The following is a 57,671-nucleotide window of genomic DNA, read 5'->3' on the forward strand; positions in this document are numbered from 1 at the left end:
GGAGCGGCCGCCCTGGCCTGGGTGCGGGACAACATCGCCGGGTACGGCGGCGACCCCCGCCGCATCGTGCTCGCGGGCCACTCGGCCGGCGCCTACAACGCCCTGATGCTCGGACTCGACCCGCGCTACGTCACCGCCGCCGGCGTCGATCCGAAGGTGATCAAGGCCGTGGCCGGCCTGTCCGGCCCCTACGATTTCCTGCCGCTCGATCAGGACACCACCGTCAAGGTGTTCGGGCAGGCAGCCGACCTCGCCGCCACGCAGCCGGGGAGCTTCGTGGGGCCGCTGTCGCCGCCGGCCTTCCTGGCGACCGGCGACGGTGACACGGTGGTCAAGCCGCGGCACACCGCCAGCCTCGCCGCGAAGCTGCGCGCCGAGCACGTGCCCGTGCAGGAACGGATCTACCCGGGGCTCGACCACAAGGACACGCTGCTGGCCCTGTCGGTGACCTTCCGGTCGAAGGCGCCCGAACTCGCCGAGATGGCGTCTTTCCTGATGCGGCAATCCTCCGGCCGTTCGCAGTACACGATGCGGCGCTGAGCAGCGCGTCAAGGTTATCGCGCGATTGATCGGTGCAACCGCCGATTCGCCATCGCCCGGGATGTCGCCGCCGCTAGAATACGTCGGGCCGCGTGGCGCGGCCCTCGCGGTGGAATGACATGGCTTCTGCGGACGCGGCGATCGGGGTCACGGCCGGCGGGCGGCGGCGCGGCCTCGCCGGGCGCGACGTGCCGGATGGCCTGCGCGTGCTCCTCAACGGCGCCGTCTTCGTCCTGCTCTGGAACCACCTGTGGTTCGTGGATCTGGCGGACCGATCGTCCCTCGCGGCGGCCGAGGACGGCAGCACGCTGACCCAATTGCTGTTCGTCGTGACGGGCCTCTCGATGGCCGCGGCGATCTACCGGATCGGCCCGCGCCACCTGCGGCCCCTCGCGACCTGGCCGCTGATGCTCTGCGCCCTCTGGCTCGGGCTCACCGCGCTGCTGTCGATCGAGCCGAGCCTGTCGCTCCGCCGGCTGACCCTCTTCGCCATCGCCGCCATGCTCTCGGCCGGCGTGCTGATCGTCGCCCGCTCGCCCCGGCAGCTCGCCCTGGCCCTGGCGGGCGCGGCGCTGGTGATCCTGGCCTCGTCCTACCTCGCGGTCGCGCTGGTGCCGAACCTCGCGATCCACTCGGCCTTCGACGTCAATTCGGATCCGAGCCATCCCGGTCTGTGGCGCGGGATCTTCCCGCACAAGAACGAGGCCGGCGCCGCCATGGTCGTCCTGGTGATCATCGGGTTCTACGTCGCCGCCGCCGCCAGCCGCATGCTGGGCTGGAGCATCGTGCTTCTGGCCGCAGGCTTCCTGGTGGCGAGCGGTTCCAAGACCGCGATCCTCCTGCTGCCAGTGATCCTCGCCGTCACGGGCCTCTGTCAGGTCCTGACCGGCGGGTTCGCCCGGTCCCTGCTGCTTCTCGGGCCGATCATCGGGTTCTCGCTGGTCTCGATCGGCTCCGTCCTGGTGGCGCCGATCCGCGACGCCGTCGGGGCGCTGCTGACCGATGCGACCTTCACGGGCCGCAGCGAGATCTGGCAGTTCGCCATCGACAACATTTTCGTTCGCCCCTGGCGCGGCTGGGGGATCGGCGCGTTCTGGATGACCGAGCGCACCATGTACGGCGGCGCCGAGGAACTGACCTGGGTGACCAGCGCCAACCACTCGCACAACGCCTATCTCGACACGGCGCTGATCGGCGGCTTCCCGTTCCTGGTGCTCACCGTCGTGGCCTTCGTGCTGGCACCGGTGCGCGACCTCCAGCGTGCCGCAGGCGGGACGCGGCTCGACGCCGAGACGCTGCTGTTCCTGCGCCTGTGGTTCCTCGGCCTCGTCTCGGCCTCGTTCGAGACGGTCCTGTACAACGGCAACAACGCCACCTGCTGCATGTTCATGATGGCGGTGTTCGGCCTGCGCCTGCGCACGCGCTACGCCATCGCCGCCGACTGAGCGCCGGTGAGGCCCGCATCGGCTGCCCTCAATCGGGCAGCGCGAAGACGAGCAGCGCGTCGCCGGTCCCGAACCCGGCGGCCTTCGTGAACGACGCGCCGCCGGCCGCCACCGCCACGTACTGCCTGCCGTCCAGCGCGTAGGTCATGGCCGGCCCGCTGAGCCCTGCCCCGCACTGGAAGCGCCAGAGCACCCGCCCGTCGCGGGAATCGTGGGCGTCGAGATGGCCGTCCTCCTCCCCGGAGAAGACCAGCCCGCCGGCGGTCGCCAGCGTTCCCCCCGAGAGACGGCTTGCCGCGCGGACCGACCACGCGATCTTGCCGCCGTCGGCGAGGTCGACCGCGGTCAGGGTGCTGAAGGACGGTTCGCCCCTGGCCTCGCCGGTCTCGGTGTAGCGGATCTCCGGTCGCCCGGCGGCGGCCGGCACCGTCTTCACCGTGTAGGTCGTCGCCCCGTGGCGGACCTGCAGGTACGCGCGCCGTCCATCGTAGGCGGTGGGCGGCCATGAGACCGCCCCGAGGGGACCGGGCGCCACCACGGTGCCCTGCGGGGTCGGCGGGGCGAACAGGTTCTTCTGGTCGATGAGCGATGCCGAGCGCGCGATCAGCTTCCCGGTGGCGCGGTCGTGGACGTAGATCCAGCCCGTCTTGCTCGCGGAGGCCACCGCCTTCACGCCGCCGGGCATGTCGAGCAGGAAGGGCGGCGCGGCGACGTCGTAGCCCCACTCGTCGTGCGGCACCTGCTGGTAGTACCAGCGGAGCGCACCGGTCTTCACGTCGAGGGCGACGAGGCACATCGTGTACAGGTTGTCGCCCGGCCGGGACAGGCCGAAGTTCTGCGGCGCCGGGTTGCCTGTCCCCAGGAAGATCAGACCGAGGTCGGCATCGTAGGCCGGCGTCATCCAGAGCGAACCGCCCCCGACGCGCCAAGCGTCGCGGTTGGCTGGCGCCGCTGCCTTCTCGGCGGCGATGTCGCGGTGGAGCGGCGTGCCGTCGGCGGTCGTCCCGACGAAGCCGCCCTCCCAGCCCTCCGGCGGGGTCACGTACCAGCGCCACCGCTCCTCGCCGGTTTTCGCGTCGTAGGCGGCGAGCCAGCCACGCCGCCCGTAGCCGCCCTCGATGCCGACCACCGACCCGCCGTCGAGGCCGCCGGCCTCGTCCTCGACGTGGAGGCCGTAGCCCGCACCGGTCACGCCGACGATCACCAGCCCGTCGGCGACCAGCGGCGGCATCTTGAACCCGAGGCGGCTCGAACCCTGCACCGGCTTGCCGCCGAGCGTCGCCGCCAGCCCCGACGCCGTCTCGCTCTCGCCCTCCTCCGGGCGCACCGCCTCCTTGTCCCAGACCGTCCGGCCCGTCTTGGCGTCGAGCGCGATCAGCCGCCCGTCCATGGTCGCCTCGAAGACGAGTCCACCGGACACGGCGAGCCCACGGTTGGAGGGCGGCCCGAAGATCTTCTCCGTGCGTGGCCTGTGCGTGTAGGTCCAGAGGGGCTCACCGGTCTTCGCGTCGAGGGCCGCGACGTTGTTCTGGGTCGTGGAGACGTAGAGGGTGCCGTCCACCATCACCGGCTGCGCCTGGAAGTAGCCGGTGATCCCGGTCTGGAAGATCCAGGCGGGCCGCAGCCGGGCGACGCTGTCGCGGTCGATCTGGGTCAGATCGGAGAAGTTGCGGTTGCTCGGGTCATGCCCGAAGGCGGGCCAGGGCGTCTCGGCGGCGAATCCCGATGTGGCGCCGACCACCGCGGCGGCGCCGACGAGGATGGTTCCCGACCATTTCTGCAAAGCCATTCTCCGTTCAGGGCCAGCTGTCGTGCGCATCGGATCGTGCCTCGCGGCGAGGCCGAGAGCCGGCTCTAACGCCGCGCCGCGCGGTCGAGCTGATCGGGCGTCGCCTGGGCGCCCATGGCCCGTGCCATGTCGGCCGCCGTCTGGCCGGAGGCGTCGCGGCGGTCCGGGTCAGCGCCGTGCTGGAGGAGCAGGTCGACCATCTCGGTCCGGTCGAACATGGCCGCCGTCATCAGGGCGGTTCGCGTGCCGTCGCCGGTCCCGTCCACCGCCGCCCCGTGCTGGAGCAGCAGCCGCGCGATCGCCAGATCGTTCTTGAACGCCGCGCCGGCCAGCGGCGTCTGGCCGCGATCGTTGGCCAGTTCCGGGTCGCCGCCCGCCTCCAGAACGACCCGGGCCGCTTCCTCCTGACCGTTATAGGCGGCCAGCATCAGCAGGCTGTCACCATTGTCGTTGCGCAGGTTCGCCGGCAACCCCTGCCCGAACAGGTCGGCGAGTTCCCCGGCATGGCCCATCCGCGCGTACTGGAAGACGCGGGCCGCGAAGGCCAGGGTATCGTCGTCGAGGGTCGGGGGGGTGTTCGTCTCTGAGGCCATCGTGCGCTCGCCACTCGCCGGGGCTGATCGGGGCCGGTGCGGCATTCGCGTTCGGCCTCGCCGGGAACAGTTTTACCGCGACGCTCGTTCCAGCCGCCAACCTGGCCCACAATGGCCCGGCGCCTCCGGAGCGCGACGATGCCCCGTCCATTCGAACCTTTTGCCGACGCGCTGCGCACCGCGCGCGAGATCGTCCGCGAGCGGGGCGGCGCCCTCGCGGCGGCGGCCGGCCAGTCCGATCATCGCGCCTACGACGAAGCCTGCGACGCCCTCGTGGTCCGGATCGCGCAGGCGATCGTCGACGCGAGCGAGGCCGCGACGAGCCGCCATCTGGGCCGGGACAACGCGGCCGCGTGAGGTCCCGGCGGTCGCCGGTCAGCTCCGCCGCCTGCCGCCCCCGCCCTTGTATTTCGGTTTCTGCCCGCCGAGCCCCTGCGTCGAGCGCGGCTTGGGGCGCTCCTGCCAGACCGGCGCGCTGCCGACGGGCAGCTCGCGGTCCGTGCCGGGACCCATATTGTCGAGGTCGGGCTTGGCGATCCGGCTGCCGCCCGCCCCGCGCGGCGGCTTCCGGCCGAACTTGCCGGCCTCGCGCTCCACGTCGCCCTGCCGCGCCATCGGGTCGTCGGAGACCAGCAGCTCGGTGGCCTGGAGTCGCTTCAGCTCGTCGCGCAGCCGCGCCGCCTCCTCGAAGTCGAGGTCCGCAGCGGCCGCGCGCATGCGCTTCTCGAGGTCCGCCATCACGGCCTTGAGGTTGTGGCCGACGGTGATCGCGTCCTTGGCCAACCCGGTATCGACCTGGACGTGGTCGCGCTCGAACACGCTGCTGAGGATGTCGGCGATGCTGCGCTTCACGCTCTGCGGCGTGATCCCGTGCTCCTCGTTGTAGGCGAGCTGCTTGGTGCGGCGCCGCTCGGTCTCGGCCATCGCCCGCTCCATCGAGCCGGTGATGGAGTCCGCGTACAGGATGCAGCGCGCGTCGGCGTTGCGGGCGGCGCGGCCGATGGTCTGGATCAGCGAGGTCTCAGAGCGGAGAAAACCCTCCTTGTCGGCGTCGAGGATCGCCACCAGGGCGCATTCCGGGATGTCGAGGCCCTCGCGCAGCAGGTTGATGCCGATCAGCACGTCGAAGGCGCCGAGGCGGAGGTCGCGGATGATCTCGATCCGCTCCAGCGTGTCGATGTCGGAGTGCATGTAGCGCACCCGCACGCTGTTCTCGTGCAGGTATTCGGTGAGGTCCTCGGCCATGCGCTTGGTCAGCGTGGTCACGAGCGTCCGGTAGCCCGCCTGGGCCACCTCCCGGACTTCGCCGAGGAGATCGTCCACCTGGCTGCGGGCCGGGCGGATCTCGATCACCGGATCGACAAGGCCCGTCGGGCGAATGACCTGTTCGGCGAAGACGCCGCCGGTCTGCTCCATCTCCCACTTTCCCGGCGTGGCCGAGACGTGGACGGTCATCGGCCGCATCGCATCCCATTCCTCGAAGCGGAGCGGGCGGTTGTCCAGGCAGGAGGGCAGCCGGAAGCCATATTCGGCGAGCGTCGCCTTCCGGCGGAAGTCGCCCCGGTACATGCCGCCGATCTGCGGCACCGTCACGTGGCTCTCGTCGGTGAAGACGAGCGCGTTGTCGGGCAGGTACTCAAACAGGGTCGGCGGCGGCTCTCCCGGCTTCCGGCCGGTGAGGTAGCGGGAATAGTTCTCGATGCCGTTGCAGGCGCCGGTGGCCTCGATCATCTCGATGTCGAAGGTGCAGCGCTGGTCGATGCGCTGCGCCTCGATGAGGCGGCCCATCTTGGTCAACTCCTCGATCCGGCCGTTCAGCTCGTTCTTGATGCCCTTGATCGCCTGCTGCAGCGTCGGGCGCGGCGTGACGTAGTGCGAGTTGGCGTAGACCTTCACGAACTTGAGCTCGGAGATGGTCTTGCCGGTGAGCGGATCGAATTCGACGATGCTCTCGACCTCGTCGCCGAACAGCCCGATCCGCCAGCCGCGGTCCTCCAGGTGGGCCGGCCACAGCTCGATGGAATCGCCCCGCACCCGGAAGGTGCCGCGGGCGAAATCCGACTGGATCCGCTTGTACTGCAGGGCCACGAGGTCGGCGATCAGCTGGCGCTGCTCGATGCGCTCGCCCAGCGACACCGTGAACGACATCGCCGTGTAGGTCTCGACCGAGCCGATGCCGTAGATGCACGAGACGGAGGCGACGATGATCACGTCGTCGCGCTCCAGGAGCGCCCGGGTGGCGGCGTGGCGCATCCGGTCGATCTGCTCGTTGATCGACGATTCCTTCTCGATGAACGTGTCGGAGCGCGGGACGTAGGCCTCGGGCTGGTAATAATCGTAGTAGGAGACGAAATACTCGACGGCGTTTTCGGGGAAGAAGGTCTTGAACTCCCCGTAGAGCTGCGCGGCCAGCGTCTTATTGGGCGCGAGGATGAGGGCCGGACGCTGCGTCTCCTCGATGATCTTGGCCATCGTGAAGGTCTTGCCCGAGCCGGTGACGCCGAGCAGCACCTGATCGCGCTCCAGGGCCTGGACGCCGCCGACCAGCTCGGCGATCGCCCGGGGCTGGTCGCCGGCCGGCGTGAACTCGGATTTCAGCGTGAACCGGACGCCGCCCTCGGATTTCTGCGGCCGCTCCGGCCGATGCGGCACCCAGGTCTTGCCGTCCTTGAACAGCGGGTTGCCCTCGATGAGCAGGCGCTCCAGCGCCGTCACCGTCGCCGAGGCGCCGCCGTCGCCGCCCGGATCCGGCAGGTCGGCGCCCTCGGGCGCCGGACCGTCCTCGGGCGGCGTCAGGCCGAGCGCCTGGGCGAGGCGCGGATCAACATCGGCCGCGTCGCCGAGGGCGTACCCGGCCTGCGGGGCCTCGGCGAAGCCGTCGCGGGCGATCTCGGCCCGGCGCGTGGCGGCCTTGCCGCTGGCGCTCTTGCCGCTGCCGCTCTTGCCGCTGCCGCTCTTGCCAGCCCCGCCCTTGGGCTTGCCAGGCCGCGCCGGCGCCTCAGGGGGCGGTTCGATCGGCGCCGGCCGGTTGCGGTTGAGCGCCGGGTTCAGCAACTCGGCGAGATAAGTGTCGAGCGGTTTCAATTCCGGCTTCGACGCCTTGGCGGAGGAGGCCGTGACGGAAGCGGCACGCGATTTCTTCGGAGCGGGCATGGAGACAATATGGGCCTGTCGCGGCCCGCGAGAAACCCTGCCGCGCCGGGGAGTTTTGCCGCTCCCGCCCACCCGTCCGCCCGCCCCGGTCCGGCGGTGCGCCACTGCGGCTGCGCGCGCGGCATGAGGCCCGCAATACATCCCCTTTCCAGAGTTCGTCCTGTCGCGGACTGGACTCGCTCGGCCGATGGCCGGAAAACCCGCCGTCATGACGGACGCGAATCGGCTTGCGACGATCCGGTCGGCCCGTTACTTTGCAGTGCAAAGCGCGATGAAGCCCGGGGCATGAGGGCCATGCAGGACCTGGACAGGGCATTGGCCGACATCGTCGCGATCCGTTCCCAGATCGCGCGCGGCACGGCGTTCCGTGGGGTCGGCGCAGCCACCCTCGCCGGGACCGGCGGCCTCGCGCTCGCCTGCGCGGTGGGGCAGGCCCTGTGGCTCGGCGACCCGATGGCGCGGCCGGGCCTGTTCTTCGGCCTCTGGATCGCCGCGGCCCTCGCGGCCTTCCTGATGATCGGCATCGAGGCGGTCCGGCGCAGCCGCCGCCTGCATTCCGGCCTCGCCGACGCGATGGTGTGGAACGCCATCGAGGTGTTCCTGCCGGCCGCGGGCGCGGGGGCCTGTCTCGCCTTGGTCATCGCCCGGTTCGCCCCGGGCGAGGTCTGGATGCTGCCGGGCCTGTGGCAAGTGCTGGTCGGTCTCGGCCTGTTCGCCTCGGCGCGCATCCTGCCCCGGGCGGTACAGGCGATCGGCGCCTGGTATCTGCTCGCCGGCCTCGTCGTCCTGGCGGTCTCGGCGGGGACGCATGCCCTGTCGCCCTGGACGATGGGCCTGCCCTTCCTGGTCGGCCAAGTGTGGCTGGCGGCGATCATCCACCACGGCGCGCGATCCTGCGATGACGACCACTGACCGGGACGACGGGCGGTTTTCCTACGAGGGGCTGGACCGGATCATCCACGAGCGGGCGCGGCTGAGCGTGCTGACCTCGCTCGTGGCCCATCCGAAGGGCCTGTCCTTCCCGGACCTCAAGCGCCTCTGCGGATTGACCGACGGCAACCTCAGCCGCCACCTCGCCGTTCTCAGTGAGGCTGATCTCGTGAGCCTGGAGAAAGGCTTCGCGCACAACCGGCCGCAGACGGTGTGCCGGCTGACCGCGATCGGGCGCCAGCGGTTCATCGGCTACCTGGGCGTGCTCGAACAGGTGGTGCGGGACGCCGCAACGGCCGCGGACCGCGGCGCGGAAAGCGGGCGTCGCGGCCTCGATCCGGCCGCGAAACCGGCGTGAGACCGCCGGATCCGGCCGGGATTGTTAATGTTGACCCGATAAACCTCAGTGATACGCCCATGCCGGGAGACTTTTCGATGCAGAGCGAAGCGGAGCCCAAGGGCCTGCACGCCGCGATCATCATGGACGGCAACGGGCGTTGGGCGACGCAGCGCGGCCTGCCGCGGCTCGCCGGCCATCACCGCGGCGTCGAGGCGATCCGTCGCACCGCCGAGGCCTGCCCGGATCACGGCATCGGCACGCTCACGCTCTACGCCTTCTCGGCGGATAACTGGCAGCGCCCGGTGGAGGAGGTCGGCGGCCTGATGCGCCTCCTGCGCTCCTACCTGCGCAACGAGACCCAGAGGCTCGCCCGGACGGGAACGCGGCTCAGCGTCGTGGGCCGCCGCGACCGGTTGCCGGACGGCATCCCCGAGGCCATCCTGGCGGCGGAGGCGGCGACCGCGTCCGGCACCCGCCTGCACCTGCGGATCTGCGTGGACTACTCGGCCCGCGACGCGATCATCGCGGCGGCGCAGACGCTTCACGGCGCGGACGCGGTGACGCGCGAGAGCTTCGGCGCGCTCCTGGCCGGCCCGATGCACGGGTCGCCGGTCGAGGTGGACCTGCTGATCCGCACCGGCGGCGAGCGGCGCCTGTCGGACTTCATGCTGTGGGAAGCGGCCTACGCGGAGCTGCATTTCACCGAGCGGATGTGGCCGGATTTCGGCCCCGACGACCTGGCCGAGGCCGTGGCCGAGTTCGCCCGCCGCGAGCGCCGCTTCGGCGGTCTGAAGACGTCCGCGGTTCCTGCCGCCGCGTGAGCGCGCTTGACGGGTCCGGCCCGACGCGCAGAGGGTCCCCGGCATGATCGAGACCCTCGCGCAACGCCGTGTCCTCCTCGTCATCGGCGGCGGGATCGCGGCCTACAAGGCCCTCGACCTGATCCGGCGCCTGCGCGAGCGCGGCGCGAGCGTCTGCCCCCTGCTGACCGAGGGCGCGCAGGAATTCGTGACACCGCTGGCCGCCGCCGCGCTGGCCGGGGAGCGCGCCCATACCGACCTGTTCGATCGGGCCTCCGAGGCCGAGATCGGCCACATCAAACTGGCCCGTCAGGCGGATGCCGTGGTGGTGGCGCCCGCCACCGCCAACCTGATGGCCCGCATGGCCGGCGGCCACGCCGCTGACCTCGCGACGACGGTCCTGCTGGCCACGACCCTGCCGATCCTGATCGCTCCGGCCATGAACGTGCAGATGTGGGCCCATCCCGCCACGCGCCGCAACCGCGCGACCCTGGAGGGCGACGGCGTGCGGATCGTCGGCCCCAATGCCGGCAGGATGGCGGAGGCGGAGAGCGGCCCGGGCCGCATGGCCGAGCCCAACGAGATCGCCGACGCCCTGGAGCGGCTGCTGGGCGGGCACTCCGGTGAGCAGGTGCTGGCGGGCCGCCGCGTGCTCGTGACCTCCGGACCGACCCACGAGCCGATCGATCCGGTCCGCTACATCGCCAACCGTTCGTCCGGCCGCCAGGGCCACGCGATCGCGGCCGCCGCCGCGCGGGCGGGCGCCGCCGTGACCCTCGTGTCCGGGCCGGTGGGGATCCCCGATCCGCCGGGCGTCGGCGTCGTCCGGGTCGAGAGCGCCCGGGAGATGCTGGCGGCCGTCGAGGCGGCACTCCCGGCCGACATCGCCGTCTTCGCCGCCGCGGTGGCCGATTGGCGCCCGGAGCGGGAGGCGGGCGCGAAGAAGATCAAGAAGGACGGCGCCGGTCCTGCGCCGATGCCGCTGGTGGAGAATCCCGACATCCTCGCCACGGTCGCCCGGATGCCGACGGGTCGCCCACCCCTCGTGGTCGGCTTCGCCGCCGAGACCGAGGCGGTCCTCGACCACGCGCGAGCCAAGATCGCCCGCAAGGGCTGTGACCTGATCGTGGCGAACGACGTGTCGGCCGAGGGCGGCGTCATGGGGGGTATCGACAACGCCGTTCACCTGATCGGCCGGGACGGCTCAGTCGAGTCCTGGCCGCGCCTCGGCAAGAACGAGGTCGCCCGCCGACTGATGGCGCACTTCGCCGGAATGCTCGCCGGGCGATACCGGCCCGAGACCTGACGCGGTTGAGGTCCGTCGGCGTCGCGCGGCCCGAAGGATCCGGACGCGCCAGCGCGAAGCGTCCCTGCCGGTCGATCTGTGCCGCCGCGCGGCGCCCGTGGGGCTCGGTCCCGACGCACCTGCGCCCGGTGCCGGACCTGCGCGCCATCGCTCAGGTTGAGGAACGCCGGCTCGCCCCTCCCGCGGGCTACCCGGAAGGGGCATGATCGCGGTGGCGATGAAGGGCATGGAGCCTGGCGCCGCCCTGTCGCTGGCCTGGACCGGCGCGAGCCGGTAGAAGGCCTGCCGACGGCCGGCGCGGACGGCGCCGGTCCCAGGGAGAAACCATGCCTCGCCTGTCCCTCATCACCGGAGCCGCGTTGATCGCCATGACCACAGCTGCCACTGCCGAGATCGTGACCCTGCCCTCGGGCCTTCGGTACCAGGACGAAGTCGTCGGGACGGGGCCGGAGCCGAAGGCCGGCCAGCAGGTCACCGTCCAGTACACGGGCTGGCTCGACGAGGGCGGCAAGAAGGGCAAGAAGTTCGACTCCTCCCGCGACCGCAACCAGCCCTTCTCCTTCCCGCTCGGGGCCGGACAGGTCATCAAGGGCTGGGACGAGGGCGTCGCCACGATGAAGACCGGGGGCAAGCGCACCCTGATCATCCCGCCACAGCTCGGCTACGGCGCCCGGGGGGCCGGCGGCGTGATCCCGCCGAACGCCACGCTGATCTTCGACGTCGAACTCCTCGGCGCGAAGTAACGGTCGGGCTGCGCGACGGCGAGAGGCTGGAACCATGCTGTTCGCGCAGCTGCCCGACGAGCTGTTCAAGCCGCTGGCCGCGTCGAGCCGCGGCTTCAACGCCGCCCTGCTCCTGCACCTGCACCGGCGCGTCCTCGGCGCGGAACCGGTCCGCAAGGCCGAACTACTCGCTGAGATCGGCGACTTCGCTGCCGGCTGGAGCGATCCGGAGGTCGGCGGCGACGAGCCGATCTCCGCCGACCCGGCCGAGCGCCGGGCGGCGCTCTACCGGCGCCTGCTCGAGACCGGCTGGCTGATCGAGCGCCGGGAGCGCTACGTGCCGGTGGTGGAATTCGACCCCGAGGCCCGCCTGCTCCTGGAGGAGCTGTCGCGGCTGGAGCGCGGCGAGACGCGCTCCTATGGCGGCGCCGTGCTGGAGGTCCTGGGGGGGCTGGAGAGCGCCCTGTCGGATCCTGGAAGTCGCTCGGAGGCCTTGTCGAACGCCGCTCGGGCCGCCGCCGCCTTCCTCTCCCACGTGCGCGGGCTCGCCGCCGGGATGCGCAAGGTCGAGGAGCGGATCCTGCGCGAGCCGGATCGGGCCAAGACCTTCCGGCTGTTCTTCGAGGAGTTCGTCGAGCGCCACCTGATCAGCGACTACCGGACGCTGCACACCCGCTTCAATCCGTTCCGCTTCCGCGCCAGCGTGGTCCGCGAGGCCGGCCGGGCGCTGCGCGACGCCCTCACGATCCGGGCCTTGGCCGAGGGGCTGATCCGGGAGGGGCGCAGCCCCGACCTCGACACGGCTCAGCGGGCGGTCCGCTCGGATCTGGCGCAGATCCTCGCGGTGTTCGAGGGCCTCGACAACCATCTCGACGCGGTCGACGCCGTCGTGGCCCGCCTGGAGCGGCGGATCGGCGCGGCCCTCCACGTCATGGATCGGCCGGACCCCAGCGGCGTCGAGCGCGCCGCCGCGATGCTGCGGGCCATCGGCCTGTCGGAGATCGCGCCGACGGTGGCGCCCGATGTCGCGCTGCTGCGTCCACCGATCGGCCCCGCGCACCTTCAGGCGCCGCGGGCGCGCAAGAGCGCGATCGACGTCGAGCCCCTGCCCGATCTGGAGGACGATCCGGTGGTGGATGCCTTCGCGGCCGCCAAGGCGGAATTCCGCCGCCGCACGACCGTGACGCCCGAGAGCATGACCGCCTTCGTGGAGGCCCGGCTCGGCCGGGCGCTGACGCTGCGCGGCTCGCAGATCGCGATCACGGACGTCGACGATTTCATTGTGTTCCAGCGTCTGCGCGAGATCGACGTGCTGTTCGACGCCCGGCTCGGCGAGCGCTTCACCGTCGCGCGCCTGAACGGGCGCGTGACCAACGGCTGGCTCGACTGCCCGGATTTCGTGCTGGAGCGGCGGCGCGGTGCTTGAGGGTTTCCGCGCCATCATCGACGGCGACGAGCTTCCGCCGCCCGGCGCCCGGGCCCCGGACGCCGAGGAGCTGACCCGCGCCCTTCAGGTCCTGCTGAAGGGACAGGTGATCTACGCCGACACCCCGGGCATCGGCCGCTCCTACGAACTGGCGCGGCACTACGCGCCGTTCTTCACCGATTACTTCGCGTGCCTCGGCTACGCGCTCACGGTGACCCATCGCGACCAGATGGTGTCCCTCAGTCCGGCCGCGGACGCGCCGCGCCACGACATCGCCTCCGAGCGCCTGCGCAAGGACGAGACCCTGGTGCTCCTGGCGCTCCGGCTGCTCTACGAGGAAGGCCTGCGCGATCACCGGGCCGGCACGGACGGGATCGTCGAGTGCACCACCGACGAGATCGTCGAGAAGATCCGCACCGTGGCCCGCAACGAGCCGCCCGAGGAGGGCCGGCTCGCCGACATCCTGCGCCTCTACGCCCGGCGCGGCGGCCTGCGGCTGGGCGAGCGCGACCGGGTCGAGAGGGTCACGCCGCTCTCGCTCCTGCCGGGGCTGGCGGTGCTGGCCTCCGACGCGTGGCTGGAACGCCTGCGGGCCTGGACTGAGGCCGCGGAGGGATGAAACCGGCCGGCCGCGATCAGGCCGCCCGAACCGTCGCCAGGAAGCGCGCGACCTCGGAACCGAGCTGCGCCGCCTGACGCGACATCTCGGAGGCGGAGGCCAGGACCTGCGCGGCGGCCGCGCCGGTCTCTCCGGCGGCGCCGGCGACCCCGCTGACGTTGGCTGTGACCGATGCCGTACCGATCGCCGCCGCAGCGACGTTGCGGACGATCTCCTGCGTGGCCGCGCCCTGCTGCTCCACGGCGGCGGCGACCGCGGCCGCCAAGTCGCTGATCTCGCCGATACGGGCCGCGATACCCGCGATGGCCTGCACGGCCAGCCCGGTCGAACCCTGGATCTGCGCGATCTGAACCGTGATCCGCGTGGTGGCCCCAGCGGTCTGGTCCGCGAGGGCCTTCACCTCCGCGGCCACGACCGCGAAGCCGCGGCCCGCCTCGCCCGCGCGGGCGGCCTCGATGGTCGCATTGAGGGCGAGCAGGTTCGTCTGGCCGGCGATGGCCGCGATCGTGTCGATGACCTGTCCGACCCGGCGCGCGGCCGCGGAGAGATCCTGGACGAGGTGGGCCGTCGTGGCCGCCTCGCCGACCGCGGCCCTCGCCAGATCCGTGGAGGCGCCGACCCGACGGCCGATCTCGCCGATCGACGCGCCCAGTTCCTCGGCCGCCGCCGCCACGGTCGCGACGTTCGCGGAAGCCTCCTCGGCGCCGACGGCGGCGCTGGTCGACCGTCCCGCCGTCTGCGTCGCCGTCGCGCTCAGCCGCTCGGCAGTCGAGCGCAGATGCACGGTCGCGTCCGCGAAGGAGCCCGTGATTCCGCCGATGGCGGTCTCGAAGCGGTCGGCGAGATGCCGGGCCGCCTCCCGGCGCTGCGCCTCCGCGTCGGCGCGGGCCTGCGCGGCCTCCGCCTCCAGGGCGCGGGCACGCAACAGGTTCTGCTTGAAGACGTGGACGGCGGCCGACATGGCGCCGATCTCGTCCCGCCGACGCATCGACGGCAGCCGGCATGCCGTGTCCCCGGCGGCCACGCTGCGCATCGCCGCCGTCATCTGCGTCAGAGGCCGCGACACGCCCAGGAACGCGTACAGCATCGCGGCCGACGCGATGAACAGCGCGCCGATGAGGATGATCAGCGTCCACCGGAGGGCGCTCGCCTGGCTCTCCCGCGCCGCGCGGCCGGCTTGGTCGACGCGCCGGACGTGGAGGTCTGCCAGCGCGTGTGCCGCCGCCAGGGCCGCGGCGTAGCGCGTGTTCATCGCGCCCCGATAATAGGCCATGGCCTGCTCGCGCTGATCCACCGAGAACGCGCTCAGCCGGTCCCAGTCGTAGCGCTGCAGCTTCAGCTTCGCCCTCAGATCGTCGTAGAGGGCCTGCTCGTCGGGCGTGGCGACCAGGGCGCGGTAGGCGTCCACCTGTCTGCCGCGCAGCGCGATGAGCTCGTCGACCTCCTTCCGGCTCGCGGCGCGCTCCGATTCGGTGTCCGCCGTCGCGAACCGGACCGGCAGCAAGCGCCCGCGAACCACCAGCGCCTCGATCCCCTGAGCGGCATTCATGGATGGAAGGGCCGCGCCGAGCAGTTGTTCAAGGCGAAGATCGATGGACTTCAAATTGTAGGACGCGACGCCGCCCTGAAAGATCGCGGCCAATAACAGCATGAAAATGAGGGCGCTCAGCTTGTTGCTCAGTTTCATGCGCCGCGACTCTTCCGAGTTTGTCATTTGACTTGCATGATGCATGGCACCGCCAGGCTGACAAGGCGGTTTGTCGCGACCGGCGATTGCGCCCGTCTCCAGGGCGTGGCTTGCGCTTGCATACGCGGGCGAACCCGGCCAACAGGTCCGCCCATGTCCTCAGGAGCGGCCTAGCCCCACCCGCATCGTGTACGTTCTCACCGATATCGCCATCTCGAACTGGTACCTGATCCGCCGCGAGCAGATCCGGCTGCGCGGCGCCGCGGCCCTCGTCGGGCCGACGGGCGCCGGGAAGTCCACGATCTTCGACGCGGTCGGCACGGTGCTAGCCGGCAACAACGCCAGCCGTCTCGCGCTCAACGCCTCGGCCTCCGGGCGCAGCGCCCGCACGGTGCGCGATTATTGCCTCGGCTGGATTAGCGACCCGGCCGAGGGCGGACGCCCGACCCGGGAATCCTGCGAGACGGTGCTGGCCCTGGTCTTCGAGAACGCCGCATCGGGCCGGGTGGTCACGGTCGGCCTCGCGCTCGCGGCCCGGGCGGTCGAGCCGAAGGAGACGGTGCTGTCACGCTTCATCGCGGTCGGGCACCGGTTCGAGATCGCCGATTACGCCCGGACGGCCCCGGGGGGCAGCTTCACGGCCCCGTGGAGCGAGATCGCCCTCGACCTGCGCGCCAAGGCGGCAAGCTTCACCGAGTACCGCACCTCCGGCGAGCGCTTCACGGCCGACGTGCTGGCGACCCTGCGCGAGGGGGCGCCGGCGCCGGAGCCCCGCCACTTCCTGCGCAGCTTCGCCAACGCGGTGGCGTTCAAGCCGATCTTCGACACCAGCGCGTTCGTCCGCGCCTTCGTGCTCGATCCCGAGCCGCTGGACGTCGAGCGCGTGCGGCACTCGATCGCCAACTGGCGCCGCCTCCTGGAGACCATCGCAGAGCTGGAGAGCCGGCTGGCGCGCCTGCGCCGCCTGCGCGATCGCTACGACGCCTGGAGCGACGCGGTGCTCGACGCCGCGATCCACGAACTGCGCGCGGCGGGTGCCGATCTGCGCCGCCGCAGCCTCGACCTCGTCGCCGTCCGGGCGCGCCTGCGCGAGGGGACCGACACCCTGCGCATCGCCCGGGAGCGCGTCGCCGCGAGCCGCGGTCACGTGCGGGAGATCGACGGCGAGATCGCGGAGAAGAAGGCGCTCGCCGCCGCCAGCGCCGCGGAAGGGCGGCTCGCCGCCTCGACGCTGGGCCTCTCGATGCTGGACCGCGACCGCAAGGACCTGGTCGCCCGGACCGCCGACCTCGTCAGCCTCATCGGCCAGATGGGCAAGCTTCAGCCGGTCACGCCGATCCTGCGGCAGAGCTGCCCGCCGGCGGCCCGCCTCGCCGAGGCCTGCCTCCGTGCCGGGCTGCGGCGGGAAGCGCCGCCCGAGGAAATCCTGCGCCCGGAGGGGCCCCTGGCCGAATTGGTCGAGGGGCTGGGACGACTTCCCGAGTTCGACGAGGCGCTGGAGCGTGCCGCCGAGGACGCCGCTTTGAAGGCCCGCGCCCAGGAGAGCGAGGCCGAGCGCACCGCGCCGCGCACCGGCGCCGGTCCGACGGCGCGCCTGTCATCGGATACGGTGGCGTTCCGGGGCGAGCTGGCGCGCCGCGGCATCGAGGCAGTGCCGGTCTGCGAACTGGCCGAGATCGTGGATCCGGCCTGGGGGCCGGCCCTCGAGGGGCTGCTGGGGCGCGCCCGCGAGGCGCTGGTGGTGCCGCCCGACCGGCTGCACGAGGCGCTCGGCGTCCTGCAATCCGGGCGCGACCGGTTTCACCGCTGCATCCTGGTCAAGACCACCGACACCGCCAAGCAGCGGGCACGCCGCTACGACGACGGGCCGCTCACGGTCATCGAGACGGCCGATCCGCACGCGGAAGCGTTCCTCGGCGTGCGGCTCGGGGGCTACGACCTCGCCCGCGACGATGCCGAACTCGCGCGCCTCGCCCGGGCGGTCGCGCCGAGCGGGCGCACCACCGCCGGCATGGCCTACTCGGTCACGCGCAGCGTCGATCTGCTGATGACCCGCGGCCACCGCGGGCCCACCGTCGACAGCCGCCGCGCCCACGAGATCGCGGTCGCCGAGGCGCGGCGCCTGCGGGGCGAGGCGGCGGTGCTGCGCGAGGCTGCCCGCACCGCCTCGGCGATCCGCGCCCGCATCGCGCGGGGCCTCGAAGACGTCGAGACGCTGCGGGCCGAGCTCGACGGCCTCGACGGACGGCGGCGCACCCTCCAGACGGAGCGCGCCGATATCGAGAAGCGCGACACCGCCGGGCTCGCTGCCGAGATCGCGGCGCTCACGGCGGAGCGGGGCGGCTACCTGCGGGAGCTGTCGGAGGAGCTTGAGCCGAAGCTCGACCGGCTGCTCGCCGACGAGGCGGCTCTGCGCGCCCGGCTGGTCACCATGCGCGAGGCTGCCCGCGCCGCGCTCTCGGGCCGTCGCGCGGCCCTGCGCCAGCTCATGAGTGGCGATGCCGCCAAGGTCCGCCTCGCGCGCTCGGAGCCGTTCCACCCGACGGTGATCGCGGAGGCGCGGACCGCCCTGGCGGGCCTCGATGCCAAGGCTGCCGGCTCACGGACGACGTCCGAGCGCGGCCTCGCGCGGGAGGCCGCGGAGGCCGCCCGCTCCCATGGGCGCGTGGCCGAGCGGGAACTGGCCGAGGCCTGCGCGGCGTGGCGGGTGGAGAATCCGCTTCACGCGGGCGACGCCCCGGCGATCGACGGGTTCGCCTGGGTCCGGCGGGAATACGAGGCCGTGGAGGGCCACGAGCTGCGGCGCTACCGGGCCCAGGCGGAGCGGGCCGTGATCGAGATGCGCCGCCTCATGACCGAGGATCTGCTGACGCGCCTCGCGGACCGGTTCGAACGGGTCCATGCCCGGCTGGAGGCGCTGAACGAGCGGCTCTCCGCCCGCAGCTTCACGGGCCAGATCTACGCCTTCGAGGCCGCGGTGGACCGCCGCTACGCCGCCGTCCACGCCCTCGCCACGGAGACGGCCCGCTCCCCGGAGGCCGCCCAGGCACTCCTCGCCGGCGAGGCCGAGGGTCCCATGGCGGCGGCGCTGGAGGAGATCACCGCGCTCATCGCGGGCGACGAGGAGGCGGGGCGCCTCGCGGATTACCGCAACTACTTCGTCTACGAGATCGGCATGCGCGACCGGGCGGGCAATCGCACCACCATGTCGGCGCGCGCCCTGCGCGGTTCCGGCGGGGAAGCGCAGGCGCCGTTCTACGTGGCGATCGCCGCGTCGCTGGCGAGCGCGTATTATCCGGGCGACCGGCCGGGGGACGAGCACCCGGGCCTGGGCCTGTGCCTGCTCGACGAAGCCTTCTCGAAGCTCGACGTGCGCAACAGCCAGGCGCTGGTCGATCTCTACAGGGCCTGGGGCCTGCAATTGCTGATCGCCGCGCCCGAGGACAAGCGCACCACGCTGACCGAGGTGATGGACACCATCGTGACGGTCTACAAGAGCCCCGATCTCAGCTCCGTCCGGATCGAGGCCGAGCATCCGCTGGAGGCGGCCCGACGTGCGCTGCACGCGATCAACCCCGATCAGGTCGGGATCGAGGGATACCGGCAGTCAGACGCGGCGGAGTGAGACCCGGCGAAATCGGTGCCCTACCGATGAGGCGTCGCCGGTGCGAAGCGCCACGGGCGGGCCCGGACTCCGGAACCGCCGTCAGTGCGGAACCCGGATACGTCGGCGCATCCGGATCCCGCGCGGCGCGGCCTCGGGACGACTTGGGCCTCCCTGCGGGCTGAGTTCCGCCACGGGCGCCGTGCGGCGGTCCCAGCCGGCCGATCGCGCACCGCCGTCCCCGGTATCCCCGATCTTCGACCGGGACGCTGTCAGTTCAGGTAGGTGCGGATCCAGTTCGGGGAGAGGATCTCGCCCTCCTCCGTGATGATCCAGGGCTGCTTGGCCGGGTCGGCCAGGGCGCCGGCGGCGGCCGCGATCGCCTCGCGCAGGGTGCCGTAGCGCTCGGGCTGCGCCAGTGGGGTGCTCGCCGGGGCCGTGCGCCAGATCGTCAGATCGGCCGGCCGTTCCAGAGCTTCGGTTTCCATGGGTACTCGTCCTTCCGAACCGTTTGGGACCGTTCAGATCGCCGCCGCCGAACGCAACCGGAGGGCGGCGGAGATGGTGGTTCTGAGCGTCAATGCAAGCATCTCTGCGGCATCTTTGCGGTCAATGTGGGCGGCTTCAGAAACCAGCCTTCAGCGCCTGGGCACCATAACAGGCCTGGTACGATGTTCCGTGTCCGTAAAGAGCGCTTAGATCCTACCGTGAACTTGCGAGAATTGTGGCTCCCGAATGATGACCATTCCGTTAGCCAGTCTGCGCCGCTCGCCGCCGTGCGCCAGGACACGTCTCGGGCACGCCGGCGACGGCGCCTCTCCGTGTTGACGCTCCGATCCTGAACGCGCACTTAAGGCTCCTGCCCGCGATGGGCTCGGGATCGGAGACATTCGTGCCGGATCGTACCGTGCGCATCGTGGTCGCCGCGGTTCTGGTCCTGCTGGCGCTCTACGTCGCCCAGCCCTACCTGCAGCCGCTGCTCTACTCGGCCGACGCGCCGCGGGCAGTGACGGCTCGCGGCGATCTGGCGCAATCCGAGACGGCCACGATCGCCCTGTTCGAGCAGGCGAGCCCGTCGGTCGTTCACGTCTTCGCGCAGGCCGCGGCGCAGAACCGCGACCTGCTCGACCTCGACGAAGGCAGCGGCGAGCAGAGCGGAACGCAGACGGGGACCGGCTTCGTCTGGGACGGCGCCGGCCACGTGGTCACCAACACCCACGTGGTCCAGAACGCGGCGCAGAGCGGCGGCTCCGTCTCGGTCCGGATGAGCGACGGCACCGTTGTCCCGGCAACCCTGGTCGGGATGGCGCCGTCCTACGACCTCGCGGTCCTCCGGCTCGGGCGGGTCACACGGATGCCCCCGCCGCTGGCGATCGGGACCTCGGCGGACCTCAAGGTCGGACAATCAACATTCGCGATCGGCAACCCGTTCGGCCTCGACCACACTTTGACCACGGGGGTGATCAGCGCCGTGCGGCGGCGAATGCCGACCAGCGAGGGGCGGGAACTCTCCGGCGTCATCCAGACGGACGCGGCGATCAATCCGGGCAATTCCGGCGGGCCGCTGCTCGATTCCGCGGGCCGGCTGATCGGAGTCAACACCGCCATCGTCTCGCCCTCGGGTGCCAGTGCCGGCATCGGGTTCGCCATCCCCGTCGACGTGGTGAACCGGGTGGTGCCGGAACTGATCCGGGTGGGCCGTGTGCGCAATCCCGGCATCGGGATCATCGCAGCGCAGGAGGCGGCCACGGCGCGCCTCGGGATCGACGGCGTGGTGATCGTGCGGGTCCTTCCGGGCACCCCGGCCGCCCAGGCGGGCCTGCGCGGCGTCGATCTGCAGACCGGCGATATCGGCGACGTGATCGTCGAGGCCAACGGGCGCCCGGTCCACAGGCTCGCCGACCTCACGGCGGCCATGGAAGAGGCGGGCCTCGGCACCTCTGTCACGCTGAAGGTCGAGCGCGGCGGGCGGGTGCGGCAGGTCCGGATCACCACAACGGACGTCGCGGAGAACCGCCGATGAAGGTCTGGCCGCTCGTCGCGCTCCTCTGCGCCGTCACGGGGGGCATCGCACCGGCTGCGGAACGGCCGCTGCGGTCCCGCCTCTGCCCGGACGATCTGCCCGAGGGCGTACGCCTGCCGCCGCCACCCGGTTGCGAGGCCGGATCCGACCAGGCGAAGCCGCGCCGGAGCGGGGTCTACGACCTCGGCTACGGGACGACGGTGCAGATCGGCGGCCGGGTCACGGCCGCGTCCGGCGCGCGGCGCTGAACGATGGTGCTGTTCGCCGGCCTGCTCGCCTGCCTGACCCTGTGGTGGTGGTCGAAGAACAGCGGGGGACTCGGCCGCCGGTTGAAACGCGCCGTCGGCCGAGGCATCGGCGCGGCGCTGGGCACGAGGACGGGTACGGGGCTGGGCCCGGCGCGATGGCCGGCCTTCGGCGCCTTCGCACTGCTGGCCGCCGGCTTCCTCCTGCTCCGCGGCAACTTCGTCCTCGCCGCGCTTCTCGGTCTCGGGGGCGTCTGGATGATCGAGGGGCCGGCGGCGATGACCGCGCGCCTGCGCGGCCTCGTCACGCAGCCGTTCGGCCAACGGCGACGCGAGCGTCAGGAGCGCCGCGTCCGGACAGCGCTCCTCGAGGCCATGCTGCATCCCGACGGCAGCCTGCATACGGGCCGGGTCGTCGCGGGCCCGGCCGCGGGCGCTTGGCTCGACGCCATGCCCGTCGACGCGGTGATCGAGCTGCTGCGGCACTGCCGCCTGCGCGATGCCGCGGGCGTCGCGCTGCTAGAGCCGTATCTCGACCGCCGGGCGCCCGGATGGCGTGTAGACGCTGAGCGCGATCGAGACCCGGGGCCGCGCCGCGCGCCGAATCCAGGGGCGATGTCGCAGGAGGAGGCGTACCAGATCCTGGGGCTTCAGCGCGGGGCGACCGCTGAGGAGATCCGGGCGACCCACCGGTCTCTCATGAAGCGCGCCCACCCCGACCAGGGGGGGAGCGCCGAACGGGCGGCGCGCGTCAACGCGGCCCGGGACAGGCTTCTGAACCGACATCGCTAAACTCCACGCGCGTTGTCAGGGATCTACGGATCAACAGAGTCTCGGCCGCGGGCGGACATGCCGCGGCATCACCGGTCCGACGCGCACCTGCGTCGCGGAATTGTGTGGCGCTCAGCTCCGGGTCGCGAAGCAGCTGAAGCCGCTGCGCTTGAGGGCCGAGCAGGCCTCCTGAGCGGAATCCTGCTCCGCGAAACCCGAGAAGCGGGCCCGGAACAGGGTCGTTCCACCATGCTCGACCTTCACCGTGTAGGGGGCCGCCTTGGAGAGGCTGCTGCCGACTTTGGCGCGCGCCTCCGAGAGCATCGAGCGCGCCTTGCCCTCGTCGTCCATGGCGCCGAGCTGAATCACCCAGGCGGTGGGCACGACGCGGGCACCGGAGACCGCCTTCGGCGGCTCGTCGCGCTCGACCGACGCCACGCGGGCGGTCGACTTGCTCGCGCCCGGGAAGGGCGCCTGGGCGCCGCCCGTGCCGGCATAGGCCTGCGCGGCCTTCGGCAGGCCCTGCGGGCCGGGCTTCCAGACGCCGCCCGGGGTCGTGGTGGCCCTGGGCGCGAGGTCGAGGGGCTCGCCGGTGGTGCCGGTGGTCTCGACATCCTCATCGTCGGCCGAGGCGACCTGCGTGCGGGTCCGCGAGACCGCGTCGGCGACCACGGCGGGCCGTGCACGCTCGGCGACCTCGGTGACCGCCGGGGACGTCCGGGCGCCGGCATAGGCCCGCGGCAGGCTTGAGCGGACGAGGTCGGCCATGATCCGGTCGCGGCTCGCGCCGGATTTGCCGCCGAGGACGATCGCCACGATCTGGCGGCCCTCGGACTTCGCCGCGGTCATCAGGTTGAAGCCGGAATCCCGGGTGTAGCCGGTCTTGATCCCGTCGACGCCCTGGACGTTGCCCAGCAGGTGGTTGTGATTGCCGATCACCCGGCCGCGGAACGCGAAGGATCGCGTCTGGAAGTAGCGGTAATAGTGCGGGAACCGGTCCTGGATCGCGCGGGCCAGCACGGTCAGGTCGCGGGCTGTGGTGATCTGATCCGGGTCGGGCAGGCCGGAGGCGTTCGCGTAATGGGTCCGGCTCATGCCGAGGGCGCGCGCCTTGGCGGTCATCATCTCGGCGAAACGCTCCTCGGAGCCCGCGATGTTCTCGCCGATGGCGCAGGCCACGTCGTTCGCCGACTTCGTGACGATCGCCTTGATGGCGTCCTCGACCGAGATCGTCTGCCCCGGCCGGATCCCGAGCTTCGAGGGAGCCTGTGCGGCCGCGTGCGCCGAGATGGTCAGGTCCGAGTCGAGGGCGAACTTGCCGCGCTCCATCTGCTCGAACAGCATGTAGAGCGTCATGACCTTGGTGATCGAGGCCGGGTGGCGCAGGGCGTCCTCGTTGATCGCGTGCAGGGTCTTCCCGCTCTTCACATCCACCACCATGGCGGCGTAGGGCGGGTTGTAGCCGCCGCTGGCGCGCACGTGATGGTGATGCCGCCCGCGCCTCGCTTCGGCCGGCGCGGCCAGGGCCGTCAGGACCGCCGCGGCCGCCAGGGCGGCCGGCAGCGCGGGTATCGTCCGGGAGCGGCCTACTACGCTACGCATCACGCCTGATTGCCTCGCGAGACCGGTGCTGGCCGGTCGTGTCCCCTGCGTGGCCCCGCGCCGATTGCGTGGCCCCGCTGCATCATCGGAGAGTTAGGCAAGTGCAGTTACAGGCCCGTTAATGCCGGCGTTTTGAATACCGGATCATGCTGGCCTGAACGCGACTTGCCGGGCGCCGGGGCTGCGGAAGGCCGCTGCGGCCCGCGCCGTCCGTACCCGCGCCTGCGGAGCCAGGGTGACGCGTGACGACCCGGGGCGACCTGTGCCACGACGGGGCGACCGGGTCGGATCCTGGCCGCGATCCCCGCGCCCATCCGGCGGCCGCGCGGGGGCCGGCCGCCGGATGGGCGCGGCGGCCCTGCACCGGGGACAAGCTGTGCGGGGCGGACAAGTGCGCACAGGCGTCTGGCGAAGTCGGCTCACCGTCTGTAGATTACCGGCGGTGGAGCTGAGCGCTGCCCCCGGCAGGGCCCGGACAAGAACGCCCGCCAGGGCCGGCGACGCCCGCTCCAATCGAGGGATCGGTTCGACGCACATGACACAGGTCCCCATGCAGGGCACCGCGAGTTCGACGAGGAGTCTTCGGCCGGCGCGGACCGCGATCACGGCGTCCGGGTCGCGCACGCCGGGCGGCGACGACCGGTCCAACACCGCGATCATCACCCGCACGAAAACGCGGACGAAGCGGCCGAGCCTCTACCGGGTTCTCCTCCTGAACGACGACTACACGCCGATGGAGTTCGTGGTGCTGGTGGTCGAGCGGTTCTTCAACAAGAGCCACGAGGACGCCTACCAGATCATGATGCACGTGCATCAGAACGGGGTCGGCGAGTGCGGGGTCTTCACCTACGAGGTGGCGGAGACCAAGGTGACGCAGGTCATGGACTTCGCACGCAAACACCAACATCCTCTCCAGTGCGTTATGGAAAAGAAATAGGCGCCGCTCGCGGTAGGCACCCACACAGAGGCCAGCTTTGCCAAGCTTCTCACGCAGCCTAGAACAAGCCCTCCACCGCGCCCTGGCGCTCGCGGGAGAGCGCCGGCACGAATACGCGACGCTGGAGCATCTCCTGCTCGCCCTCGTGGACGACCAGGACGCGGCCGCGGTCATGCGCGCCTGCAACGTCGAGATCGACACGCTCAAGCGCAGCCTCGTCGACTACGTGGACACGGAACTCTCCAACCTCACCGGGGACGGCAGGCAGGACGCCAAGCCCACGGCCGGGTTCCAGCGCGTGATCCAGCGCGCGGTGATCCACGTCCAGTCCTCGGGCCGCGAGGAGGTGACGGGAGCCAACGTGCTGGTGGCGATCTTCGCCGAGCGCGAGAGCCACGCCGCCTACTTCCTGCAGGAGCAGGACATGACCCGCTACGACGCGGTCAACTACATCAGCCACGGCATCGCCAAGCGGCCCGGTGCGTCGGAGTCGAAGCCGGTGCGCGGCGCCGAGGACGAGGGCGCGTCCGAGCGTCCGAGCGACGAGGGCGATCCCCGCGGCGGCGCCAAGAAGAAGGGCGACGCCCTGGACGCCTATTGCGTCAACCTCAACAAGAAGGCCCGCGACGGCAAGATCGACCCGCTGATCGGCCGCGAGAGCGAGGTCCAGCGGACGATCCAGGTCCTCTGCCGCCGGCAGAAGAACAACCCCCTGCTGGTCGGCGACCCCGGTGTCGGTAAGACCGCCATCGCCGAGGGGCTGGCGCGCAAGATCATCCAGCACGAGGTGCCGGAGGTCCTGGCCGACGCGACGGTCTTCTCCCTCGACATGGGCACGCTGCTCGCCGGCACCCGCTACCGGGGCGACTTCGAGGAGCGCCTCAAGCAGGTGATGAAGGAGATCGAGGCGCACCCGAACGCCATCATGTTCATCGACGAGATCCACACGGTGATCGGCGCCGGTGCGACCTCGGGCGGGGCCATGGACGCGTCGAACCTGCTCAAGCCGGCGCTCGCCTCGGGCACGCTGCGCTGCATCGGCTCGACCACCTACAAGGAGTACCGCCAGTATTTCGAGAAGGACCGCGCCCTGGTGCGCCGGTTCCAGAAGATCGACGTCAACGAGCCGTCGATCCCCGACACGATCGAGATCGTGAAGGGCCTGCGCCCGTACTTCGAGGAGTTCCACAAGCTCAAGTACACGACCGAGGCCGTGAAGGCCGCGGTGGAGCTGTCGGCCCGCTACATCAACGACCGCAAGCTGCCCGACAAGGCGATCGACGTGATCGACGAGACCGGCGCCTCGCAGATGCTGGTGCCGGAGGCGCGCCGCAAGCGCACCATCGGCATCAAGGAGATCGAGGCGACCATCGCCACGATGGCCCGGATCCCGCCGAAGACCGTCTCCAAGGACGACGCGGTGGTGCTCCAGCACCTGACCGAGAACCTGAAGCGCGTGGTCTACGGCCAGCCGAACGCCATCGAGGCCCTGACCTCGGCGATCAAGCTGGCGCGTGCCGGCCTGCGCGATCCGGACAAGCCGATCGGCTCGTACCTGTTCGCGGGTCCGACCGGCGTCGGCAAGACCGAGGCCGCCAAGCAGCTCGCATCGTCGCTCGGCGTCGAGATGCTGCGCTTCGACATGTCGGAGTACATGGAGCGCCACACGGTCAGCCGTCTGATCGGCGCACCACCCGGCTATGTCGGCTTCGATCAGGGCGGCCTGCTCACCGACGGCATCGATCAGCACCCGCACTGCGTGCTGCTGCTCGACGAGATCGAGAAGGCCCATCCCGACCTGTTCAACATCCTGTTGCAGGTGATGGACCACGGCAAGCTGACCGACCACAACGGCAAGCAGGTCGATTTCCGGAACGTCATCATCATCATGACGTCGAACGCGGGGGCCTCGGACCTCGCGAAGTCGGCCTACGGCTTCACCCAGAGCAAGCGGACGGGAGACGACGTGGAGGCGATCAACCGCCTGTTCGCGCCGGAATTCCGCAACCGACTCGACGCGATCATCTCGTTCGGCCACCTGCCGAAGGAAGTCGTGGCCAAGGTGGTCGACAAGTTCGTCCTGCAGCTTGAGGCACAGCTCGCCGACCGCAACGTCACCATCGAGCTCTCAGACGAGGCCCGGGAGTGGCTGGTCGAGCACGGCTACGACGACGCGATGGGTGCGCGCCCGATGGCCCGGCTGATCCAGTCGACCATCAAGACGCCGCTGGCCGACGAGGTGCTGTTCGGCAAGCTCAAGGATGGTGGTGCGGTCCGCGTGGTGGTGCGCAAGCCGGAGGACGGCGAGGCCAAGGCCGGTGCCAAGGACGGCCTGGGCTTCGACTTCCCGGCTGGTCCCGTCACGCCCAAGCCCGAGAAGGACGTGACCAACGCTACCAAGCGCCACAAGCGCGCCAAGCCCCGCACCGCGTCCCGAAAGAAGACACCGAAGGACAACAAGGGCGGCGGCGGCAGCTCGAGTGGCGGCGTCCGGACCGTGCCGAAGGTGCCACTGGTGCGCGCCTAATGGTGTGCAGGCTGGCCGGCGGCCTTCCAGGCTAGGAGCCGCCGGTCTATGACCGCCGCCGCGACGCGTGCGCGCCGCGGCGAGGAGGCGCCCGATGACTGACAACCTGCACGAGGGACCCCTCCCCCCCGTCGCGCAGCCGGCGCCTCCGAAGAAGCTGACCCGGCGGGAGGAGCGTCGCCTTCGCCGGCGGCGCCGTCGTCGCGGCGAGGAGGTTCTCGCCTGGGTGCTCGTGCCCCTGATCTGCTTCGGCATCTATTGGGGCGTGAACGCCGGCTTCGGCTTCTTCGGCACGTCGCCGGGCCAGGTCTGGGACCAGCTGATGCAGGTCAAGGCCATGATGGAGAAGCGCTCGAGCAATCCCGGCGCGCGCGGCTAGCGCGTCGCCCCGTTCGGCGGCTCCGGGACGATCCCGATCGGAGGCGTTGTGAGATCCACCCGATTTCGACCGACCCGACGCTCGGTCCTCACATCCGCGTTTCTGGCCGCACCGGCGCTGCGCGCGTCGGCCCGTGGCTGCCCCGTGGTGATCGTCGGCGCCGGATCGGCCGGCCTGGCCGCGGCGGCCTCCCTGCGGACGGCTGGACGGAGCTTCACCCTCGTGGAAGCGCGGGACCGCATCGGTGGCCGCGCCTTCACCGAGCGGGCCCTCGGGCCGGATTGTCCCTTCGATGCGGGTGCCGAGTACATCCACTGGGCCGAGCGCAATCCCTGGGCTCCAATCGCCCGGCAGGCTGGCGCCCGCTTCGCCCGGGAGGACGGCTGGGCGCGCACCCTCACGATCGACGGCCGGCCCGCCTCGGATGCCGAGAAGGCCCGGCGTCGCTCGGGCTTCTCGGGCCTCGACGCATTGTTGGAACCCAAAGGGGCGGGCGATCCGTCGCTGGCCGAGGCGGCGCGCGTCGGCGGGCCGGACGCCGAGCAGGCGGCCGCGGGCTTGAGCCGGCTGTCGCTGGGCGAGGATCCCGATCGCGTTTCCGCAATCGATTATGCGCGCCTCTGGTCCGGTAGCGACCTGTGGGTCGACGGGTACGGAGACCTCGTCGCGCGGCACTTCGCCGATCTGCCGGTGAGCCTCGGCTGCCCGGTTCGGGCGATCGACTGGTCCGGACGGGACGTGCGGGTGGAGACCGCGCGTGGGGCTCTGACGGCCGCGGCCGTCATCGTCACGGTTCCGGTGGGGGTCCTGAGGGCGGGGGGGATCCGGTTCACGCCCGCCCTGCCCGACGCGGCGCTGGGCGCGCTCGATGGGCTGCGCATGGGCGCCTACACCAAGATCGGTCTGCGCCTCGACCCGGCGAAGGTCGATGCGGCGGCGCTCGGCGACGCGGTCTCACTCGCGACCGGCGGCCCGACTCTCTATTTCGAGATGAGTCCGTTCGGGCGGTCCCTGGCGGTGGCCAATCTCGGCGGCGATCTCGCCCGCGATCTCTGCCGGGCGGGCGAGCCGGCCGCCGTCGCGCTGGCCACGGAACGTCTCGGTGCGCTCCTGGGCGCGCGGGCGCGGGGCGCGGTGCTGGCCGGACGCCTCGCGGGCTGGTGGACGGATCCCCATGCCCGGGGATCCTATTCCATCGTGACGCCAGGCCACGCCGACGCCCGGGACCGCCTGCGCGAACCCGTCGGGGGGCGGGTGTTCTTCGCCGGCGAGGCCCTGGCCGGCGGCGGGGCCATGACGGTGGGGGGCGCGACCCTCGACGGCGAGCGCGCTGCCCGCGACGTGCTCAAGGCCCTCGGCACCTGAACCGCGCAGCAGGCGGGCTCAGCCCGATATCGCCCCGGAGAGTGCCGGCGCTCCGGCGGTCGGACCGCATCGGATCGCGGCCACGGCCAGGGGCTCCGCGCGCCCGCGCAGGGCGTGGGCACCGAGATCCTCGCGGGTGAATTCCGTGGGCAGCGGTCCGAGCCTCGCGAGCAGGTCGGCCGAGACGAGAACCCGGACATCAAGGCTCTTCGAGAGGGATTCGAGCCGTGCGGTCGTGTTCACGACGTCGCCGAAATACGCGATCTTGTGCCGTTCCAGGCCGATCTCCGCGGTGACGACCGGACCGCAATGGAGCGCCGCGCGGAATTCGGGCACCTGCCCGAAGCGGCTCCGCCAGGTGTCGGCGTCGGCGGCGAGGCGCTCCGCGAAATCGAAGACGCAGCGCAGGCATGCGGCGTCGCGCAGGCCCCGCTCCATCGTCCATGTGACCAGGGCCAGGTCGCCGATGTAGTCGTCGATGGAGCCGCGTGAGCGCGACACCGGCAAGGCCAGGGCGTTGAAGACCTGTCCGAGATAGGCCTGCGCGGCGTGGTCCCCGTGACGGTCGGCGAAGCGGGTCGAGCCGGCGACGTCGAGGAACAGGAAGATGCGCTCCTCGCGGATCGGCCGGTGGTACCGGCCGATCAGCAGGTTGGCGAACACGCCCGGTCCGATCAGGTCGCGGACACGAAAGACGAAGACCGCGAGGGCCGAGATGCAGAGGGCGTAGAGGAGGCCCGTGTCGGTCATCAGCATCGCGTTCCGCTCGCTGTACATGAACCGGAACAGGCGGTTCAGTACGGTGCTGGCGACCGCGTTCCCCGCGACGATCATCGCGATGTAGAGCGCCACCGTGGCGAGCAGGAAGAGCGGCGTCGCGAGCCCGCGGATCCGCTCGCGCAGGGCTGGCACCAGCAGGCGGCGCTCGTAGAGCATGATCGGGGTGCCGATGATGGCCCCGCGGATCGCCGAACCCGTCAGCGGTCCGACCTCGAAGAGGGCGCCGTAGAGCAGGCCCGCCAGGGCGCCGAGCACAGGCGCGACGCCGTAGAACCAGGGCCACCTGAAGCGCATCGGCGCGTCCTCCGCGGTCTGCGGCCGTCGCTTCCGTCGACGGCCGTCAGTCCAGGCGCAGGGCGTGGACGGAGAAGAGGGCCTCCGGATCGGTCCACACGGTCAGCCACGTCCAGCCGGCCCGTTCCGCGAGCGCACGGAACGTCGCGGCCGTGTATTTGTAGCTGCTCTCGGTGTGGATCGTTTCGCCTGCCGCGAAGGTGAAGGTGTCGGATCCGATAAGTACGGCCTGTTCCTCGCGCGCGACGAGATGCATTTCGATCCGCGACGCTTGCGAGTTGAACACCGCCCGGTGGGCGAAGGCGGCGGGGTCGAAACGTCCCGCGAGTTCCCGGTTGATCCGGCTCAGGAGATTGAGGTTGAACGCCGCGGTCACGCCGGCATCGTCGTCGTAGGCGGTCTCCAGGGTCGCGGGATCCTTCACGAGGTCGACGCCCACGATCATGTGGGCCCCCTGCCCCAGGATCCGTCCGAAGCGGCGCAGCAGGTCCTCGGCCTCCGCCGGCTCGAAGTTGCCGATGGTCGAGCCGGGGAAGAACCCGGCCCGCGGCAAGCCGTCGAGGCTCCCGGGCAGATCGAAGTCACGGGTGAAATCGGCTACCACCGGCTCGACGCGCAGGCTCGGGAAGTCGCCGCTCAGCGCCTCGGCCTGCGCGCGCAGGAACTCGCCCGAGACGTCGACCGGCACGTAGGCGGCGAGCGTGTCGAGATGCTCAAGGAGCCGGCGCAGCTTCACGGTCGAGCCGCTGCCGAACTCCACCAGCGCCGCCTGCGTCGGCAGCAGCGCCGCGATCTCGGGTCCGCTTCGGTCGAGGATGCCGATCTCGGTGCGGGTCGGATAATATTCCGGAAGCCGGGTGATCTCTTCGAACAGGGCTGAGCCGGCGGCGTCGTAGAAGTATTTCGGTGACAGCGCCTTCTGCGGCCGGGACAGGCCGTCTCGGACATCGGCCAGGAAGGCGAGCTCAGCCGTCTCCAGCGGAAAGGGGGTCGCGTCGGGGAATGTGGGCTTGATGGTCAAGGCGGCCTCCGGGGGGGGCGTCAGGCGGCGTCGGCGAGACGCAGGCCCGTGAACTGCCAGCGCTGATGTGGGTAGAAGAAGTTGCGGTACGGGATCCGGGCGTGACCGACGGGCGTGGCGGCCGACGAGCCGCGCAGCACGAACTGGTTGGCCATGAACTTGCCGTTGTACTCGCCCAGCGCACCGGGGAGCGGCCGGTAGCCGGGATAGGCGAGGTAGGCGCTGCGGGTCCATTGCCAGACGAGGCCGAAGGCGTCCGGCAGCTCGCCGTTCCGGGCCGCGACCTCCCACTCGAACTCCGTCGGCAGGAACCGGCCTGCCCAGCGGGCGTAGGCGTCAGCCTCGTAGTAGCTCACGTGGGTCACGGGGGCGTCGAGATCCACCGGACGCACGCCGCCGAACGTCATGGTGGCCCAGCCGTCCCCGTCCCGGCGCCAGTAGCCGGGGGCCTCCCAGCCTTCGCCGGGCCCGGCATACCACCCGTCGGAGAGCCACAGCTCGGCCTTGGCGTAGCCGCCGTCCTCCATGAAGGCGAGCCACTGACGGTTGGTGATGAGCGCCTTGTCGATCCTGCCCGCGGGGATCAGCGCCTCGTGCCGGGGCGATTCGTTGTCGAACGAGAACCCGTCGTCGTCATGCCCGATCCACGCCACGCTGCGGTCGAGGCGGATCTGGCCGGAGGGCGCAGAAGCGGCGGGGAATTGCCAATCCGGATCGTAGGCCGGGCCGAGCGGGTTCTGCGCGAACGCATGCAGGATATCGGTGAGAAGAAGCTCCTGGTGCTGCTGCTCGTGGTAGAGCCCGATCTCCAAGATCGGCAGCACCGCCTCCAATCCGCTTTCGGACGCCTGATCGAGCAGGGCTTCCACCGCCCGGTCGACATGCGCCCGGTAGGCCGTGACTTCCGCCATCGTGGGTCGCGTGATCAGGCCGCGCTGGATACGCGGCTGCCGGGGACCGGCGGCCACGTAGTACGAGTTGAAGAGATAGTGCAGCCGCTCGTCGTAGATCGCGTAGCCGGGCAGATGCTCGCGCAGCAGAAACTGCTCGAAGAACCACGTCACGTGCGCCCGGTGCCACTTGGTCGGGCTGGCATCGGCCATCGACTGGACCTGCTGATCCTCCGCGGAGAGCGGCGCGGCGCGGCGCTCGGTCTCGCCGCGGACGTGGCGGAAGGCGGCGATCCAGGCGTCGCGGTCGATCGGACGGGCTGTGACGGGCGGCGGCGGGAAGGCCGGCGCCATCTGCTCGCGCGCCTCGTCCGGGCGCAGTGCGGCCGTCGCTGCCATGACGATTGTCCCTTTTTGCCGGCTGAGCCCAGAACCATTTCCTTGTCCCGGGTTCGCGCGCAGAAGATATGCCCCCATCGTGCTGAAACAACCTCTGCAGCAAGGTCCGTCCTCCGACGGGCTCGGCGTGCAGTTCGCCCCGACAGCGCCGCGGTTAACGGGAACGGTTGGGGATCGCGGGTCTTTCTGTCGCCGCAGTGAGGCAGCCTTAACCCTCACGGCCGAGATTTTGGGTTGCTCGTTGAGGAGTCCGGGGTTCTCTCATGCGGATCGATCTGATGGCCGGGGCCAGCTTGTCCGCCGCGGCGCTGCGTGCCTCCGCCGAGCCGACCATCCTGGTGTTCGATTCCGGGCTCGGCGGCCTCACCGTCCTCGACGCCGTCCGCCGCGCCCGGCCCGACGCCCGCTACGTCTATGTCGGCGACGACGCGGCCTTCCCGTATGGCCGCCTCGGCGAGGCCGCCCTCGTCGCCCGCGTGCTCACCGTGATGGAGCGGCTCGTCGCGACGCACCGGCCCGACCTCGTGGTCATCGCCTGCAACACCGCGTCGACCCTGGTCCTTCCGGCCCTGCGCCAACGCTTCACCACACCCTTCGTCGGCGTGGTGCCTCCCATCAAGCCGGCGGCTGCGGCGACGCGCTCGCGCCTCGTCTCGTTGCTGGCCACGCCCGGGACCGTGGCGCGTTCCTACACCCACGACCTCATCGCGACCTATGCCGGCGCCTGCGCGGTGACCCTGGTCGGCTCACAGAACCTCGCCGGGTTCGCCGAGGCCGAATTGGCCGGCGCCCCCGTGGACGATGCGGCGCTCGCGGCCGAAATCGCGCCCTGCTTCGTGACCGACCCGGATGGCCGGCGCACCGATGTGATCTGCCTCGCCTGCACGCACTACCCGCTGCTGCTGCCGCGCCTCGAGGCCCTCGCGCCCTGGCCGGTGATCTGGATCGATCCGGCGCCCGCCATCGCCCGGCGCGTCGTGCAGCTGATCGGCGCGCTGCCGCGCGATGCGGATCGGCACGGCTTCGCGCTCGGCGCCTTCACGGCCGGAACCTGCCTCACCACCCCGTTGCGGGATGCCCTCGCGGCCCGCGGGATCAACGAGGTCGCCATCGAGGCGGTGCCGCTGCCCCTTCAATAGCCGCCCGGCCGGGTTCGACCGATCGGTTCGGCCCTGCAATCTTTCGAGGCGGGCGGATGCGGTCTTTGATGGCCCGAAGTCAATAAAACGCGAATCTGCGAAAGGCCGATGGCGCTAAAAAGCTTCAGTGCTGGCGGCTGTGCTGATCTGCGGCGCGTCGTCGCCGGTTCTGACCTGCGGCGACGGTGAGGCACCGATTTCCTGCGGCGACCCGAGCCCGAACGGTTCAGCCTCCTGAAGGCTCGGTCGCGTGGACCGAACCCACACGGCCGACAAGGCGCAGGCACTGCGAGCTGTCACCGACGGTGCGCGGGGATACCGGAAAGCCGGCGCGTATATGTTCTGCGTCGGGCCCGATGGCGTCATGAGCACGCGTTCCAACCCCGTCCTCAGGGGGCGCGATCCGCATGACCGGACCGGCAACCACTCCGTCCGGACGATGATGGACGCCGCGGGACCCGGCCGGATCTCGGTGATCCGCTCCCTGTTCCCTACGCTCGGCAGCACGGTCGAGGAGCCCAAGACGACGTATTGCACCTGCACCGGCGATCAGACCTGCGAGTCGGCGCGTACGGCACCGACATCGTCGCGCCCGCGATCGCGAGCCCGGACGGGTGGATCGCCCTCCTTCGCCAGAGGCTCGACGCGAAAATTCCGCGTGGCGCCCATGCGGACTGGATCGCTTTCCTGGATGCGCGCAACGCGCAAGGTGACGAAAAGGCGTTGGCGATCGCTCGGGCGTGTCGCGACCTGCAATTCACCGCGACCGCTCTGGGGCAGGTCGAGGCCGGATAGACGGGGCCGCCTGAGCCGTCGCCCCTGACCTCACGGAGCGCCGGGCTTACCCGTCATCGAGATCGCCGCGACCCGCTCGCCCGAAGCGTCAGCCTCATTGGGCACCACCAAGTGGACGAAGAGCATCCCGGCGGCGACGATCAGTGCGAGCGCAACGATGCGCCACAATTCCAGAATCGGTTCCTGAGGCGTCTTCGTCTCGCTCTGCATCACGTCTCCTGCCTGCCTCCGCGAACCCGGATGGGACACCGGGAGGATGAACGCTTCGTAAAAACCGCCTCGACGCTCCGGCCTTGGTCATCCCGCTACCGAAGCGCGATCATCGGCGCGGAGCAGCCCGCGGAGCACCGGGGTCGGGTTGCCCGGGAACATCTTGCGAAAACTATGATCCGACGCGCGGTGCCCTCCCCCGCGACGATGGCCGCGCGTTCGGGATGGAGGGGGTCCCGCGTCCCGCAACGACCACCGGGAAACCGATGGCTGACCCTAAAGGTGAACCGGATCGCCTCCCCCGTGCCGCGGGCCGGAGATGGCCGATGCCGGATCCGGCGCGCGGTGCGTCATCGCACAGACGCGTCGCGGGAAGCGCCCGGCCGGAAGGCTCCGCACGTGCCATGCTGTCAGCCGCCCGGATCGCCCGGTCCGCGCGCGGACTCTGACCGGTCCAGCGTCCTCAAGACCGGGTTTCCACAGCTGAGTCGACTACGATATTGTAGATCGCGCCGACAAAAGGCGCGTGTCCAGATTCGGCCGCAATTGCAGACGGTTTTCGACCCAGTCGCGCCGATCGCTGGTCTGGGGTGTCCGATGTTCGAGAGCTGGTTCGTGGGTCCGGTGCTCGTCGCGCTGATCAGTACGGCGATCGGGGTCGCGATCGGCGCCAGCCGGCCAGCGCCCGTCCACCGGAGGGAGGCCGCGGAGGCTCGCCTCTTCGACCAGCGTCGGGTCTTCGGACGCAAGCGGGGCTGGCGTCGTGCGACCCGCGCCGCCCGGGGCCTCGGCCTGTTGCCGCTCCGGTGAGCCGCAGATCCGCCGCGACGACCCGATATCGCCGGAGCGTCGTGGATCGGTCCGGCCGCTTGCGCAGTTGTGCCTCCCGGTAGCCGTTCGGCTCGACCGGCACGACGATCCTCTGGACCCGGAACACGACATGCTGGCTTGGTTCCGCGCCCTGATGCCGAAGGAGGACCGCTTCTTCGGCCTCTTCGAGCGTCATGCCGCCACCCTGGTCGACGGTGCGATCGCGCTTCGGGCGCTCCTCGACGGCACACAGGATGTCCCGGCGGCCTGCGCGGCGATCGCGGCCCATGAGGACAAGGCCGACGCGATCACCCGGGACGCGCTGCTGGCGGTCCGCCGCACCTTCATCACGCCGTTCGACCGCGGCGACATCCAGGCCCTGGTCGGCTCCCTCGACGACGCCATCGACCAGATGCTCAAGACCGCCAAGGCCGTCCAACTCTTCGAGGTGACGGCGTTCGAGCCCGCGATGCGCGAGATGGGCGCGGTCATCCAAGAGGCCGCCCAGGTCACCGCCGAGGCGATGCCGAAGCTGCGCGCGCTCGGCGAGAACGCGACCGCGCTGAACGCGCTGACCGAGCGCGTCATCGAACTGGAAGGCCGCGCGGACGACCTGCACAATGCCGGGCGGAAGGCGCTGTTCAAGGCGTCGGGCCGGGATCCCATGGCGTTTTTGGTCGGATCTGAACTGTACGATCATCTGGAGAAAGTCATGGACCGTTTCGAGGACGTGGCGAACCAGATCAGCAGCATCGTGGTCGAACACGTCTGAGCCGCGGGCCGCACGCGTGACCCTCCTCATCGTCCTCATCGCCCTGGCCCTGCTCTTCGACTTCCTGAACGGGTTGCACGATGCCGCGAATTCCATCGCCACCATCGTGTCGACCCGGGTACTGGCGCCCCGCTACGCGGTATTCTGGGCCGCGTTCTTCAATTTCGTGGCCTTCCTGGTGTTCGGCCTGCACGTCGCCGGCACGGTCGGTTCCGGCATCATCGATGTCGGCGCGGTGGACGACCGCGTCATCATGGGGGCGCTCGGCGGCGCCATCTCGTGGAACCTGATCACGTGGTACGCTGGCATCCCGTCATCGAGTTCGCACGCCCTCATCGGTGGCCTGCTGGGCGCCGGGATCGCTAAGGCCGGAACGGGCGTGATCGTCTGGCACGGCGTCGTCGCCACCAGCGCTGCGATCGTCCTGTCGCCCGCCCTCGGCTTCGCCCTGGGTCTGATGCTGATGCTGGCGGTCTCGTGGATCTTCGTCCGCTCGACCCCGCACGCCGTCGATCGGCTGTTCCGGGGCATGCAGTTCGTCTCAGCGTCGCTCTACTCCCTCGGGCACGGCGGTAACGACGCCCAGAAGACCATGGGCATCATCGCCGCGCTCCTCTACGCCCACGGCGAGAGCGGGAGCTTCCATGTTCCACTCTGGGTCGTGCTCTCGTGCCAGACCGCCATGGCGCTCGGCACCCTGCTGGGCGGGTGGCGCATCGTCCACACGATGGGATCGAAGATCACGCGGCTTTCGCCGATGCAGGGCTTCTGCGCGGAGACCGGCGGTGCCGTGACGCTGTTCGCCGCGACAGCCTTCGGGATCCCGGTCTCGACCACCCACACCATCACGGGGGCGATCGTGGGCGTCGGTGCGGCCCGCCGGGTCTCGGCGGTCCGCTGGAACGTCGCGCAGGGCATCGTGGTCGCCTGGGTGATCACGATGCCGGCCGCCGCCCTCGTCGCCGCCCTGACCTACGTGGCTTCGGGTTTCGTCCTGCCGTGAAGCGGCCGGGCGACGCCCGCAGGACGGGAAACCGGATCCAGATCAGGCCGAGTTCGGCGACCAGCGGCGGTCATAGGGGCCGGTGAGGAAGCCGGCCGGGCAGGACACGCCCGGACCTAGCTATAACCCCGCGGCCCGCCCGTGCGACCGCCTGCGCGACGACCGCCAGGCGCGTAGGGGCCGCGGCTGCCATCGACCCGGATGATCTGCGCATCGCCCGGTCCGGTGGACACCGCATCCTTCACCGGCGGCAGGGCCGAGGCCGTGCCCAGGAAGGCGACCACGAGCCGGCTAGGCGCGCGGCCGAGAACGTGGCCGGAGCGGAAACCTGCATCATCGATCTGTTCCCTCGGCGCGAGTCGCGGGAACACCGGCCGGCCCCTGCCCTCGTCGCGCCGGCACGGCGGTCTTGCCGACGGTCGTGCCGGCGCGACGCGTGAGCGAAGCTTCGCCCGGGCCTTCTCCGCGGATGTTACCGGGGTGCACCGGTGTGTCACGCTTGGTCGCGCGGCCGCGTCGACGCTCAGGCCAGGACCGGGACGGTCAGGGCGAGCCGTGCCCGACCGCGGGCGTTCGCCTCCGCCACCACGGTGTCGCCCTGCCTATCGCTGTGCGGACGAAGGGACCGGCGGTTCACGGCATGGACGGTTCGGCCGCGGGTCCAGGTGGGGAGCCGTTGGCGCGCCAGCACACCGCGGGGGCGACACGGACGCCGCTATCCCCGATGGCTACAGGTGCTTGAGGCCGTAGCTGTTCAGGAGAGGCAGCAACTCGTCGCGCGCCCGGATGCGGTGCTGGCGCGCGGCGTCGAGGGCTTCGACGGGGTCTGCCGCCCGGATCGCCCGGGCGATGCGACGATGCTCGGCGATCGAGGCGTCCAACGCCCGGCGCAGGTTGAGGGTTAGCATGCGCGCCCGATGCGATTGATCGTTGATGGCCTGCACGATCCGGCTCATCCGACCGTTCCGCGCGTGCTCGATCAGGGCCGCGTGGAACGCTCCGTCCGCCTGTCCCCAGGCCGGAAGGTCGCCGCCTGCATGCGCGTCGGCCATCGCGTCCGTGTGGGCGTCGAGCGCCTGCGCGGCGGCCAGGCGCTCGGGCTCGGGAAGCGCCGCGACCAGTTCGGCGGCGCGACCGTCCATCGCGATGACGACGTCGTAGATCTCACGCATGTCGTCCGGCGCCAGGGCCAGGATCAGGATACCCTTGCGCGGCAGGACGCGCACGAGACCGTCCTCCTGCAGCCGGATCGCAGCTTCGTGCACCGGTGTCCGGCTCATGCCCAGCCGCAGGGCGATCTCCTGCTCGGAGGCCTGGTACCCGGGAGCGAAGCTGGCGTTACGGATCGCGGCGCGCATCGCCGCGTAGGCATCGTCGACCAGCGAGGTGCGCTTCTCGCCTGCGTTGGCGCCAGTCCGTGCGTCCGGATCCTTGCTGGGCTGTGCCCGCGTCATCGACCGTCTCCCCCGACGCCGCAGCCCTATCACCGTCGGACGCCGCCGCGGAACATTGATTGACAGCTCGCCACGGCGGATTTAGCGATATTCAAGCTTGCATGGAAGATGGCGCGCAAGTCTGAACGGCGCGCCCGCCAACGGGAGGATACGATGGACGGCTCGCTCGAGCAGGCCACCATGCGCCGCGTCGCATGGCGCCTGATCCCCTTCATCTGCCTCCTCTACTTCATCGCTTTCATCGACCGCGTGAACATCGGCTTCGCGGCCCTGACGATGAACAAGGATCTCGGATTCTCGGCCACGGTCTTCGGTTTCGGGGCCGGCGTGTTCTTCTTCGGATACTTCCTGTTCGAGATTCCCTCGAACATCATCCTCGACAAGGTCGGCGCGCGGCTCTGGATCGCCCGCGTGATGGTCACGTGGGGCTTCCTGTCGGGGGCCTTCGCCTTCATCCAGGGAGAGACGAGCTTCTACGTCCTGCGCTTCCTGCTCGGTGCCGCCGAGGCCGGATTCTTCCCCGGCATCATCCTCTACCTGAGCTACTGGTTTCCGGCCCGCTACCGCGCCGCGGTGGTCTCGCTCTTCATGACCGCCGCGCCGATCTCGGTCCTGCTGGGCTCGCCCCTGTCGAGCCTGCTCTTGGAGATGGAGGGGCTCCTGGGCCTCCACGGCTGGCAGTGGATGTTCCTCATCGAAGCCGTGCCGGCCGTCATCCTCGGCATCGCGGTGCTGTTCTACCTCACCGACCTGCCCGAGAAGGCGACGTGGCTCGCCGACGACCAGCGAGCTTGGCTCGTCGCCGAGATGGAGGCCGAGCGTGCCGGCAAGCAGGCCAGTGCCCGGCACAACATCCTGAGCGGGCTCGCCGATCCGCGGGTGCTCGCCCTCGCGCTCATCTATTTCGGCACCTCGGCCGGGCTCTACACGCTGGGCATCTGGGCACCGCAGATCATCAAGGGCCTCGGCCTGTCGACGATGACGGTGGGCCTGCTCAACGCCGTGCCTCCCACCGTGGCGGTGGTGGCGATGGTCCTGTGGGCGCGGCACTCCGACCGGACGGGCGAGCGGACGTGGCACGTGGTCATCGCCTGCCTCGCCGCCGCCCTCGGCCTGATGCTGGCCGGAGGGGCCACCTCGGTGATCGCGGTCGTCGCCGCGCTCAGCCTCGTCAATGTCGGCATCAGCGCCGCGAAGCCCCCGCTCTGGGCGATGCCGACCATGTTCCTGTCCGGCTCGGCGGCGGCGGTGGGCATCGCGACCATCAACGCCATCGGCAATCTCGGCGGCTTCGTCGGCCCTTGGGCGATCGGCTGGATCAAGGACCGGACCGGCAGCTTCACGGGCGGCCTGATGTTCGTCGCCGGTCTGCTCGTCCTGTCGGCGGTCGTCACCCTGGTGGTCGCCCGCGCCGGACGCCGCGCCGCGCCCGCGCCCGCCGTCCTGCGCTGAACCAAGTCCACGTTGGCCCCCTTTCGTTCGCAAGGAAACCTGACATGACGAAAACCTACACCATCGCGGCCATCCCGGCGGACGGGATCGGCGTCGAGGTCATCGCGGCCGGCATCGAAGTGCTCGACGTGCTGGCCGAGAAGACCGGCTCGTTCGCGTTCAAGTTCGATCACTTTGACTGGGGGTCCGACTACTACAAGAAGCACGGCGTCATGATGCCGGCCGACGGCCGCGAGCAGATCCGGAACCACGACGCGATCTTCTTCGGCGCGGTCGGCGCGCCGGACGTGCCCGACCACATCACGCTGTGGGGCCTCCGGCTGGCGATCTGTCAGCCCTTCGATCAATACGCCAACGTCCGCCCGACTCGGATCCTGCCGGGCATCACCAGCCCCTTGCGCAACGTCTCGGGACCGGAGCTCGACTGGGTGATCGTGCGCGAGAACTCGGAGGGCGAGTATGCCGGCGTCGGCGGCCGGGTCCACCAGGGTCACGCCAACGAGGTCGCCACCGACGTGTCGATGATGACCCGCTCGGGCGTCGACCGGATCATCCGCTACGCGTTCGAGCTCGCCCGGTCCCGGCCGCGCAAGCACCTGACGGTCGTGACCAAGTCGAACGCCCAGCGCCACGCCATGGTGATGTGGGACGAGATCGCCGCCGAGGTCGCCGAAGACTTCCCCGACGTGACCTGGGACAAGATGCTGGTCGACGCCATGACCATGCGCATGGTGACGAAGCCCGAGACCCTCGACACCATCGTGGCGACCAACCTGCACGCCGACATCCTGTCGGATCTCGCGGCCGCGCTGGCCGGCTCGCTCGGCATCGCGCCGACCGCCAACATCAATCCGGAGCGCACCTTCCCGTCGATGTTCGAGCCGATCCACGGCTCGGCCTTCGACATCACGGGGAAGGGCATCGCCAACCCGGTCGCGACCTTCTGGACCGCCTGCCAGATGCTGGAGCACCTCGGTGAGCCGGCCGCGGCGGCCCGGCTGATGCGCGCGGTCGAGCGCGTGACCGCCGATCCGAACCTGCACACCCCCGATCTCGGCGGCAAGGCGACGACCCGCCAAGTGACCGACGCGGTCATCGCGGCGATTCGCGGCGACAACGCCTGAGGCGGTCGGGCCGGAGGATGCCGTCGACGCGGGCATCCTCGCCCTCGTCGCGGGATCGGCGCGGCGTCGGACCGGGGGCCGGACGCGGAACGGCGCCGGTGCCGAGACCCGTTCCCCTAACGCTTGCGCGCGGTCGTATCTTGTATTCGGTTCCGCTCGTTTCACCCCGTGCGGCCGGCCACTAGGCTGTCTGAAGCCGCGGCCGCCGCACGCATGGCTGGCCCAGAGCACCGGGAGGACGCCATGATCAAATCGGACCTCAGCCGCCGTCGCGTGCTCGGAAGTGCGGCCGCTGCGGCGGTGGGCGTCTCCCTCGGCCTGGATGACCGACCGGTATCTGCCCAGCACGCCGTCCGCTATTCCGCCGGCAGTGCTGCGCCGACATTCCGGGTTCCGCCGAACACCGCCGATTGCCACTTCCACATCTACGACAACCGATTCCCGCCGGCCGCGGGGGGGCTTCCGGCGCCCGACGCGTCGCCGGACGACTACCGCGCCCTGCAGGCCCGGCTCGGCACCACGCGCGGCGTCGTCGTGCAGCCCTCGCTCTACGGGACCGACAATCGACCGACCCTCGAAGGCATAGCCGCCCTCGGTCCGAACTTCCGCGGCATCGCCGTGGTGAACACGTCCGTCAGCGACGCCGAGCTGAAGCGGCTGCACGATCTCGGCATCCGCGGGATCCGTTTCAACCTCGCGCAGGCCGGCGCCACGACCCTCGACATGCTGGAGCCCCTGTCGCGACGGGTCGATGCCCTCGGCTGGCACTGCCAGATCAACATGCCGGGCGACAAGATCGCGGCGGCGGCCGATGCGTTCCTCAAGATCCGCGGCACGCTGGTCTTCGACCATCTGGCCCACTGCCCGCAACCGGCGGGCATCGAGAGCGACACGTTCAAGCTGATGCGCCGGCTCCTCGACCAGGGAAACACCTGGGTCAAGCTGACCGGGCTCTACGCCGATACCAAGATCGGCCCGCCGGGCTACGCCGACACCGTCGCCGTTGCGCGCGCCTTCGCGGCCGCAGCACCGTCCCGCTGTGTCTGGGGGACCGACTGGCCGCACCCGACCGAGAGCCAGTCCAACAAGCCCGACGACGCCGTGCTGCTCGATCTGTTGCCGGCGATCGTGCCGGACGAGGCCACCCGCACCCGCATCCTGGTCGACAACCCGGCCGAACTCTACGGCTTCCCGAAATCCTGATCCGGTCAGGCCGGAAGTGCCCGCGCTTGTCCGGCCGAGGGATCCCGGAATGAGGTGAAGCGGTCCGGCTCGTCGAGGGGCACCTCCAGGGTGCAGCGGACACCCTCGCGCCGGAAGGTCAGGTCGACGGTTCCGCCGAGTTCCCGGCTGATGCCGCCGGAGATCAGGCGCGTGCCGAAGCCGCGGCGCTGCGGTTCCGCGACGGGTGGACCGCCGCTCTCCCGCCACTCCAGCGCCAGCTTCCGGGGGCGCGCACCCGTGGGGCCGTCCGCGGTGAGGATGCGCCACGTGATGTCGATCCGCCCCCCTTCGGCGGCGAGCGCCCCGTACTTGGCGGCGTTGGTGGTCAATTCGTGGATCGTCATGCCGAGCGCCAGGACGTAGCGGGGCGGCAGTTCGAGGTCGGGGCCGGACAGCCCGAAGCGGCTGGGCTCCGGCGTCTCGAAGGGTTCGAGGGCGCTCTCCAGCGCCGCCCGAAGGGAAGCTCCGCTCCAATCGTCGCGCGAGAGCAGATCGTGGGATTTCGACAGCGCCAGGATGCGCCCCTCCAGGCGCTCCCCCCGGTCGTCGTCGCGTCGCCCCTGCCGCGCGAGGGACTGGACGGTCGCCAGGGTGTTGCGCACCCGGTGATCCAACTCATGCAGCATCAACGCCTGCCGGTCCTGAAGGCGGCGGCTCCGGTCGATCTCCGCGCGCAACTCGCCTTCGTGGGTCTGCAGCGCGGCCGCCATCGCGTCGAACGCCTGGCCCAATTGCCCGAACTCGCCTGGACCGGTCAGGCCGCTGCGCGCGTCGAGCGCACCGGCCCGCCATGACGCCGCAGCCTGGAGCAACCGCCGGACCGGTTGCCGGATGAAGGCACGCCCAGCCAGCAGGGCGGCCGCGATCGCCAGGGCGGCACCGAGGCCGATCAGCACCAGACCGCGCCGCGTGGCGGCGTCGATGTCGGCGAAGGCCGTGGCCGGCGAGAACGCCACCGAGACCGTGATCGAGTCGAGGTCGTCCGGACTCGACTCGGCCACGGCCGTGATCCGCGGATTGCCGTTGAGGCCGGGCAGATCCGCCACGTCACCGCGGTGGCGGGTCAAGGAGTCCCAGAACGGCGGCGGCAACGCCTTGCCCACCCATTCGTCGTGGCCCGGCAGCCTCACCAGGACCGTTCCGTTTCGGTCCGCTACCGTCAGGGTTGCATCGGGGGGCAGGCCGGCCGCGGCCTGGCGCGCTGCCAGATAGCTCAGGTCGATGCTCGTGAGCACGATGCCGTCGGGTTGACCGCCCACGCCGGGGATGGCCACCGCGAACTGGATGGTCGGCCTCCGGGTCACGCGTCCGGACACCACGTTGCCGACCGCGAAGGCCCCCGTGCGCATCGCATCCTGGAAGTAGGACCGGTCCGCGATCGTGTAGGCGCCCGGTGACGACCCGAGGGTGTTGCAGCGGATCTTCCCGTCCGGGTCGGCGACCCCGAAGAAGAACGAGCCGGGGACTTTGTTGACGACGCGGCGGAGGTAGGCCGTGCAGGTCTGCGGGTCCCGGTTCCGGACCTCCGGCAATTCGGACAGGATGCCGAGGATCTGCTGGGCGCCGCGCCCGTACTGCCCGAGGTCGGCCGCGACCCCGCGGGCGGTCCGCATGGCCTCGCTGCGAACCGCCGCACCCCGCGCGGTGCGCAGGGCGTACTCGTTGTAGCCCTGGATGGCGAGCGCCGGCACGAGTGCCAGTCCCACGAGCCCCACGATCCGCTTCGTCAGTGACATCGAGGGCGCCGTCCTCCTCCCGGGTACCCTCGCCGCGCGTACCGGGACCCCGGCGCGCAGATAGGCGGCGTCGGTCATTCGGAAAGCGCCCATGCCTGGACGGGGGCGGGAAAACCAGAGCCGTTCTCGCTATGCTCGGTTGTGCGGGACTTGCGTCGTGTCCCGGACGCTCCGGCCTCCCGACCGCCAGCCCGGCCTCGACGCCCATCAGCGTATCGGCCGTGACCCATCGCGGCGAGCACGGTTCGCGGCGGTTCAGGGCCCCGCGGCGTGTCACGCCCCCGTCATCGCCTGATGATAGGGACCGATCCACGGCGAAATCACCAGACCCTATGCCGCCACTCAGCCCGCTCGGCATGTCCGTGCGGGCTCTTGTGCGTGTGCCGCGGCCTTGACCCGGGCCTTGGGGCGCAACCGTCCATTCGTCGCGGGGCGGGCGAGGCCTCCGATCCGTCCGGCGTCAGCCTTCGGCGTGTTCTGCGCCTGCGAGCTGGCCACGCGATTCGTAGGCCATCCGGGACATCCGAAAACGTCGCCGCACGCCGGCCCGGATCGAACCGCCACCGGTGCCGGTTGGTCGGCGCGTGACACTCGCACGCACGGACGGTCGCGCGCTTGTTGCTGCGGAGCAACAAGCCGCATCAATCCGCAGCATTCGGCCGGCCGTCTTCTAGTCAATTCCGCACCTAGTGAGCATTTTCATGCTGCAGGCGCGGGCAAGAAAGTCCGTATCGGCTCGGAACCGCATCATAATGCAAAAACGTTAGGCGTTTCAGAGTTGAGCGGTTCGGCCGCCAGAGGACACATTTGTATGCTGTACCTGATGCGCGACGCCTACGACCAGATGCTCTCGCCCATGCGGGTGGCCGCTGAGCTGGCACGGACGGCCTGTGAGAACCCGTTCAGCCCGCTCTCCTATGCGCCCACCAGCCGAGCCGTCGCGGCCGGCTGTGAGCTGTTCGAGCGGGCCACACGCACCTACGCCAAGCCCGCCTTCAACCTGGCGGTCCCCGAGCGCGTGGTCTGGGAACGTCCGTTCTGCCGCGTCCTGGCCTTCGGCGAGCCGTCGACGAAGCCGAAGCTCCTGCTGGTGGCTCCGCTATCCGGGCATTACGCGACGCTGCTGCGCGGCACGGTCGCGGCCTTCCTCGAGACGCATCAGGTGTTCATCACCGATTGGGCCGATGCCAAGAAGGTGCCGCTCTCGGCCGGTCGCTTCGACCTCGACGATTACATCGACACCTGCATCGAGCTGTTCACGGCCCTGGGGCCGGATCTGCACGTCGCCGCGGTGTGCCAGCCCTCGGTCCCCGTTCTGGCCGCGATCGCGCGCATGGAGGCGGAGGAGCACCCGCTGGTCCCGCGATCCGCCGTCCTGATCGGGGGCCCCATCGACACCCGCCGCTCGCCGACGGCCGTGAACCGGCTGCCGCAGGAGCGGAACATTGCCTGGTTCGAGCGTCACTGCATCCATTCGGTGCCGTGGACGCATCAGGGTCACGGCCGCAACGTCTATCCCGGCTTCCTCCAGTTGGCCGGCTTCATCAGCATGAATCTGGATCGTCATCACACGGCCCACCTCGATATGTTCAACCATCTCGTCCAGGGCGACGGGGATTCTGCGGCCAAGCACCGCGAGTTCTACGACGAGTACCTCGCCGTGATGGACCTGCCCGCGGAGTATTATCTTCAGACGGTCGAGACGGTGTTCATCGAGCATCGCCTGCCCAAGGGAGAGATGCGCCACCGCGGCAAGACCGTCGACCTGAGCGCGATCCGGCGTTGTGCCCTGATGGCGATCGAGGGCGAGAAGGACGACATCACGGGCGTCGGTCAGACCCGTGCCGCACTCGACCTGACGCTCAACCTGCCGGACAGCAAGAAGGCCTACCATCTTCAGATGGGTGCGGGACATTACGGCGTCTTCAACGGCTCCCGCTTCCGTGCCGAGATCGTGCCGAAAATCGTCGCGTTCATGGAAGCGCACGGTGAGGCGGCGTCCCTGCCGATCACGCTCCCGGACGCGGTCGCACCGTCTATCGAAGCCGGCCGGGACGTGCCGGCAACGATGATCGCCGACAGCATCCTGGCCGCCCGCGCGATCACACCGGAGATACGCGCTTAGCAGGTCCGAAGCGTCCCGCGGCGCGGGACGCTCAGTGGGTCATGCCGCTTCCCCGCGAGGCGCGGGACCTCCGTCCTGCGGTGGCCTCGGCCTGTTGGCCGAAGAACGGCTTAGCCTGCCGTGTGAGTTGCTCGGCGCGCTTGACGAGGACGTCGCGTTGCCTCTGCCGCTTCTGCTGCAATTGAAACAGGATGCGTTCCCGCTCGTCGGCCGGGCCTGACCAGCCTTCGAGGCGCTCACAATCGCTCTGGAATTCGAATTCGACGTCCGCGAGGGCAGCCAGGGTCGATTGGAGCAGACCGGTCAGGCCGTCGAGTCCAGGCCCCGCATCGCGCCCAACCGGTGCTGCCGCGGTTTCGGTATCGTCCACGGGTGGCGTCGGGTTGAACCAAGTCAGCCGCGTGACCCTGAGGAGGACGTTGGATGCGGCGACGAGCTGCCCCGACGTATCACGCAGGGGCGTGGGGTACGGCATGAAGGGAATGCGCGTCCCGTCGGGCCGCTCCAGCATCGCCTGAACACCGCGCACGGGTGTGCCCTGCTTGATCGCCACGGCCATGGGGCACTGATCGAAAGGCAGGACCGCACCGTCCATCGTGTAGATGCGCCAGCACCCGCACCAGCGCGTCTTTCCGAGTTCCGGACGATAGCCCCACAGGTCCGCGGCCGCCTCGTTGTAATAGGTCAGCCAGCCCTCGGCATCGGTCGTGTAGACCGGTGAACTGAAATCCTTGAACGCGTCGGCACGGGACGGCTCACGATTCCAGTCGGCAGCGGGGCCTACAAACTCAAAGTCGTCGTCGTCCGGAAACATGCTGTTCTCCCTCGACAAACGGGCGAGGAAATGCCCGCCAAAGCATTCCGGTCGCCCCCCTCTGTCGCGGGTGCCTGGAGCCGCATTCACCCCCAAGAGGGCAGCAGCTCTTCAAGGACGCGGAACGCGTCGCACTCCAGATCGTCCAACGCTGCGCGATTGTGCCTCGAAGCTCCCGGGGGCGGTCGCTCCTCGACGCCATGACCGGCTTTCGCCGGTCTGGGCTCTCCCGCAATGTCTTGTACGGACATCGCTGTCTCGCACAGACCGAACCTTACTTCAAGAGCGTTTTATTGGGTTGTTCGCAGTATAAGGAGTATTTTCTCCGCCGGATGGAGAGGGTGCACAATTCGATTGTTTGCACGCCGTCGCAATGTTTTATCGACGGATGGGATTAACCACGCATTCGTGATGAAAGCTTGCGCGGCGCGCAAGGGCCCTGCCGTCGTACTGCGGCACGCCGGGCCTCCGCAGTGCCGTCTCCGGTCACGGGGGCGCGATCTTTTGCGCTGGCCGACGACGTGCTTAGGCAAGCCTGCACGATCGAGCTTGTCGCCGATGCGACCGTGGCCGCCACGCCTCGACGGCTACCGCGCGGTGGTCTGTCAGACGTGCTGCAATTCTTCACACGGGCTCGGCCGCCGCCGTTCGACCCTGCGGGCGTCGGCGCGGCCGTTCAGCGAGTTCAGGAGGACGACAGCGGGACGCGGCATCGGCGCGGGGTCACGGGCAGGCCGGCATCTGCCGACCGTACCGAGGATGTGTACGGCGCGACGGCACGCACCGAGGGCACCGCAATCGCGGGTCCAGAGCAGCGCCGCGCCGAGCGAGTGCCGGGTGTTGAGCACGGGCATCCATCGCGGCGGGAGCCGAAGCGGAAGATTCCCGCGGCTTCCAACGGCACGGCGGCGGGCGTCATGCCGGCCGGTACCAGGAACAAACCTGCCAGCGACCAAGCAGCCCCCACTGCCGATATGTCGCCCAGCCCGGAGCCGGATCCGCGCTCTCCCTCGTCCCTGTCTCTACGGACCACGTTCCGTGGATCACACGAAGTGCGCGGGCAGCGCCGCTGTCTGCGCGGTCTGGAGGAGGGCAAGGGCCGAGGCCGACATCATGAACCAAGCCACAATGCGGTCCGTCACACTCATGCCCCTGGTCATCATCCGGGCGGCCATCGGTCGTCCCCTCGTTCGTGCAGCCGGGGATCGGCTGTCCTGGGACGGCCTTATGGTTAAGCTGGATTGCGCCGTCATTGCTTCGGTTGTTGCGTGGGATCGCGGCAGAACCGTCGAGCCACCATTTGTCGTGGGTTGGGCCACCGGGATACCGGCAGGCCCAGCACTGCAGGCCGCCGCCCGCTACATCGGCGGCGTGACACCGTCCTTGCCCACGTTGGCCCGGAGCGCCGTCAGTGTGTCGCCGTGACGCTCGGCGGTGACGAAGACCTTTGCGCCGGGGCGGATGGCCGATTGATCAGCCGGCTCATAGGCCACGATCGGCGTCTGAGGCAGCACCGCCACGGTCTTCGCCTCGCCGTCACCGTAGGTCAGCGTGAGCATCTGCTCGCCGTTGGCGGCGCTGCTTCTCGAGACCGTGCCGTTGGTCATGGCGCTCTTGACCTTGGGCGCCGGGGACGCAGCGACCCTCACGGTACCGTTGGTCATCGCGCTCTTCACTCGTCCGCCGCCCGCCAAGGTGTCGGGGATCGTGTCCCAGTCGCGGTGCCCTTCACCGGTTCCACGCATGGCCTCGGGGAAGATGTGGATTTCCAGGGCGGTCGGCGGGTTGTCGCCCTTGGTAGCGGTCCCGACGAAAGAACCGGTGGTGATGGCGCTGAGGCTGGATTTCACCAGTGAGACGACCTTCGTATCCTTGGTCAGAGCGATGGTCGCCGTGCCACCGTCGATCGTGTGAACGGTCATCGATCCGGCGTCGACCGCCTCGACCGTGCCCCTGATGCGTTCGGGTGCCGACGCGGCCAGAACCGCGCCGGGCAGCGCCAGCAGGCAGACGACGGCCCGTCCCATGAAAAGCTTCACGCGGTCCTCCTGAGTTCGATCCGACAGTCATGTAGCGCGGGACTTCCTTCGCGCCGGTCCGGCGCCCTGCATTCGGTATTCATTCGGGCGGCGCGCTCAGCCCACCGCTCTCGTCGGCGCCGCCTGACGGAATTGCCACGCACCGCGGGCCTGATTCAGACGGTATGCCCCATCCTGCCCGCATCGCGGCTGAGCGCCCGCTCTGGACCCTCTCGGCAGCGGAGAGCCGCCGTCGTGTTCCCGGTAGACGCTGCCCGGTCTCCCGGCCGGACTGATCCCGAACCGGCGCGGACAGGTCCGCGGCGACACTGGGGTGCGTGCACGGTTTCGGGCGACGCTCCATCGCGCGCCATACATCGCCAGGGGTGCAGCGCCGTCGCCTTGACCGACGGGGCGTCGGCCGAAGTCGCGCGTGAACGGGAAATGGCGCGGCTATGTGCGGCCGAACGGAGTGATGATTTGGCCGCGCGCGCCGCCGTGACCGTCGATGTGGCTCCGACGGTTTCGGGTTGGCGCTCGGCTGTATCAGTCGGAGCGCGTCGGGGTCGAACAGCTGTTCGTGGCTCCGCGCAGCGGCTTGAGCGAAATGTCGATGATCCGATCTTGCGTATCGGAGCGAGGCCTGAGCCCAGGTTTCGATGGCGCAGGCTTTCCACGCGTGGTCGGGCGGACAGAGCCATGCGCTGATGTTCAGCAGCCGGACGATAGGCCGAACACCCATGGTTCGGGCGACGCGAACCGGCCGAATGCGAAGGTTCGGGCCAGATTACCCGGACGGCCTGCATCAACGGTGTGCACGAGCACGATTTTAAACACAGAGGACTATCGACGTTTCTTAAGCGTGCCAGGCTTGAACTATCACGCGCAAATTCCAGTTCTCGGAGGATGTTACAGCGTGGTCCCATCTTTGTCGGCGACCTGAAGCCTGTCGGCGTGCCCCGGGCTCTCGCGGTCGTGCGGCCCGGTGACTCGCTGACATCCCTCGTTACGATCTCGATTTCCTGCCTCTCGACCCTCACGCTGCTCGCCGCGGGCGCAGCGTGGCTCGTCACGCACGGCGATTGGACGTCCCCGACATTCACCCTGCAGCCGGGATCGGCGGCATCCGCTCAGCGACCACATGCATCTGTTTTCCCGGCCTGGGTCGAGGTTCCGCACCTGACAGGACCGCTCGCGCACGCGAACGATCCGGACACGTTCTCCATCGCCGACGGACCCCGCACGTTCCTCGATCCGAGCCCTGCGGACGCGTACGAGCAGCAGATCTTCCTGCCGCCCCGCGCCAACCCCCGCCTTCCACTGATCGGCCGAGCGCCCCTCGATGCGACGCGTCTGACGCATGAGCTGCCGCCCGCCTGGAACGAACGCCCGGATTTGCAGGACATCGCGACGGTAGCCCCGCCATCGGCCGTGGCGACGCTCGAACCGGACGGACCGCAATCCACGCAGGATCGGGCCGAGACGACGACGGCACGAACCCTGCCGGCCGATCCGATGCCGACCATCCCGCCCCCGCGATCGGCCCCAGCGCGAGTGCCGACCGAGATCGCCGTTCGCTCCCCACCGACGATCAGCACTGCACCCCCGCTCGGACCCGTGGCGACGCTTGGCCCGGACCCGTCGTTGCCGGTGGTGGATCGAATGAGCCCGATCACGCCGCCCCGTGACATAGGGGCCGTGGTGGCGCCGATCCTGAATCCCGGGCCGGCAAGGCACGCGCGGTCGCTCAGGGGACCACGAGCGGCGGCAGCGGCTCCCCGGCCGCGCAAGCCCGACCGCGATGCCGGGCAGACCGCGAGCATCATCGGCCGATCGCCCTCGGCTCGGGCCGGGATCGATGCCGCCGCAGTCGCGCGTGCCTCCGTGCACCGGGCGCGAGCCCATCGTGCCCCTTCTGCGCCCCCATCCGCACCGTCCTCCCCCTGGACGCTGCCACCAGCCCTCGCGCCGACGGACTAGCCCAGGGCCGCGGCCCCTCGTTCACCTCGCGAAGAAGGAAATTTTCGATGTTCAGACGTTCGATCGCCTGCGCGGCCCTCATCTCGGCTCTGGCGGGGCCGGCTCTGGCGCAGGATGTGCCCGCCGAGCCGGATACCTCGGCGGCGACGTGGCAAATGCCCTGGCAGATCGCACCGATTGGCCCGGCCTCGGCGGCGGCCGGTGAGCAGACGATCATGTCGATGGTGCCCGGAACCGGTTTGGTGAAGGGGACCGCCGTCGCCCTGCAATCCATCGGACAGCCCTTGCCGGAGGTGCCGGGCCGCAATCGAACCGTCGACACCTGCCGCGCGACCGTCATGAGCGAGGCCGGCAAGGCCGGCATGAAGCAGGTCGAAGCGGTCTCGGCCGGTGTGGATAAGACGAACAAGAAGGGCGACTACTTCGCGCCGGTATTGTTCCGCATCACGTACGCGACACCGATGATGTACGAGGTGCGCGAGGCCACGATGATCTGCGTCGTGAACCGTAAGGGCGCCATCGTCGACGCCTACATGCCTGCCGACGCGTCGATCGTCGCGCAGTGGACAGCCCTCGGCCGCCGCTGAGTGGAAAGTCCCGAGCGACCGGCCGGATGCCGAGGGTCAGCCGAGCGTCAGACGAGCAGCACCGGGATCTATCCTCCGCGATCCCCGGTGCAGTCTCGTCGGCGCAGTCACGCGAGAGATTTGGGACGCCGCACGATCCGGCGTGCGCCGGATCGTGCGCCTGAGCGTCGGCTTCTCGTCCCCGCGGCGGGAGGAGACCTTGGGGCCGCCCCCGGGATCTCGACGCCGCCGGGCTACCTCCGGTCGTGATGGACGACGGCGACGCGATCCCCATCGGCACTGCCGGCCCTCCCCTATGCGGCGGCGCCGGATGCTCGCGGGGTGTCTGATGAAGGCGGCCCGCGGCGCGTCATCGGCGAAGGACCGATCGTAGCCCCGGGAGGACGCAAGACCTCGAAACGTTTTCGCTGAGGCGTGCGTTACCGGACTGCTATATCGACGAGGTTCCCGTGCGCCATCGCCCTCTCGCAGCAGCTCTTCCGCTCCTGCTCTTTTTCTCGGGAGCAGCCTTCGCGCAAGCGCCAGCAGCGGCTCCGCCTGCGTTAGCCCTCGGTTCGACCGGCGCTTGGGCTACGGTGACGGGAACCGCGACGGGTCGACCAGCCGACACCGTGACGAACGACTCGGCGGGTGGGGGCAATGCCGGTCAGCCCGAACGGCCGCTGCTCCAGGGCGGCGGCGGAAGGTGATTGTGAAGCTCCGGGCCTGGTCCGCCCGTGGCCGCTAGCCGTTGTCAGTCCGCTCTGAAGACCACGGAGGTGCCGAGGTCGCCCGCACGCGCGTGCCTCGCTCGTCCACGGGGCGGCAGGCTGGCCGGTCTCACAGTTGCGACGGGGGGCGAAACCGTGCCGACGGTTCTTCGGCCGTAACCGGAACGCGGATTGGTCGCTCAGCTCGCCGTCGTCCCAACGCCGATTGCGCGGTCTGCGGCAAGAAGGGCCTGGAGACTGAACCGGTCCGGACGCGGTGGTGAGACCGTCTCTATCCGAAAGGCTGGGCCCATACCGCGTTGATGGATGGCCGCATCGTCTCAGTTCTGACGCGGAAACTGCGGATGCGATAACGTCATCGACGTGGATAGCACCCCCGGGGCGCATCGGGCGCCCCGACGTCGCTACGAGTTGTCGAGCGCAACTCCAAACATGGTGCCTGAGGTGCCATAGCTCCAGGAGCGTATTGCGATGCGAGGACAGGCGATCAGGTGGTTAGGCTTAGGTCTCATCGCGACATATGCGATGCCTGCCTATGCTGACGTGAAAGTCGAGGATGCCAAGATCACGGGCGGTTATCTGTGGGTTCTCGGGTATGCCGACGAGCGCGACAGCGAAATCACCCTCGACGGCAAATTCCCTCAGCACACCGACGCGAAGGGCTATTTCGAATTCCGGGTCGTCTATCACCCGGCCACCTGTATCGCGACGCTTCGGACACCGAGACAGTCCCGCGACATCGTGGTCAGCGATTGCGGTCAGCAGGGGCCGCAGGCACCGGGGCTCGTCGGACCAGCCGGGCCATCCGGACCGCGCGGTGAGGCGGGGCCGCAGGGGGAGGCAGGTCCGAAAGGTGACAGGGGGGCCATGGGCCAGCCCGGTCCGATGGGTGCGCAGGGCGAACCCGGTCCGGCAGGTCCTCCGGGGCCGGCCGGTGTTGCCGGAGCAGTTGGGCCAGCCGGACCGCCCGGACCACGAGGACCCCAGGGAGCTCCTGGCCCAGTCGGAAAGATGGGACCGCCCGGTGCTTCTCCGGCGGTGAAATCTCCGTCGACCACAAGCTCAGTGGTCAAGCGCGGGACAACACATCCGCAGCCAGAACCGGAGGTCCCCCCCGCGGCGACCAGGGACGCTGAGCCCGGGTCGGGGAGCGCTGTCGACGATCGGTACTGAGCCACCGACGCATCCGTCGGCTTGTAGGCGCAGCTTCCGTTGACCAGGCGCGGGGGCAAGCCGAAACCCCTCCGATCGGGAAGGCAGCACCTGTGAGGTTGATCAGCGCGACCGATCGAACCCGCCCTGCATGCGGGGCAGCACGAACGGCCGCGTCATGAGCCGAAAGTTCGCGATGGGGATGCTGAAGATCGGGGCGATACTCGTGGCGGCCATCAGCACCGCGACCGCTTGGCTGAAAGCCGACTTGCCGCCGAAGGGCGCGCCCTCCGTCAACATGCCTGCGCCGAGCGCGCGGTACGCAGGGGGTTGAACGAGCGTCCTCTTTCCTGACTGATCAGCTGTACGGACCACCGAACAGGTCATCCAGCGCTCTGCACCGGAAGAGCGTGTGCCGCCGCCCGCCCTGAACTTCCGGCTGATTGGGGATTGTGAGGCAGCGCCGGGCCGAGAGGTCGGCGGCGTCGCGGCCTGGATCAGGCCTTCGCGCACCCTGCGGCAGCGCCCCGTCGCGCCCGGTCCGAAATAGCGGTCGGGTCCGGAAGCCCGACTCGGATCGGGCCATGTCGCGCTTCGTGCTGAGGCTCATCCGGAGGGGTGACCCGGCCTTGCAACCCGGTCAGCAACTCACGTCCAGCTGAAACATATCGGGCTACGGTAGAATGGTGCCCAGGAAAGGACTCGAACCTTCACCTCTCGCGAGACTGGTACCTGAAACCAGCGCGTCTACCAATTCCGCCACCTGGGCTCGCCGTCGGCCAGTGGCCGGCGACGGCTCCGTTTAGGCAACCGAGCCGTCGCCGTCAATCGCGATTTCAGCCCCTGGGCCAGTCCCGGATGTCGATGAAGCGCCCGGCCACCGCGGCGGCGGCGGCCATCGCGGGGGAGACCAGGTGCGTGCGCCCACGCGGACCCTGCCGCCCCTCGAAATTGCGGTTCGACGTCGAGGCGCAGCGTTCGCCCGGACGCAGCTTGTCCGGGTTCATGCCCAGGCACATCGAGCAGCCCGGCTCGCGCCAGTCGAAGCCCGCCGCCTTCAGGATCTTATCGAGCCCCTCGGCCTCCGCCTGGGCCTTCACCAGGCCGGAGCCGGGGACGATCATGGCGGACACGCCGTCATGCACCTTGCGGTCACCGACCACCCGGGCAACCTCGCGCAGATCCTCGATGCGCCCGTTGGTGCAGGACCCGATGAAGATCCGATCCAGGGTGATGTCGGTGATCCGGGTGCCCGGCGTCAGGCCCATGTAGGCCAGCGCCTTCTCCTTCGACTGCCGCTTGTTCTCGTCGGCGATCTCGGCCGGATCCGGGATGCGGCCCTGGATCGAGATCACGTCCTCGGGGCTCGTCCCCCAGCTCACCAGCGGCGGCAGGTTGGCGGCGTCGAGCCGCACCTCGCGGTCGAAGAAGGCGCCCTCGTCGGTCACGAGGCCCTCCCAGTAGCGCCGGGCGGCATCGAAGGCGGCGCCCTTCGGAGCCTTCGGCCGGTCCTTCACGTACGCGAAGGTGGTGGCGTCGGGGGCGACCATGCCGGCGCGGGCTCCGCCCTCGATCGACATGTTGCAGATCGTCATCCGGCCTTCCATCGAGAGGCCGCGGATCGCCGCGCCGGCATACTCGATGACGTGGCCGGTGCCGCCCGCGGTGCCGATCTCGCCGATGATCGCCAGGATGATGTCCTTCGCGGTCACGCCGTCCGACAAGGCGCCGTCGACGGTCACGCGCATGTTCTTGGCCTTGCGCTGCACCAGGGTCTGGGTGGCGAGGACGTGCTCGACCTCCGAGGTGCCGATGCCGTGCGCCAGCGCCCCGAAGGCCCCGTGCGTCGAGGTGTGCGAATCGCCGCACACGATGGTCTGGCCGGGGAGCGTGAAGCCCTGCTCGGGCCCGATGATGTGGACGATGCCCTGGCGCACGTCGAGGGCATCGTAGAACTCGATGCCGAAGTCGCGCACGTTCTCGGCCAGCGCCTCGAGCTGCGTGCGGCTCTCGGGATCGTCGATGCCCTGCGAGCGGTCGGAGGTCTGGACGTTGTGGTCGACGACCGCCAGCGTCTTCTCCGGGTGGCGCACCTTGCGGCCCGCCACGCGCAATCCCTCGAAGGCCTGCGGGCTCGTCACTTCGTGGACCAGGTGGCGGTCGATGTAGAGGAGGCTGGAGCCGTCCGGCTGGACATCGACGACGTGGTCGTCCCAGATCTTGTCGTAGAGGGTGCGCGGGCTGGTCATCGGTTTTCGTCTTCGGAGATGCGTCGGTGCACGGTGCTCGCGGAAATGCGTCATCCTTAGTAGGCATCGCGGGCGGTTTTCGGAAGGGGCGAAGCCTGCCGCAGCCGGATACCCGCCCGGCGCTCGCGGGCGGATGTCACGCGCGAGGTCCGGATCGACTGGCGCCGCCCCCCGCCGAGGCCCTATGGCGGGTGGAGGATCCGACGGCTTCGCTGGCTGGTCGGGAATGGCCGGCGAACGGCCGACTTGGGAGTGAAAGATGCCTGATGCCGCGGCCGACATCCTGTTCCTGCGGAAGATGCATCCGCTGGTCGAGACGTCGCTGGACGGGCGGCACAACGTGCATCGCCTCGCGGGCGCCGCGGATCCGGAGGCGATGCTGGAGACGATCGGGCCGCGGATCCGCGGGCTCTGCGTCGGCGGTCAGGTCGGCATCGACGGGGCGCTGATGGATCGTCTGCCGAACCTGGAGATCATCGCCAATTTCGGCGTCGGCTACGACGCGGTCGATGCCGCCGAGGCGCACCGGCGCGGCGTCATCGTCACCAACACCCCGGACGTGCTCACCGACGAGGTCGCCGACCTCGCAATCGGCCTCGTGCTCGCGACGCTGCGGCGCCTGCCCCAGGCCGACCGCTACCTCCGCGAGGGACACTGGCCGAAGGCGCCGTTCCCCCTCACGGCCTCGCTGCGCGGGCGGCGGGTCGGCATCCTGGGACTCGGCCGGATCGGCCGGGCCATCGCCAAGCGCCTCGAAAGTTTCGGCGTCGAGATCGCGTATCACGGTCGGCGCCGCCAGTCGGACGCGCCTTACGCCTATCACGACAGCTTGGTCGGCCTCGCGCAGGCCGTCCACGTGCTGATCGTGGTCGCGCCGGGCGGCTCCGACACCCGCGGGCTCGTCGACACGGCGGTACTGGAGGCGCTCGGCCCCGAGGGCATCCTGGTCAACGTCGCCCGCGGCAGCCTCGTGGACGAGGCGGCCCTCACCGCCGCGCTCAAGGCGGGCACCATCCTGGGCGCGGGCCTCGACGTGTTCGAGAACGAACCGCATGTCCCGTCGGACCTCGCCGCCCTCGAGAACACCGTGCTGCTGCCCCATGTCGGATCGGCCTCCGAGCATACCCGCGCCGCCATGGCCCAGCTCGTCGTCGACAACGTGATCTCCTGGTTCGAGGGACGGGGACCTCTGACACCGGTCGGCGAAACCCCCTGGAAACCGAAGGCGTGAGACGCACGCGGGCGCGGTTCCTGACGCTCCTCGCGCTGGCGTCCTGCCCGGCGGCGGCGCAGGAGCTGCCGGCAACGCAGGATTTGCCGGCAACGCAGAACCTGCCGGCGACGACCCCCGACCAGACGGCCCCGGCCGAGGAGGCGCCGGCCGCGCCCCCGGCACCGCCCAGCCTGCCGGGGAAGCTCGGCGAGGTGCCCGGCACCTGGGATCTCTCGCGCGACGGGAGCAACCGGCGCTGCGTCGTGACCCTCGGCCTGGAGAGCGGCGAGGCCGGTCGGAAGCTGCGCTTTCCAGCCGGATGCCGGCGCGCCCTGCCGGTGATGAACGGGGTCGCGGGATGGCTCTTCGCCGACGGGGCCGTGCGCTTGGTCGATCGCAACGTGCGCCCGGTTCTCGACTTCACCCGCCGGCCGGACCAGCGCAGCCTCGTCGCCCAGGCCGAGGGCGGCGAGCGCTACAGCTTCGTGCCCCTCGACATCGTGGCGATGCGACCCGGCGGGGCGCCGGCTGCCGAAGCCGAGCCTGCGGCACCGGCACCCTCCCCGCTCCAGGCCGCGCCGCCGGTTCCGGCCGGACTTGAGCCTGCTCCGGTCGCGGCTCCTGGTCCCCCCCCGGGCATCTACGCCCTCGACCGCTTCCAGGAACGCGACACCTGCCGGATCACCCTCGATGGCGGCGGTGGCGGCGTGACGATCGTGCCCGGTTGCCACGACGGTGGCCTGGAGGTGTTCGATCCGGTGCGCTGGCGCTACGCCAACGGGCGCATGACGCTCACGGCCAAGCGCGGCCACAGCATCGACCTCGTGCCGAGCGGCGACGGGCGCTGGCGGCGCGACCCGGAGGTCGGCACCACCTTCGTGCTGCGCCGCGTCGACTGACCTACCGGGCGCCGCCGC

The 57,671-nt window shown here is 70.3% G+C and carries 47 protein-coding genes and 1 tRNA gene (2 of these 48 only partly in view); 30 read left to right on the forward strand and 18 right to left on the reverse strand.

Annotated features, from left to right (window positions below):
* Nucleotides 1-540 carry the 3' portion of an alpha/beta hydrolase gene (locus MFF58_RS11140; RefSeq protein WP_238287300.1) on the forward strand. The gene continues 363 nt to the left of window position 1, outside the view, so the window shows 540 of its 903 coding nt (coding positions 364-903); its start codon lies beyond the left edge, outside the window; its stop codon occupies nt 538-540.
* Nucleotides 541-659: 119 nt separating this feature from the next.
* Nucleotides 660-1,985 (forward strand): O-antigen ligase family protein, encoded by a 1,326-nt coding sequence (locus MFF58_RS11145; RefSeq protein WP_238287301.1) that lies wholly within the window; start codon nt 660-662, stop codon nt 1,983-1,985.
* A gap of 28 nt (nt 1,986-2,013) precedes the next feature.
* On the opposite strand, the gene MFF58_RS11150 is transcribed toward MFF58_RS11145, so the two are convergent.
* The gene (locus MFF58_RS11150) at nt 2,014-3,774 is read right to left on the reverse strand and encodes a pyrroloquinoline quinone-dependent dehydrogenase (RefSeq protein WP_238287302.1); all 1,761 of its coding nucleotides are present in this window, start codon (nt 3,772-3,774) and stop codon (nt 2,014-2,016) included.
* A gap of 65 nt (nt 3,775-3,839) precedes the next feature.
* Nucleotides 3,840-4,367, reverse strand: a complete 528-nt coding sequence (locus tag MFF58_RS11155) for an ankyrin repeat domain-containing protein (RefSeq protein WP_238287303.1) — start codon at nt 4,365-4,367, stop codon at nt 3,840-3,842.
* Nucleotides 4,368-4,505: 138 nt separating this feature from the next.
* On the opposite strand from MFF58_RS11155, the gene MFF58_RS11160 reads away from it, so the two are divergent.
* Nucleotides 4,506-4,724: a hypothetical protein gene (locus tag MFF58_RS11160; protein WP_238287304.1), complete on the forward strand. Its 219-nt coding sequence runs from the start codon at nt 4,506-4,508 to the stop codon at nt 4,722-4,724.
* Nucleotides 4,725-4,742: 18 nt separating this feature from the next.
* Here MFF58_RS11160 and uvrB read toward each other — a convergent pair whose 3' ends face one another.
* Nucleotides 4,743-7,520 carry an excinuclease ABC subunit UvrB gene (uvrB, locus tag MFF58_RS11165; protein WP_238287306.1) on the reverse strand — a complete coding sequence of 926 codons (2,778 nt, stop codon included), beginning with the start codon at nt 7,518-7,520 and terminating at the stop codon, nt 4,743-4,745.
* A gap of 294 nt (nt 7,521-7,814) precedes the next feature.
* Between uvrB and MFF58_RS11170 the strand changes: the two genes are divergently transcribed.
* From MFF58_RS11170 to MFF58_RS11200, 7 genes are all read left to right on the forward strand, one after another.
* Nucleotides 7,815-8,432 (forward strand): hypothetical protein, encoded by a 618-nt coding sequence (locus MFF58_RS11170; RefSeq protein ID WP_238287307.1) that lies wholly within the window; start codon nt 7,815-7,817, stop codon nt 8,430-8,432.
* Nucleotides 8,419-8,808: a transcriptional regulator gene (locus tag MFF58_RS11175; RefSeq protein ID WP_238287308.1), complete on the forward strand. Its 390-nt coding sequence runs from the start codon at nt 8,419-8,421 to the stop codon at nt 8,806-8,808. The genes MFF58_RS11170 and MFF58_RS11175 overlap by 14 nt, the downstream gene beginning before the upstream one ends.
* A 77-nt stretch (nt 8,809-8,885) precedes the next feature.
* Nucleotides 8,886-9,611: a di-trans,poly-cis-decaprenylcistransferase gene (locus MFF58_RS11180; protein ID WP_238287309.1), complete on the forward strand. Its 726-nt coding sequence runs from the start codon at nt 8,886-8,888 to the stop codon at nt 9,609-9,611.
* 43 nt (nt 9,612-9,654) lie between these two features.
* Nucleotides 9,655-10,896 carry a bifunctional phosphopantothenoylcysteine decarboxylase/phosphopantothenate--cysteine ligase CoaBC gene (coaBC, locus tag MFF58_RS11185; protein ID WP_238287310.1) on the forward strand — a complete coding sequence of 414 codons (1,242 nt, stop codon included), beginning with the start codon at nt 9,655-9,657 and terminating at the stop codon, nt 10,894-10,896.
* A gap of 326 nt (nt 10,897-11,222) precedes the next feature.
* Entirely contained in the window at nt 11,223-11,639 is a 417-nt protein-coding gene (locus MFF58_RS11190) for an FKBP-type peptidyl-prolyl cis-trans isomerase (RefSeq protein ID WP_238287311.1), read from the forward strand.
* Between the two features lie 34 nt (nt 11,640-11,673).
* Nucleotides 11,674-13,044: a Wadjet anti-phage system protein JetA family protein gene (locus MFF58_RS11195; protein ID WP_238287312.1), complete on the forward strand. Its 1,371-nt coding sequence runs from the start codon at nt 11,674-11,676 to the stop codon at nt 13,042-13,044.
* On the forward strand, nt 13,037-13,663 hold the full coding sequence (locus MFF58_RS11200; protein WP_238287314.1) for a DUF4194 domain-containing protein: 627 nt from the start codon (nt 13,037-13,039) through the stop codon (nt 13,661-13,663). The genes MFF58_RS11195 and MFF58_RS11200 overlap by 8 nt, the downstream gene beginning before the upstream one ends.
* A 16-nt stretch (nt 13,664-13,679) precedes the next feature.
* Here the strand turns inward: MFF58_RS11200 and MFF58_RS11205 are convergent, their stop codons facing one another.
* Nucleotides 13,680-15,350, reverse strand: coding sequence for a methyl-accepting chemotaxis protein (locus MFF58_RS11205; protein ID WP_238287316.1), 1,671 nt, complete (start codon nt 15,348-15,350; stop codon nt 13,680-13,682).
* A gap of 187 nt (nt 15,351-15,537) precedes the next feature.
* Here MFF58_RS11205 and MFF58_RS11210 point away from each other — a divergent pair, with 187 nt between their 5' ends.
* Entirely contained in the window at nt 15,538-18,975 is a 3,438-nt protein-coding gene (locus tag MFF58_RS11210; protein WP_238287317.1) for an SbcC/MukB-like Walker B domain-containing protein, read from the forward strand.
* Nucleotides 18,976-19,226: 251 nt separating this feature from the next.
* Here the strand turns inward: MFF58_RS11210 and MFF58_RS11215 are convergent, their stop codons facing one another.
* Nucleotides 19,227-19,442, reverse strand: a complete 216-nt coding sequence (locus MFF58_RS11215) for a hypothetical protein (protein ID WP_238287319.1) — start codon at nt 19,440-19,442, stop codon at nt 19,227-19,229.
* Nucleotides 19,443-19,846: 404 nt separating this feature from the next.
* Between MFF58_RS11215 and MFF58_RS11220 the strand changes: the two genes are divergently transcribed.
* From MFF58_RS11220 to MFF58_RS11230, 3 genes are read left to right on the forward strand one after another with little or no spacing between them, the layout of a single operon-like run.
* Nucleotides 19,847-20,977: a S1C family serine protease gene (locus MFF58_RS11220; RefSeq protein ID WP_238287320.1), complete on the forward strand. Its 1,131-nt coding sequence runs from the start codon at nt 19,847-19,849 to the stop codon at nt 20,975-20,977.
* Complete coding sequence (locus tag MFF58_RS11225) at nt 20,974-21,225, forward strand: hypothetical protein (RefSeq protein WP_238287321.1); 252 nt, start codon at nt 20,974-20,976, stop codon at nt 21,223-21,225. Before MFF58_RS11220 ends, MFF58_RS11225 begins: the two co-directional genes overlap by 4 nt.
* Before the next feature lie 3 nt (nt 21,226-21,228).
* Complete coding sequence (locus MFF58_RS11230) at nt 21,229-22,014, forward strand: DnaJ domain-containing protein (RefSeq protein ID WP_238287322.1); 786 nt, start codon at nt 21,229-21,231, stop codon at nt 22,012-22,014.
* A gap of 111 nt (nt 22,015-22,125) precedes the next feature.
* Here the strand turns inward: MFF58_RS11230 and MFF58_RS11235 are convergent, their stop codons facing one another.
* Nucleotides 22,126-23,595, reverse strand: a complete 1,470-nt coding sequence (locus MFF58_RS11235; protein ID WP_238287323.1) for a D-alanyl-D-alanine carboxypeptidase — start codon at nt 23,593-23,595, stop codon at nt 22,126-22,128.
* Between the two features lie 550 nt (nt 23,596-24,145).
* Here MFF58_RS11235 and clpS point away from each other — a divergent pair.
* From clpS to MFF58_RS11255, 4 genes are all read left to right on the forward strand, one after another.
* On the forward strand, nt 24,146-24,532 hold the full coding sequence (gene clpS, locus MFF58_RS11240) for an ATP-dependent Clp protease adapter ClpS (protein ID WP_238287388.1): 387 nt from the start codon (nt 24,146-24,148) through the stop codon (nt 24,530-24,532).
* A 37-nt stretch (nt 24,533-24,569) separates the two neighbouring features.
* A complete protein-coding gene (gene clpA, locus MFF58_RS11245; RefSeq protein ID WP_238287324.1) occupies nt 24,570-27,059 on the forward strand; it encodes an ATP-dependent Clp protease ATP-binding subunit ClpA in 2,490 nt (829 codons plus the stop codon).
* Between the two features lie 94 nt (nt 27,060-27,153).
* Nucleotides 27,154-27,438, forward strand: coding sequence for a hypothetical protein (locus MFF58_RS11250; protein ID WP_238287326.1), 285 nt, complete (start codon nt 27,154-27,156; stop codon nt 27,436-27,438).
* Between the two features lie 102 nt (nt 27,439-27,540).
* The gene (locus tag MFF58_RS11255; protein ID WP_373323327.1) at nt 27,541-28,803 is read left to right on the forward strand and encodes a flavin monoamine oxidase family protein; all 1,263 of its coding nucleotides are present in this window, start codon (nt 27,541-27,543) and stop codon (nt 28,801-28,803) included.
* 18 nt (nt 28,804-28,821) lie between these two features.
* Here the strand turns inward: MFF58_RS11255 and MFF58_RS11260 are convergent, their stop codons facing one another.
* From MFF58_RS11260 to egtB, 3 genes are read right to left on the reverse strand one after another with little or no spacing between them, the layout of a single operon-like run.
* Nucleotides 28,822-29,877, reverse strand: a complete 1,056-nt coding sequence (locus MFF58_RS11260) for an adenylate/guanylate cyclase domain-containing protein (RefSeq protein ID WP_238287330.1) — start codon at nt 29,875-29,877, stop codon at nt 28,822-28,824.
* Nucleotides 29,878-29,923: 46 nt separating this feature from the next.
* The gene (gene egtD, locus MFF58_RS11265; RefSeq protein WP_238287332.1) at nt 29,924-30,898 is read right to left on the reverse strand and encodes an L-histidine N(alpha)-methyltransferase; all 975 of its coding nucleotides are present in this window, start codon (nt 30,896-30,898) and stop codon (nt 29,924-29,926) included.
* A gap of 20 nt (nt 30,899-30,918) precedes the next feature.
* The gene (gene egtB, locus MFF58_RS11270; RefSeq protein WP_238287333.1) at nt 30,919-32,187 is read right to left on the reverse strand and encodes an ergothioneine biosynthesis protein EgtB; all 1,269 of its coding nucleotides are present in this window, start codon (nt 32,185-32,187) and stop codon (nt 30,919-30,921) included.
* A gap of 263 nt (nt 32,188-32,450) precedes the next feature.
* On the opposite strand from egtB, the gene murI reads away from it, so the two are divergent.
* Nucleotides 32,451-33,326 (forward strand): glutamate racemase, encoded by an 876-nt coding sequence (gene murI, locus MFF58_RS11275; RefSeq protein WP_238287335.1) that lies wholly within the window; start codon nt 32,451-32,453, stop codon nt 33,324-33,326.
* Between the two features lie 531 nt (nt 33,327-33,857).
* Nucleotides 33,858-34,121 carry a hypothetical protein gene (locus MFF58_RS11280; protein ID WP_238287337.1) on the forward strand — a complete coding sequence of 88 codons (264 nt, stop codon included), beginning with the start codon at nt 33,858-33,860 and terminating at the stop codon, nt 34,119-34,121.
* A gap of 30 nt (nt 34,122-34,151) precedes the next feature.
* Here MFF58_RS11280 and MFF58_RS11285 read toward each other — a convergent pair whose 3' ends face one another.
* Nucleotides 34,152-34,331 carry a hypothetical protein gene (locus MFF58_RS11285; protein WP_238287339.1) on the reverse strand — a complete coding sequence of 60 codons (180 nt, stop codon included), beginning with the start codon at nt 34,329-34,331 and terminating at the stop codon, nt 34,152-34,154.
* Nucleotides 34,332-34,928: 597 nt separating this feature from the next.
* Here MFF58_RS11285 and MFF58_RS11290 point away from each other — a divergent pair.
* The 3 genes from MFF58_RS11290 (at nt 34,929) to MFF58_RS11300 (ending at nt 36,916) form a co-directional block, all read left to right on the forward strand.
* Nucleotides 34,929-35,141 (forward strand): hypothetical protein, encoded by a 213-nt coding sequence (locus MFF58_RS11290; protein ID WP_238287340.1) that lies wholly within the window; start codon nt 34,929-34,931, stop codon nt 35,139-35,141.
* A 130-nt stretch (nt 35,142-35,271) separates the two neighbouring features.
* Nucleotides 35,272-35,913 (forward strand): DUF47 domain-containing protein, encoded by a 642-nt coding sequence (locus tag MFF58_RS11295; RefSeq protein ID WP_238287341.1) that lies wholly within the window; start codon nt 35,272-35,274, stop codon nt 35,911-35,913.
* 16 nt (nt 35,914-35,929) lie between these two features.
* On the forward strand, nt 35,930-36,916 hold the full coding sequence (locus MFF58_RS11300) for an inorganic phosphate transporter (RefSeq protein WP_238287342.1): 987 nt from the start codon (nt 35,930-35,932) through the stop codon (nt 36,914-36,916).
* Between the two features lie 728 nt (nt 36,917-37,644).
* Here the strand turns inward: MFF58_RS11300 and MFF58_RS11305 are convergent.
* Nucleotides 37,645-38,370 (reverse strand): GntR family transcriptional regulator, encoded by a 726-nt coding sequence (locus MFF58_RS11305; protein WP_238287343.1) that lies wholly within the window; start codon nt 38,368-38,370, stop codon nt 37,645-37,647.
* A gap of 153 nt (nt 38,371-38,523) precedes the next feature.
* On the opposite strand from MFF58_RS11305, the gene MFF58_RS11310 reads away from it, so the two are divergent.
* From MFF58_RS11310 to MFF58_RS11320, 3 genes are all read left to right on the forward strand, one after another.
* The gene (locus MFF58_RS11310; protein ID WP_238287344.1) at nt 38,524-39,822 is read left to right on the forward strand and encodes an MFS transporter; all 1,299 of its coding nucleotides are present in this window, start codon (nt 38,524-38,526) and stop codon (nt 39,820-39,822) included.
* 44 nt (nt 39,823-39,866) lie between these two features.
* A complete protein-coding gene (locus MFF58_RS11315; RefSeq protein WP_238287345.1) occupies nt 39,867-40,946 on the forward strand; it encodes a tartrate dehydrogenase in 1,080 nt (359 codons plus the stop codon).
* 243 nt (nt 40,947-41,189) lie between these two features.
* The gene (locus MFF58_RS11320) at nt 41,190-42,149 is read left to right on the forward strand and encodes an amidohydrolase family protein (protein WP_238287346.1); all 960 of its coding nucleotides are present in this window, start codon (nt 41,190-41,192) and stop codon (nt 42,147-42,149) included.
* Between the two features lie 5 nt (nt 42,150-42,154).
* On the opposite strand, the gene MFF58_RS11325 is transcribed toward MFF58_RS11320, so the two are convergent.
* Nucleotides 42,155-43,906, reverse strand: coding sequence for a sensor histidine kinase (locus MFF58_RS11325; protein ID WP_238287347.1), 1,752 nt, complete (start codon nt 43,904-43,906; stop codon nt 42,155-42,157).
* 811 nt (nt 43,907-44,717) lie between these two features.
* Between MFF58_RS11325 and MFF58_RS11330 the strand changes: the two genes are divergently transcribed.
* Nucleotides 44,718-46,031 (forward strand): polyhydroxyalkanoate depolymerase, encoded by a 1,314-nt coding sequence (locus MFF58_RS11330; RefSeq protein WP_238287390.1) that lies wholly within the window; start codon nt 44,718-44,720, stop codon nt 46,029-46,031.
* Between the two features lie 31 nt (nt 46,032-46,062).
* On the opposite strand, the gene MFF58_RS11335 is transcribed toward MFF58_RS11330, so the two are convergent.
* Both MFF58_RS11335 and MFF58_RS11340 read right to left on the reverse strand, forming a co-directional pair.
* A complete protein-coding gene (locus MFF58_RS11335; protein ID WP_238287348.1) occupies nt 46,063-46,845 on the reverse strand; it encodes a PAS domain-containing protein in 783 nt (260 codons plus the stop codon).
* Between the two features lie 1,358 nt (nt 46,846-48,203).
* Nucleotides 48,204-48,872, reverse strand: coding sequence for a metal ABC transporter permease (locus MFF58_RS11340; protein ID WP_238287349.1), 669 nt, complete (start codon nt 48,870-48,872; stop codon nt 48,204-48,206).
* A gap of 2,126 nt (nt 48,873-50,998) precedes the next feature.
* On the opposite strand from MFF58_RS11340, the gene MFF58_RS11345 reads away from it, so the two are divergent.
* Nucleotides 50,999-51,430 (forward strand): hypothetical protein, encoded by a 432-nt coding sequence (locus MFF58_RS11345; RefSeq protein ID WP_238287350.1) that lies wholly within the window; start codon nt 50,999-51,001, stop codon nt 51,428-51,430.
* Between the two features lie 1,985 nt (nt 51,431-53,415).
* On the opposite strand, the gene MFF58_RS11355 is transcribed toward MFF58_RS11345, so the two are convergent.
* The 3 genes from MFF58_RS11355 to leuC form a co-directional block, all read right to left on the reverse strand.
* The gene (locus tag MFF58_RS11355) at nt 53,416-53,679 is read right to left on the reverse strand and encodes a hypothetical protein (RefSeq protein ID WP_238287352.1); all 264 of its coding nucleotides are present in this window, start codon (nt 53,677-53,679) and stop codon (nt 53,416-53,418) included.
* A 297-nt stretch (nt 53,680-53,976) separates the two neighbouring features.
* Nucleotides 53,977-54,061: transfer RNA gene (locus tag MFF58_RS11360), tRNA-Leu, on the reverse strand.
* A gap of 67 nt (nt 54,062-54,128) precedes the next feature.
* Nucleotides 54,129-55,541 (reverse strand): 3-isopropylmalate dehydratase large subunit, encoded by a 1,413-nt coding sequence (leuC, locus tag MFF58_RS11365; protein ID WP_238287353.1) that lies wholly within the window; start codon nt 55,539-55,541, stop codon nt 54,129-54,131.
* Between the two features lie 259 nt (nt 55,542-55,800).
* Between leuC and MFF58_RS11370 the strand changes: the two genes are divergently transcribed.
* The gene (locus MFF58_RS11370) at nt 55,801-56,772 is read left to right on the forward strand and encodes a 2-hydroxyacid dehydrogenase (RefSeq protein WP_238287354.1); all 972 of its coding nucleotides are present in this window, start codon (nt 55,801-55,803) and stop codon (nt 56,770-56,772) included.
* Nucleotides 56,769-57,653 (forward strand): AprI/Inh family metalloprotease inhibitor, encoded by an 885-nt coding sequence (locus MFF58_RS11375; RefSeq protein ID WP_238287356.1) that lies wholly within the window; start codon nt 56,769-56,771, stop codon nt 57,651-57,653. Before MFF58_RS11370 ends, MFF58_RS11375 begins: the two co-directional genes overlap by 4 nt.
* A 1-nt stretch (nt 57,654) precedes the next feature.
* Here the strand turns inward: MFF58_RS11375 and MFF58_RS11380 are convergent, their stop codons facing one another.
* Nucleotides 57,655-57,671 carry the end of a cytochrome b gene (locus tag MFF58_RS11380; protein ID WP_238287358.1) on the reverse strand. The gene runs 598 nt beyond the window's last position, so 17 of the gene's 615 nt are visible here — the last part of the coding sequence; the start codon falls outside the window, past its right edge; its stop codon occupies nt 57,655-57,657.

The organism is Methylobacterium longum (genome assembly GCF_022179385.1).
Lineage (GTDB): Bacteria > Pseudomonadota > Alphaproteobacteria > Rhizobiales > Beijerinckiaceae > Methylobacterium > Methylobacterium longum.

Coding starts and splice junctions, on each gene's coding strand:
- MFF58_RS11145 (WP_238287301.1), top strand. CDS start 660: ATGGCTTCTGCGGACGCGGCGATCGGGGTCACGGCCGGCGGGCGGCGG.
- MFF58_RS11150 (WP_238287302.1), bottom strand. CDS start 3,774: ATGGCTTTGCAGAAATGGTCGGGAACCATCCTCGTCGGCGCCGCCGCG.
- MFF58_RS11155 (WP_238287303.1), bottom strand. CDS start 4,367: ATGGCCTCAGAGACGAACACCCCCCCGACCCTCGACGACGATACCCTG.
- MFF58_RS11160 (WP_238287304.1), top strand. CDS start 4,506: ATGCCCCGTCCATTCGAACCTTTTGCCGACGCGCTGCGCACCGCGCGC.
- uvrB (WP_238287306.1), bottom strand. CDS start 7,520: ATGCCCGCTCCGAAGAAATCGCGTGCCGCTTCCGTCACGGCCTCCTCC.
- MFF58_RS11170 (WP_238287307.1), top strand. CDS start 7,815: ATGCAGGACCTGGACAGGGCATTGGCCGACATCGTCGCGATCCGTTCC.
- MFF58_RS11175 (WP_238287308.1), top strand. CDS start 8,419: ATGACGACCACTGACCGGGACGACGGGCGGTTTTCCTACGAGGGGCTG.
- MFF58_RS11180 (WP_238287309.1), top strand. CDS start 8,886: ATGCAGAGCGAAGCGGAGCCCAAGGGCCTGCACGCCGCGATCATCATG.
- coaBC (WP_238287310.1), top strand. CDS start 9,655: ATGATCGAGACCCTCGCGCAACGCCGTGTCCTCCTCGTCATCGGCGGC.
- MFF58_RS11190 (WP_238287311.1), top strand. CDS start 11,223: ATGCCTCGCCTGTCCCTCATCACCGGAGCCGCGTTGATCGCCATGACC.
- MFF58_RS11195 (WP_238287312.1), top strand. CDS start 11,674: ATGCTGTTCGCGCAGCTGCCCGACGAGCTGTTCAAGCCGCTGGCCGCG.
- MFF58_RS11205 (WP_238287316.1), bottom strand. CDS start 15,350: ATGAAACTGAGCAACAAGCTGAGCGCCCTCATTTTCATGCTGTTATTG.
- MFF58_RS11215 (WP_238287319.1), bottom strand. CDS start 19,442: ATGGAAACCGAAGCTCTGGAACGGCCGGCCGATCTGACGATCTGGCGC.
- MFF58_RS11225 (WP_238287321.1), top strand. CDS start 20,974: ATGAAGGTCTGGCCGCTCGTCGCGCTCCTCTGCGCCGTCACGGGGGGC.
- MFF58_RS11230 (WP_238287322.1), top strand. CDS start 21,229: ATGGTGCTGTTCGCCGGCCTGCTCGCCTGCCTGACCCTGTGGTGGTGG.
- MFF58_RS11235 (WP_238287323.1), bottom strand. CDS start 23,595: ATGCGTAGCGTAGTAGGCCGCTCCCGGACGATACCCGCGCTGCCGGCC.
- clpS (WP_238287388.1), top strand. CDS start 24,146: ATGCAGGGCACCGCGAGTTCGACGAGGAGTCTTCGGCCGGCGCGGACC.
- MFF58_RS11250 (WP_238287326.1), top strand. CDS start 27,154: ATGACTGACAACCTGCACGAGGGACCCCTCCCCCCCGTCGCGCAGCCG.
- MFF58_RS11260 (WP_238287330.1), bottom strand. CDS start 29,877: ATGCGCTTCAGGTGGCCCTGGTTCTACGGCGTCGCGCCTGTGCTCGGC.
- egtB (WP_238287333.1), bottom strand. CDS start 32,187: ATGGCAGCGACGGCCGCACTGCGCCCGGACGAGGCGCGCGAGCAGATG.
- murI (WP_238287335.1), top strand. CDS start 32,451: ATGCGGATCGATCTGATGGCCGGGGCCAGCTTGTCCGCCGCGGCGCTG.
- MFF58_RS11285 (WP_238287339.1), bottom strand. CDS start 34,331: ATGCAGAGCGAGACGAAGACGCCTCAGGAACCGATTCTGGAATTGTGG.
- MFF58_RS11290 (WP_238287340.1), top strand. CDS start 34,929: ATGTTCGAGAGCTGGTTCGTGGGTCCGGTGCTCGTCGCGCTGATCAGT.
- MFF58_RS11295 (WP_238287341.1), top strand. CDS start 35,272: ATGCTGGCTTGGTTCCGCGCCCTGATGCCGAAGGAGGACCGCTTCTTC.
- MFF58_RS11305 (WP_238287343.1), bottom strand. CDS start 38,370: ATGACGCGGGCACAGCCCAGCAAGGATCCGGACGCACGGACTGGCGCC.
- MFF58_RS11310 (WP_238287344.1), top strand. CDS start 38,524: ATGGACGGCTCGCTCGAGCAGGCCACCATGCGCCGCGTCGCATGGCGC.
- MFF58_RS11315 (WP_238287345.1), top strand. CDS start 39,867: ATGACGAAAACCTACACCATCGCGGCCATCCCGGCGGACGGGATCGGC.
- MFF58_RS11320 (WP_238287346.1), top strand. CDS start 41,190: ATGATCAAATCGGACCTCAGCCGCCGTCGCGTGCTCGGAAGTGCGGCC.
- MFF58_RS11325 (WP_238287347.1), bottom strand. CDS start 43,906: ATGTCACTGACGAAGCGGATCGTGGGGCTCGTGGGACTGGCACTCGTG.
- MFF58_RS11330 (WP_238287390.1), top strand. CDS start 44,718: ATGCTGTACCTGATGCGCGACGCCTACGACCAGATGCTCTCGCCCATG.
- MFF58_RS11335 (WP_238287348.1), bottom strand. CDS start 46,845: ATGTTTCCGGACGACGACGACTTTGAGTTTGTAGGCCCCGCTGCCGAC.
- MFF58_RS11340 (WP_238287349.1), bottom strand. CDS start 48,872: ATGGGACGGGCCGTCGTCTGCCTGCTGGCGCTGCCCGGCGCGGTTCTG.
- MFF58_RS11345 (WP_238287350.1), top strand. CDS start 50,999: ATGCCCTGGCAGATCGCACCGATTGGCCCGGCCTCGGCGGCGGCCGGT.
- MFF58_RS11355 (WP_238287352.1), bottom strand. CDS start 53,679: ATGACCTGTTCGGTGGTCCGTACAGCTGATCAGTCAGGAAAGAGGACG.
- leuC (WP_238287353.1), bottom strand. CDS start 55,541: ATGACCAGCCCGCGCACCCTCTACGACAAGATCTGGGACGACCACGTC.
- MFF58_RS11370 (WP_238287354.1), top strand. CDS start 55,801: ATGCCTGATGCCGCGGCCGACATCCTGTTCCTGCGGAAGATGCATCCG.